Below are 55712 nucleotides of genomic sequence, written 5' to 3'. Positions count from 1 at the left end.
AAGCAGTAGATACCGATAAGTCGACTTGGGAAAAATTTTCATTTTCTGAGTAAAAAGCCCTAAATACGATGAGAGAATGTTAATCGGTCGCCTAATAAAAACATGAAATCGGATAAAATAAAGTTGCGCCGATTCGCTATGCATCTTTATTTTTTCGGTGATGTTAGGCATTGAATTTCGTATGAATGTATTAAGAGCTATTTTCTACGATGTGTCTTGCGCAAAAATGGGAGGGAATTGCCTTTCTATATTGCAAGACATTCAGGGATGAAGCGGTTGTAAACCGCAAAATAAATCGATGTGGCGATAACTAAGCGGGTTTGCCCAGCGGTTTTTACCTGTTGGATATGCAATCCTGAAAAACAAAAAAACAATTCTAGGCTAAATTAAGGAGATTCTCAGATGGAAGTTGATAAAGATAAAATCGATGAGACTATTCTGGCCCTATTGTATTTGACGCTTCACAATGGCTGCCGGTCCTGGAAGTCCTTCGACTGGGATGCCTTGGGCAGGCTTTGCGAAAAAGGATTTATTCTCGACCCCGTCGGCAAGGCCAAGTCCGTAGTCCTTACTGACGAGGGCCTAAGGGAGTCCGAGCGCCTGTTTCATCAGCTCTTTGAAAAGAAACAGTAAGCGCGGCATGCTATCTGGCGCGGTCAGGGAGTTCTGTCTCTTCAGCCTCAAACAGGCCTACGCCTGCCTGTTTGGCGGCTTCCTGCTGGTGGTAATGATTCTGACCAAGTACTGGTATCCGCTGGAATCCCTGCACCGCTACGACTTTATCTTTCTCGCCGCCGTCGGCTTCCAGCTGCTCCTGCTGCTGTGCCGCCTCGAAACCCTGCGCGAGGCCCTGGTGATCGTGGTTTTCCACCTGGTGGCGACGGTGATGGAGTTGTTCAAGACCGCCGATACCATCAGTTCCTGGGTTTACCCGGAGCCCTTTGTATTCGGCATCGGTAACGTGCCGCTGTTTACCGGATTTATGTATAGTGCGGTGGGCAGTTATATCGCGCGGATCTGGCGTATCTTCGAGTTCCGCTACACAGGGTATCCGGCGTATCGCTGGGCGATATTGCTGGTCGCTCTGATCTACATAAACTTCTTTACCCATCACTTTGTCCCGGACCTGCGCTGGCTGTTACTGGGCTGGACCGGGCTGCTGTTCTGGCGCACGCAGATCCATTTCCGGGTGGACCGGGCTTACCGGAGGATGCCGCTGTTGCTGGGATGGCTGCTGGTGGCGGGGTTTATCTGGCTGGCGGAGAACATTGCGACCTTTGTGAATATCTGGATCTACCCGAGCCAGGCCGCTGCCTGGAACATGGTGCCGCTGGCCAAGCTATCCTCCTGGTATCTGCTGATGCTGCTGAGCTTCGTTTTGGTGTCGCTCGTGCACCGGGTTGAGGGATATACTGTGGGCAAACCGAAAGAGACTGGTTCAGGGGATATCCCTTCTGCGGCATGATTCGGGCGAGTTGCCCGTGAGCAGGCCTCTGCACTGGCTCTGTAATTCGACCTTTTGTTGAAATCAGCTGGGATTAATCCATGACTGTCGTAACTATCGGGCTGGTCGGTGATTTCGATCCATCGGTGCCGGCCCATCAGGCTATTCCCCCGTCTATTGAACTGGCCGCGTCCGCACTGGGCACCGGCGTCGAATATGAGTGGGTGCCCACACCGGAAATCCGCTCCGCGGGGCGCCTGGCTGGTTACAGCGGAATCTGGTGTGTCCCGGCCACGCCCTATCAGGATATGGATGGGGCACTGCTGGCGATTCGCTGGGCGCGGGAGAGCCAAGTTGCCTTTCTCGGCACCTGTGGCGGTTTCCAGCATGCGATCCTGGAGTACGCCCGCAATGTGCTGGGCTGGGAGGACGCGGATCACGCGGAGTCCAACCCGGAAGCGAAGAGGGCGGTGGTTTCGCCGCTGGCCTGCGCGCTGGTGGAAACCACCGGGATGGTACGCCTCGACCCGGACACGCTGATTTACCGGGCTTATGGCGTCAGTGAAATTTCAGAGGGCTATCGCTGCCGCTATGGGCTGAACCCCGAATTCAGGCAGGCGCTGCTCGGGGGCCCCATGCGTGGCTGCGCTTTCGATATGACCGATGAGATCCGCGCGGTCGAATTGAACAGGCATCCGTTCTTTGTCGCGACCCTGTTCCAGCCCGAGCGCCGGGCCCTGCAGGGGCAGCTTTCGCCGCTGGTTCGGGCGTTTGTTCATGCCTGTGTGAAATAAAACCCCGCAACGCAGGGGGTCTGGTTTAACACTTTGCAGTTTTTTTACAGAGGTATTCCCATCCATGCAGGGAGCCGACCAGTTTATCGATCTTTTGAAGGAGTTGATCCGAAACCCCAGTGTAGTGGGTGCGGAACATGCGTTTTTCCGGGTGTTGCAGCGCGCGCTGGAGGAGCGCGGGGCGAGGGTGACCTGGTATGAGGGGCTGCTGGTGGCGCAGGGGGACAGGCCGGATGCGGCCATGTTTTCGGCGCATATCGATCGCCACGGGCTGATTTGTACCGGGCCGAACGAGTTCCAGTATGCGGCCTTTGTCACTGGCAACCGCTCGGATCTGCTGGGCAATTCGGTGTCGGAAAAGCTGATGATGAAAATCGTCGATCGCTTCCAGTCGGTGCCGGTGATGGCCTACGAACCCTGGTCGGGTTCCTACCGCGGTACCGGGGTGATCAGGAACGCCTATGTATGCGAGTACCGCAACAACCTGATCTTTGAGGTGGACGGTTTGGAACACCTGGTGGCCGGGACGCCGGTGGCCTTTACCGACCGGTTGACCATGGCCAACGGCATTCTGAGTGCGCAACTGGACAATGTGCTCACCGCGGCGCACCTGGTGCATCTCTACGCCCTGGGTTTCCAGGGCACTGCGTTCTTCACCGCACAGGAGGAGGCGGGCAGCAGCTGGCGGTACCTGTTGGAGTGGTTTCGCCGTTTTAATGACGGCACCGATCGTTTGATCGTGGTGGACACCAGCCCCTATCCGGACCGGGAAACCGCCGATCGCCAGCAGGTGGTGCTGCGCGGGCGCGATGCCAATGCGGAGTTTCATCCGCAGACCACCGCGATGGTGGAGAGCCTGTGCCGCTCAAACGGTATCAGCTACGGATTTAAGGATATCTATATCGACGAGCAGAACCGCGAGGCCGTTGCCTTGGGCAACGAACCCCAGTCCCTGGGCAGTACGGAACTGGGGCGCATCGTTCTGGCATCCAACGGCTTTGTACAGGGCACCACGCTGCAGATCCCGACCACCGGTTATCACACCATGGAGGAGTCCTCCACCATGGCCGCCAACGAGGCTTTCAGCCGGCTGCTGACCCTGATTGCGGGGGAGGCGGGAGCGATCTGAGGTTTTGCCGGGATTGCTGTCAGCAGCAGTCCCAGTTGTACCAGACCCTGCTGAAGTCCCGTTTTGCCAGGGCGTCCGGCTGGATAAAGAAATTGCCCACGCCGCAGTCCCCCCACATGATATCCACGGTGTCCTCGTAAGAGGTGTCCATCTGGAAGAGCAGCAGCCAGGCATCCTGCGGCTGGCCGTAGCGGGGATCGTCCTGGGTGAATGTGGCATAGCCGCCGATGCGGCTGCCGGCGGCGTCGTTGCGCTCCCAGAGAGCGTCCATTACCTGGTCCGGCATGGCTGTGAGATCGATACCTGTCTGTTCAAAGCGGTAATCGGTACTGCTGGGCAAGCCGGATTTCCGTTCCGCCTTGAGGGCGTACTCGGCCGACAACGGAAAATATTCGGCTTCGCCGGTATCCGGAACTTCGGTTTCCAGCGCGCCCGGGTCTTCGAGAATTTCCTCGTGGTAGACGACCCGGAAATTGCCCGGGTTTTTTCTCAGTTCCGCCTGTTTCCCACTGCTGTCCGCAAAGCTCAGGCCCATCAGGTCGTCGTCGGTAATAAAGAACTGCAGCAGACCCCTTTCCGGGTAGCCGGGCAGGGCGGGCAGTTCGGAAAAATTGAGCTGGGCCAACAGGTACAGTTTGTGGCCGTTTTCCGCCTCGGGATAGCGCGCCGTCCTGGGCCAGTAGGCCTTGCCGCCGAATTTGCTGTTCCAGGGGGATGGCGCGAGTGCGGCAACCGGCCGTAGGTTGATATAGTCCAGCCGGTGCGCTTCCAACTGGGCATCAAAGGAGTTCAGAATCTTTTCCACCTCGCTGTCCGCCAGTTCCGGTTCGGTATGGGAAGTTGCCGCTGCCTGCAGGGAGCCGCGGGGCCGGGCTTCCCGCCGATGCTCGCGAACGAGGATAACAGCGACAATAACCAGTACAGCAAAAGTGACGATGGCCGATGCGGACATGGGACCTGCTCCCCGATGAATTGAGCCGCCACTTTAACACGGCCGCAGCATCTGGTTGGCAGGGGGATACAGGAGGAAAGTCGTGCTCCCTCGGGAGAGGGAGCTGGGAGTAGGGTCAATCGCCGTCCGGCTTGTCCGAGAGTATTTTGCCGGAATTGGGGTCCACTTCCAGATCCCGCTTTTCGTCACTCTTGTAGGCTTCCACTTCCCAATGTCCGTTGTCGAGCGAGACATCGACAATGGGGGTATAACCCTGCTGTTCCAGTTTGGTGAGGACCGTCGACAGGGCCATGGCCCCGGGCGGGGGTTTTTCGTCGGCCAGGGCCGGCTGTTGCAAGGCTGCGCCAATAATGAAAGCCAGCAACAGGTTTTTTGCCGGAATCATTGTGTGTTCCTCAGCTGTTTGGGAAACGCGGGCCGGCGGAACCGGCCCGGAGGGTTTGCGAGAATCAGGGAGTCTGGGGAGACTGAGAGGACTGGCTGAGCCGTTGCTGGATCATGGCACACCACTCGGGGGTGCCGCCCTCCGGGCCCTGGCCCTGAGTGCCGGTGCCTCCGGTGAGCCTGTCGACGGCGATAAACCATTCCTCACTACCTATTTCCGGCAAGCCGCTGGGGTAGAGCTGGGTGATGTTGCCATCGGGCATGGTCTGGACCTCCTGGTGGACCCAGGCATACCATTCCGGCGTGCAGATCTGTGTGTCAGTGGTTGTTCCATCGTCCATGGTAGTGCCGTCGTCCATACCGTCCGTGGTGGTGTCCCCATTGGGAGTGACGGGCTCTTCCATCGTTCCCCCCGGTTCCATGGGCTGGGGGGTGTCGTCTCTATCGCGGTCACAGCCGGTTAGGCCGAAGATCAGAATTAATGCCAACAGGGGCAGGTGGCGGTACATACAACCTCCGCAAATTGCCGTTTCGCTCCTAAGCATAGGTTGAATCCTGTGACTTTGCCGGACATTTTGTTTGGACTTCTTAGCGGCCCAGCACTTCGACCATGGCGCCGGCCAGCCGGCCCAGATCCTCCTCGGAGATTACGTAGGGCGGCATGGCGTACACCAGTCGGCCGAAGGGGCGCAGCCACACGCCGCGTTCGATCAGCGCTTCCTGAACCTGCCTCATATCGACCGGCTGGTCCATCTCCACCACGCCGATGGCGCCGAGAGTGCGTACATCGGCCACACCGGGAGCGCCCCGCAACGGCGCCAGCTGCTCGTCCAATTGAGTTTGGATGGCGGCCACCCGCTGCTGCCAGGGACCGCTCAGCAACAACTCGATACTGGCGTTGGCCACTGCGCAGGCGAGCGGGTTGCCCATAAAAGTGGGGCCGTGCATAAATACTCCGGCCTCGCCGCGGCAAATGCCCTCCGCTACCCGATCGGTGCACAGGGTGGCGGCCAGGGTCATGGTGCCGCCGGTGAGGGCCTTGCCGAGAGTGAGAATGTCGGGATTGATATCCGCGTGCTCGCAGGCGAACAGTTTGCCGCTGCGGCCGAAACCGGTGGCGATCTCGTCGGCGATCAACAGCAGGTCGTACTGGTCGCACAGCTGGCGCACCCGCTGCAGATATTCCGGGGAATAGAAACGCATGCCGCCGGCGCCCTGTACCACCGGTTCGAGAATCACCGCGGCCAGTTGGTTGTGATTTTTCTCGATCAGTTGCCGGAGCTCGGCGATATCCTCGTCGCTGCAGGGTTCACTGAATTTCGGCTGCGGCGCCGGGGCGAAGAAATGCGGGGTCAACTGGCTGGCAAACAGGTGGTGCATGCCGGTGACCGGGTCGCAGGTGGCCATGGCGCCGAAGGTGTCGCCGTGGTAACCGTTGCGCAGCGCGAGCAACCGGTTTTTCACGCTGCGGCCCTGGGACTGCCAGTACTGCAGCGCCATCTTGATCGCCACTTCCACCGACACCGAACCGGAGTCGGCGAGGAAAACCCGCGTGAGCAGTGGGGGGGTGATCTCCACCAGTTTTTTGCACAGGGTGATCGCGGGCTCATGGGTGAGGCCGCCGAACATCACGTGCGACATTTTTTCCATCTGCTCGCTCAGGGCGCGGTTCAGTTCCGGCACCTTGTAGCCGTGCAGAGCGGACCACCAGGAAGACATGCCGTCGATCAGGCCGCGGCCGTCCTCCAGGTAAATGCGTACGCCCTCGGCGCGTTCGATCGGGTAGACCGGAGGCGGATCGATCAGGGAGGAATAGGGGTGCCAGATATGGTTGCGGTCGAAATCTAAATCCATAACCCAGATACTTCATTCTGTCGTCATTCCGGCGAATGCCGGAATCCAGAGGCCCGGTGGTTTCTGGATTCCCGCGTGCGCGGGAATGACGATCCCAAAATTTTTAGGCCAACTCGCGCAAAACTTTCAGCGGCGGCTCGCTCACCGAGCTGCGGCAGGCCAGGGTGCCGGCGGTGCCCACCAGCAGTGCGCCTGCCAATGGGCCCAACAGCCACAGCATCGGGTGGACGACAAACGGCAGGTCGAACACTCTTTGTGACAACACCGCGAGGGTCGCTTCCGCGCCGGCGGCGGCGAGCAAACCGGCGGCGATGCCCAGCAGGCCGAATTCCAGCATCAGGCTGTGCAGCAGCAGGCGGCGGCGGCCGCCCAGTGTGCGGATAATTGCCGCCTCCTGCAAACGCTCGGCGATGCTGGCGCGCACACCGGCCACCAGTACCAGTACCCCGGCCACCAGCATCAGCACCATCACCGACTCGATGGCCAGGGAGACCTGGTCGATGGTGTCGCGGATGCGCTGGATGATCTTGTCCAGCTCGATCACGCTGACGCTGGGGAAATTGCGCACCAGGTCGTTGACCAGCAGTTTCCGTTCCGGCGGCAAATAGAAGCTGGTGATATAGGTCGCGGGAAAGTCCTCCAGGGCGCCGGGGGCGAACAGCATATAGAAATTGGGCCGCATGCTGTTCCAGTCCAGGGAGCGGAAGCTGGCCACCGGAGCCTCGATTTCCAGGCCGCCGATGGAAAAACGCAGCCGGTCGCCCAGGGCCAGGCCCAGGCGCGCGGCCAGTTCCACTTCCACGCTGACCCCTTGCTCGCTTCCCTCTTGGGAGACGTCCTCGTCAGCCTCGTCCCACCATTCGCCTTCGAGGATGCGGTTGTCCGGCGCCAGGGTGCCGGTCCAGCTCAGGTTGAGTTCCCGGCGCAGGGCGTTGTCCTGCTCCCTGCGGTCCTTGGTGGGTTCGCCGTTGATGGCGGTGAGGCGCCCGCGCACCATCGGGTAGAACTCGGTGCTGGTGACCTGGTTGTCCGCGAGCATGGCTTGCAGGCCGTCTACCTCTGTGGGGGCGATATTGATCAGGAAGTGGTTGGGCGCCTTCTCGGGCAACTGCATGCGCCACTCGTCGATCAGCGCGGTGCGCGCGAACACCAGGGCGAGCATGGCCAGCAGGCCAGTGCCGAAGGCGGCGATCAGCAGGGTGTTGAAGGCCGCGCGCCTCTGCAGGCTGCCGAGGGCGATGCGCCAGCTGCCGCCGAGGGTCGCCAGCCTGCCGCGTATCAGCAACTGGTTGGCCAGCGCGCTGCCGCCCACCAGCAGTGCCATGCCGGCGAACAGCGCCGCGGTGATCGCCAGGCTGCCGGACAGCCACCAGATCAGCAGCAGCATGCTGGTGGGGCCGAGCACCAGGCCCAGCCATTCGCGCCGATCCGGATTGCTCCAGTCCCGCCGCAGCGTCTGCATGGGGTCGGTGCGCGCGAGGCGGAACAGCGGTGGCAGGGCGAAGCCCAGGGCACAGGCAAAACCGGTGGCCAGGCCGACGATCAGCGGCGACCAGTGGCTGGGGGGCGGCTCCACCGGGAAGAAGTCCGCCATCAGCGACACTGCCTGGGACTGTACCAGGCTGCCGATCAGCAGGCCCAGGAGCGTGGCGATCAGAGTCAGCGCCGCCAACTGCCCCAGGTAGATTCCCAGCACTTTGCCGCGGCCGGCGCCCAGGCTTTTCATCACCGCCACATAGGCGGTGTGGCGCAGGCTGTAGCGGCGCGCCGCGAGGCCCACGGCGACGCTGGCAAGCAGCACCGCGAGGCTGCCGGCCAGGTACAGGAAGCGCTCCGCGCGGTCCAGCGCCGAGGCCACCCGCGGCTGGCCCTCGCGCAGGTCGATCACCCGCTGGTGCTCGGTCAGCAGTGGCTCCAGCCAGGTAAAGTACTGCTCCAGAGCCTGATCGTCGCCGGCAAACAGGTAGCGGTAGCGCACCCGGCTGCCCGGTTGCAGGATATTGGCGGCGGGCAGGTCGTCCAGGTTCATCAGCAGCCGCGCGCCCATGGAGAAGAGGTTGTCGCTGCGGTCCGGCTCGTGGTCCAGCAGGCCGCTGACGGTCAGTTGGGTGTCTCCCAGTTGCAGGCTGTCGCCGATTTCCAGCTTCAGCAGCGGCAGCAGCCGCGGTTCCAGCCAGACTTCTCCGGGGGGCGGCCCGCCCTGTACCACGCGGCTGGGGCCGCTCTCGCGGGCCCGCATTTCCAGGTGGCCCACCAGCGGGTAGCCGTCGCTTACCGCCTTGACCGCGGCGAACTGGAACTCGTCGCCGGCGGCGAGCATGGAGGCGAACTGCACCGTTTCCGCCTGCTGCAATCCGAACTCGCGCGCCTTGTCCAGCCAGGCGCCGTCCACTGGCTGGCTGCTGTTCACCAGTCGCTCGGCGGCGAGGAAGGTCTGGGACTGGATATGCATGGCGCGGGTCAGACGGTCGGTGAAGTGTGCGATGGCGGTCACGCAGCTCACCGCCAGCACCAGGGCGGTGGCGATCAGCGCCAGTTCGCCACCGCGCCAGTCTCTCGCCAGCAGCCGGAGCGCCAACAGGGAGTGCTTGAGCGCGGGCATCAGATGGATACCTCCGACAGGCTGCCACTGTCGGGTTCTCCGGCCGTTATCTCGCCGGCAGCCATGCGCAGGTGCGACCCGCAGCGCTCCGCCAGCCGCTGCTCGTGGGTGACCAATACCAGAGTGGTGTTGGATTCGGCGTTGAGTTTGAACAGCAATTCGATAACCTTCTCGCCATTGCCGGCATCCAGGCTGCCGGTGGGCTCGTCGGCGAAGAGTATGCCGTCGTCGCCGGAGAAGCTGGCGAATGCACGGGCGATGGCCACGCGCTGCTGCTCACCGCCGGAAAGTTGCCGCGGGTAGTGGTGCAGCCGGTGCTCCAGGCCCACGCGGGCGAGGAATTCCCCTGCGCGTTTGGCGGCGCTGCGTTCGCCGCGCAGTTCGCTGGGCAGCATGACGTTTTCCCGCGCGGTGAGTCCCGGCAGCAATTGAAAGGTCTGAAATACGAAGCCCACGCAGCGGGCGCGCAGGGCGGCGCGCTGTTCTTCGTCCATCGCGGTGATTTCCTCGCCGGCGAGCCAGATGCGGCCTTCGCTGGGCCTGTCGAGCCCGGCCAGCAGGCCCAGCAGGGTGGATTTGCCGGAGCCGGAGGCGCCGGTGATCGCCAGGGATTCACCGCGGGCGAGTTGCAGGGAAATATTATTTAATAGGGTCAGCGAACCCTCGCCGGTGGCTACATGATGGTGCAGGCTTTCGGCCCTGAGCATTGCGGATAGAGCCGTGAGCTTGGTGGACGCAGCCGTGAGCTTGGTGGACATAGAGCTTCCTTGGATATACGCGTAAGGCAGTGGAGAGTATGACATGAGGACAGATTTTTTCCGGGGACTGGTAAGGGCTTTTGTCCCGCTATTGTTGCTGTCGGTCCCGTTGGCGCAGGCGCGCGGTGCCGATACGCTGCTGGTGCTGGGGGACAGCATCAGTGCCGCCTACGGCCTCGATGAGGCCCAGGGATGGGTGCAGCTGTTGCGCGATCGGCTGAAGGATGGAGACAGCCCGGTCGAGGTGGTGAACGCGAGTATCAGCGGGGAGACTTCCTCCGGTGGATTGGCGCGGCTGCCGCGGCTGCTGCGGGAACACGAGCCGCGTTGGCTGATAGTGGAGCTGGGCGGCAACGACGGCCTGCGCGGTTATGCGCCCCGCGCGCTGCAGCAGAATCTCCAGAGGATGGTGCGCCTGGCGAGGGAGGCCGACGCCGAGGTATTGATCCTGGGCATGCGCATGCCGCCGAACTACGGCCGGGCCTATACCGAGGCCTTTGCCGCGGTTTATCCCCGAGTAGCCGAAGCGGAATCGGTGCCATTGATACCTTTCTTCCTGGAGCCGGTGGCCCTGCAGGAAGGGGCTATGCAGGCGGACGGCATTCACCCCACTGCGAAGGCCCAGGCGGCCCTGTTGGATCATGTCTGGCCCTGCGTGCAGGCGCTGCTGGGCGAATCGCCGGTGGAGGCGTGCAGCCCCTGATCGAAATGCGTACAATCGCCGACCCAGTGCATGCCTAGTGCGTGCCTAGTGCATGTAAGTAGGCTCAGGGGCGGCCCTGCTGCCGGGGGCTTTTTGCGGGACACGCCGTGAATACATCCCTGTAGGCTTGTCCGCGAGGTCCCTCTCGCAGACAGTCCCGCAAAAAGCCCCCGACATCAGGGGCCTTCGCGTCGGAGTTCGGTATTCTTTCCCGAGTCCCGAACCCAGGATATGAAATCGAAGCCCGGCCTCCCGGCAAACTGTATTAAGAGAATCAAGCACCCATGAGCGACCTGGAAAACCGCCGCGAGCGGCTCGAATTCAACAAGCTGCAAAAGCGCCTGCGCCGCAATGTGGGCCGCGCCATCGCCGACTTCAATATGATCGAGGAGGGCGACAGGATCATGGTGTGCCTTTCCGGCGGAAAGGATTCCTACGCGATGCTGGATATTCTGCTCAACCTGCAGAAGACGGCGCCGGTGCGGTTCGAACTGGTGGCGGTGAATATGGACCAGAAACAGCCGGGTTTTCCCGAGCATGTGCTGCCGGAGTATTTGCAGTCCCTGGGTGTGCCTTATCACATCGTGGAGAAAGACACCTACTCGGTGGTGAAAGAGGTGGTGCCGGAGGGCAAGACCACCTGCGGCCTTTGCTCGCGCCTGCGCCGTGGCACTCTGTACGGTTTTGCCGAGGAGATCGGCGCGACCAAGGTGGCGCTGGGGCACCACAAGGACGATATCGTCGAGACGCTGTTCCTGAATATGTTTTACGGGGGACGACTCAAGGCCATGCCGCCGAAGCTGCGCGCGGACGATGGGCGCAACATTGTGATTCGCCCGCTGGCCTACTGCCGCGAAGAGGATCTGGAGCGCTTCGCCGGGTACAAGGCGTTTCCGATCATTCCCTGCAATCTGTGCGGAAGCCAGGAAAATCTGCAGCGGCAGGCGATCAAGCAGATGCTGAGGGAGTGGGACAGGAAGTCTCCCGGCCGCACTGAAAACATCTTCTCAGCACTCACCCGGGTATCGCCGTCGCAGCTGGCGGATCGGGACCTGTACGATTTCGAGAGCCTGGAGCTGGACCGCTCTATGCCAGCGGCTGGCGGGAAGGGCGATTACCCGCTCGAGCGGCAGATTCACTCCTGGGTGCCGGATGAGGAGGTGGATGAACCGCGCTATATTGATGCGTTGAATCTGTAACCCCCCTCTTCCCCTTTTTTACCAGTTGGGCGTAGCTCTGCCGGAAATCCTGTTCCGTTGCCACGGGGCCGTGGTGGAAGTACTGGTGCCACAGCCGTGCCATGGCGGTCACATCGTTTTCCTCAACGTCGTCGACGCCCGCGGAGTGGTAGATCAGCCAGGCGATGGCGGTGGCGTAGCGCAGGTTGGTGGCCAGTTCGCTGTGGGGGTGGTGCAGGAAGTCCCGCTGACTGGCCAGACCGCGCACCTTGGAGGCCAGGGCCGGATGATCGATCAGGTAGTGGTCCCAGATATGGCGGTGGGTGTGGGGCTGGATCTGGTAGATACCCAGTCCGTGGCGGCGGCCTTGTTTGAGGTGGAAGCCCAGTTGTGACTCGCGGGCCGCGGTGCCCAGCAGCAGGTTTTCCATTCCCGCAGACCAAGCCCTCAGATGCTTCAGGGTGGGACGAATCACCATCAGGCGCAGCTCGTCCAGACAGATACCCATAGTGATGTCAGATTTTCCGAATGTTTCTCCAATATGTAGTTTGCCGATTGAGCTTGTGCCAGCGAATTAGTAGATTTGAGCGCAATAAACACAAAAAACAGCCGCGACGCCTGTTCTTGAAGGGTTTTTCAGCAAGGTGTCGCAATCCACAATAAGTAGGGGTCTCTATGTCCGGACAATGGCTTGTCGCGCTCACCTTTGTAGCTTACCTGGCGCTGATCCTGGTGATTGGTATCTACGCCTACTTGCGCACCAAGAACGCGAGCGACTATTTTCTCGGTGGGCGTTCGCTGCCGCCGGCGGTGGCGGCGCTCAGTGCCGGCGCCTCGGATATGAGCGGCTGGTTGCTGATGGGGCTGCCGGGGGCCGCTTATACCGCCGGTCTGTCCTCGGCGTGGATCGCGATTGGTCTCTTCTCTGGTATTGTCCTGAGCTGGACCATCATGGCCCGGCGTCTGCGAATCTATACCAGCGCCCTCGACGACTCCCTCACCGTCCCCGCCTATCTGCATCGGCGGTTTGATATGGGGCACCCCTATCTGCGCACCCTCTGTGCCTTTTTTATTTTGCTGTTTTTCCTGTTCTATGTGGCCTCCGGGCTGATCGCCGGTGGCAAGCTGTTCGAGACGGTATTCGACTGGGATTATCGGTGGGCGGTGGTGATCGGCGCGGGAGCGGTGATCTCCTACACCCTGTTCGGTGGTTTTCTCGCAGTGTCCTGGACCGATGTGTTCCAGGGGCTGCTGATGAGCCTGGCGCTGGTCATTGTGCCGGTAGTGGTTATCCAGAATGAAGGTGGCTTTGCCGCCGGTTGGGCCAATTTGCACGACAAAGTGCCGGAGTTGATGCACTGGATGCAGGACAATACCGGCCAGACGTTGGGAATTGCGGCGATTTTGAGTTCTTTGGCGTGGGGCCTGGGCTATTTCGGGCAGCCGCATATCGTGGCGCGCTTTATGGCGGTGCGCAGCCCGGACGATGTGCCTGCGGCAGCGACGGTGGCCGCGGTCTGGTCCCTGTTCGGCTTCCTCGGGGCCCTGTCCGTGGGCCTGTTCGGCCACCTGGAACTGCAACAGGCTCTGCCTGACGGCGAACGCATCTTTATGGCGTTGGTGGAGGCGCTGTTCCACCCGCTGGTGGCGGGGATACTGCTGGCGGCGATTCTGTCAGCGATTATGAGTACCGCCGACTCCCAACTGCTGGTGTCCTCGGCGGCGCTTGCGGAGGATATCTACCACGTGTGGTTTGGGCGGGAAACCAGCCCCCAGGCGATGGTGAAAGTGGGCCGCTGGGCGGTAATCGCCCTGTCGTTGATCTCGGTGTGGGTGGCCATGGATCCGGATTCCAAAGTGTTGGACGTAGTGGCCTATGCCTGGGCGGGCCTGGGCGCCGCCTTCGGCCCGGCGACTCTGATCAGCCTCTTCTGGTCGCGAATGACCGGTGCCGGAGCCATTGCCGGTGTGCTGGTGGGCGGCTTGACGGTGGTGGTCTGGAAGCAGCTTTCCGGTGGGATCTTCGATATCTACGAGCTTTTACCCGGCTTCCTTCTCTCTTCAGCTGCTATCGTGATAGTAAGCGCAGTGACAAAATGTCCCGCAGAAGTAGCATCGCGCCACCGTCGAGTGCTGGGGCTGCCCGGTTGAATTTCCGGGCCATCCAACCTCTGCGAGTGTGTGCAGGGGTTGGAGAAACTGAGTGATCGAAGTCCATCTCGGTGATATCACTCGATTACAAGTCGATGTTATCGTCAATGCCGCCAACCAGCGGCTCCTCGGTGGTGGTGGGGTAGACGGAGCTATCCACCGGGCGGCGGGTCCCGAATTGCTGGAGGTCTGCCGCAAACTCGGGGGCTGTCCAGTAGGGGAGGTGCGCGCCACGCCCGCCTTTGCCATTCCTGTCAAACGCATTTATCACACCGTGGGGCCCGTGTGGCGGGGCGGCAGCTTCGGCGAGCCGGAACTGTTGGCCAGTTGCTACCGCCAGTGTCTCGCCATGGCCCGGCGCGAGAATATGCACTCCATCGCTTTTCCCGCGATCAGCTGCGGCGTCTACGACTATCCGCCGGCGCAAGCGGTGGAGGTCGCCGTGGAGCAGGTGCAGCAGCATCTGGAGCGGGATAGCGAGCCGCAGCAAATAATTTTTTGTTGTTTCGACGAGACAATGGCAGATCTGTACCGGCAGCAACTGGAGGCTTACGTGCGAAGGTGAGCCCTGATGGCGCTTTCGGTCATTGATTCTTGAAGATTGGTCACAGATGATCAGCCTGATAATAATAATGGACAGGAGGAGACAATGCGCAGTGCTGAACAGTGGTTCTCCGAATATGGCGAGAGCCACCAGAATCCCACCAACAAAGCTATTCATTGGATTGCCGTGCCGGTGATCTACGCCACTGTGGTCGGGTTGCTGTGGGCGATTCCCCAGCCCGCCTTTATGGCCGCCATTCCCTGGTTGAACTGGGCGGTGGTGGCGCTCATTCCCACTTTACTTTTCTACCTGTTGATGTCCTTCCCGTTGGCACTGGGCATGGCGGCCTTGAGCGTGGTGTGCCTGTGGGGCTGGGCGGTGGCGGACCGGCTGGGGTTTTCGGTGTGGGTCACTGCCCTGGTCCTGTTTGTATTGATGTGGATTCTGCAGTTTGTGGGCCACCATATCGAGGGTAAAAAGCCCTCGTTTTTCAAGGATCTGCAATTTCTGCTGATTGGGCCGGCGTGGGTGATCGCTTTTATCTATCGCAGACTGGGAATTAGATATTAATGCGGAATGCGGAATACGCGAGCCAGCCAAGTGCACGCTTCAAGCCGGCCAGCCGCGTCCATAGACCCTCTTGCCGGCTTGAAGTCAGATCGCGGCCACAGGCCATTCCTACGGCACGGGATCAGATCGCGTATTCCGCATTCCGCATTCATCATTCCGCATTATCTGTTGTAGTGCACCGGCACTTCGAGCGTCTCCTTCACCTGTTCCATCACCACATAGCTGGTGCATTCCAGCACTTCCGGCAGGCTGAGCAGTGTCTCTCCGTAGAATTTGCGATAAGCATTCATATCCGCCACCCGCGCCTTGATCAGGTAGTCGAAGTTGCCTGAAACCAGATAGCACTCCTGTACCTCCGGCAGCGCCGCCACAGCGTTGCGGAACTCCTCGAAGGCGTCCTGGGCCGAGCGGTTCAGGCGTATCTGTACGAAGACCACCAGGGCTGCATCCAGAAACTCCGGGTTGATCAGCGCGGTGTAGCCCTGGATCACACCGTCCGCTTCCAGTCTTTTGACTCTCTCTACGCAAGGGGTCGCGGTCAGGCCCACCTGGCGGGCCAGTTCGGCGTAGCTGGTGCGGCCGTTCTTTTGCAGTACCCGCAGGATATTGCGGTCGATGGTGCTCAGTTCACTGGCGCGCTTGCGCATCAGATGGTTCTCCGGTTGTTCAAGAATCGGTCATTTTCTGGTGGATTCTAGTGGATTCCACTAGCGTCATGCAAAAACTGCCAGAAATACACTTTTATCCTGGGTCTATACTGGGCGAAATCACAGAAGCAGGGTGTGATGTGCCGGTCATCGAAACGGCGCGCCAGCCGGAAAACGAGGAGTCGAAAAAATGTTGATTGGTGTCCCGAAAGAGATCAAGAACCACGAGTACCGCATCGGCCTCACCCCGGCCAGTGTACGGGAGCTGGTCGCCAACGGTCACGAGGTGGTTGTGCAAAAGGACGGCGGCGCTGCCATTGGTTTCTCCGATGAAATGTACGAGCAGGCCGGTGCCCGTATCGTGGATACGCCGGAAGAGATCTTTGCCAGTGCGGACATGATCGTCAAGGTAAAAGAGCCCCAGCCCCACGAGTGCGAAATGCTGCGCCCCGGCCAACTGCTGTACACCTACCTGCACCTGGCTCCGGACCCCAAGCAGACCGAACTGCTGGTGAAATCCGGCGCTACCTGCATCGCCTACGAAACCGTGACCGACAAGCGTGGCGGCCTGCCGCTGCTGGCGCCCATGTCTGAAGTGGCCGGCCGTATGTCCGTGCAGTGCGGCGCCCATCACCTGGAGAAAGCCCAGGGTGGCCTCGGTGTACTGCTGGGCGGTGTGCCGGGCGTGGCCCCGGCCAAGGTACTGATTATCGGTGGCGGCGTGGTCGGCACCAACGCGGCCAAGATGGCCTTGGGGATGGGCGCGGACGTGACCATTCTCGACCGTTCCCTGCCGCGCCTGCGCGAACTGGACGATATCTTCGGCGGCGCGGTGCGCACCGAGTACTCCACCGGCGATGCTATCGAGAAACACGCGCTGGCGGCTGATCTGGTAATCGGCGCGGTGCTGATTCCGGGGGCTGCGGCGCCCAAGCTGCTGACCCGCGACATGATCAGCCGTATGAAGAAAGGCGCGGTGGTTGTAGACGTGGCCATCGACCAGGGCGGCTGCTTCGAGACTTCCAAGCCCACTACCCACACCGAGCCCACCTATGTGGTGGACGGCGTGGTGCACTACTGCGTGGCCAATATGCCCGGCGGTGTCGCGCGCACCTCCACAATGGCCCTGAACAACGCCACCCTGCCGTTCGCGGTGGCGCTGGCCAACAAGGGCGCCAAGCAGGCGCTGTTGGACGACGCCAACCTGCTCGAAGGACTGAACGTCCACGCCGGTATGGTGACCTATCAGGCAGTGGCGGATGTACTGGGTTACGAGTATGTGGACCCGAAGCTGGCGCTGCAGAAATCCGCGATCGCGGAAGGCGCGGCGGCTTAAGGCGACGCGCTTCGATTGTTATCGAGCTGTTTTTCTCCCCATGAGGCGCACTACCCCCCGCGCCTCGCTCTGTGAGGCTTGGTGGCGGGTGCCACCATTTTCCAGCCGCGTTTTTACGCGGCTTTTTTTATTCGTGAGGAGTGCCGGAGTTCTGGTGAGCGCCCCGGCTGCTGATCGTAAGAGCGCTTAACGTCCGGGATACAGCCGGCTGAGCAGCACCGGCAGTGCCGTTTCCACACGCAGAATACGCGGACCCAGATGCACCGCGGCAAAGCCGATCTCCTGCAGCTTCTCCACCTCGTAGGGAATAAAGCCCCCCTCCGGGCCAACTGCCAGGGTGGCGTTCTGTCGGATGTCCACCGGGCAGGGGTTATCCGTGACCGGATGGGCCACCAGCTTTAATGAATTGGCGGCAATTTCCGGCAGCTCATCTTCCACAAAGGGCTTGAAGCGCTTGCGCAATTCGATCTGCGGGAGTCCCGTATCCACAGACTGTTCCAGACCCAGCAGGCACTGCTCGCGCAATTTTCCCTCTGTCAGCCAGGGGCTCTGCCAATAGGATTTTTCCACCCGGTAGGCGTTGATCAGGTAGAGTTTTTTTACCCCCAGCGCAGTGGCGTGCTCTATGGTGCGCTTCAGCATTTTGGGCCGCGGCAGGGCGAGGACCAGGGTGAGGGGCAGGGCGGGGGGGGGAGGGCGATGCAGTTCCACCTGCAGTTCGATAAAGCCCGATTCCCGAACAGTGACCAGGCCGCTGCCGATATCGCCATCCAGAAGCCCCACCCGCAGTGTGTCGCCGGGGTTCGCCCTGTGCACCTCGAGGATATGTTTCTGTCGGCGGCCGCTCAGCCGCGCGTGTTCCGGGCCGACGAAATCGCTTGGTTCCAGGATGATCAGGTTCAACAGCTCACACTCGTTTACGCTTTGGCGGAGGCGATGGCGCCCTTGCCCAGCCCTTCGTAGGCGCGCACCCTGACTTCCTTTCCCGGCTGCTCCGCGGCGATGGTGTCGGCAATATACTGTGCCAGCTGTTCCACCGTGGTGTCGCAATTCACCAGCTCGCAGCGCGCGGCGGGAATGCCCAGGGCAAAATGCCCCTGCCGCGCCCAGTAGGCGAATTGCAGTGTCCGCTCCGTCTGCGCCAGCAGATCCTCGCTGGTACCCAAATAGATATCGCGCCAGCGCTCCGCCCATTTGTGCTCCCACTCACTGCTGCGTTCGCCATCCAGGAAAATCTGGATGCGTGAGCGGTGGCCGTGGGCGATGCGCTGGCAGTTGCCCCCATGTTTCTTCAGGCCGTGGCTGTAGTGGTAGTAGGGATCGGGAATTTCCTCGCAGGTGAACTCCAGGCGCAACCGCTCCACGCTGGTGGGAAAGGCGGAGGCCAGCTGTCGCACGCTCCAGGCGGCGACGCTCTCCGCGTCGATCGACTCGGCCTTTACCAGGGCAAAGGCCTGATCGGGGCCGGAGATGTTGATCTGTTCACCGTCGGCCAAGAGCCAGGCGAGGGCGATCTGTCCGTCTTCCTGTTTCAGCTCGAGATGCGGCGAGCGGGTGGGTACCAGTAGCCGGTGGTCCAGTTGATCGTCCAGCCAGTGGCGCAGGGTCTTCTTCACCACCCCGAAATCGCACACCATGCCCTGGCTGTCCAGGGCGCCGTCCAGCGCCGCATTGGCCAGCCAGGTTTCTCCCACCAGTCCGCGCTGGTGATCCAGGTAGCTGAAATCGATATTGGTGAGATTGTCGACGAACAGATGCATGAATAACTCTTTGCTTGGAAGTGGCCTCTAGAGGGCCATCCCAAAAAACGGCTGCGCGTGCGCCTGGCGACACCGCTGTTTTTTGACATGGCTTCTAGCCGCGCAGAGTATAACCTTTTAGCGGGGCTGGAACTCGCGCCTTCGAGTCTCTATAATCGCGCCCTCTTGCAATGGCGGCCCTTCCGGTCCCCTCGCAATGAACAGCTGTGAACCCCGCCAGGCCCGGAAGGGAGCAACGGTAGCAGTGGTATCATGTGCCGAGGGTGTGCTGGTTGGGCTGCCTCCAGTTTTCCTGCGCGCCGGCCTTTGGCGGGCGCTGCTCCCTTCCCCGCTAGACCCTCGTTACTCGCGAAAATCAGATACCGGAGAACAGCGGCAGGAGTTTGTTGCTCTGTTTTTCCCTCCTTCCGGAACATTTTTGTCTTACTTTTGCCTCTTCCCGGCCTTCCATCCCGCTTTTTCGCCGTCTGTGTTATAAACCACGCTTTCCGGATAACAACGAACGGGGGAAGCATGAAGAATATCGCCCTGGCCGTGGCTGTCGCCGCGGCACTTGCAGCCTGCGACAACGGGCAGGTGGAACAGAAACCCAATGAGACAGCTGCGGTCGCTAGGGAAGTGACCAGTACCGCTGAGTCCGGCAACTTGACTGCTGAGGACGCCAAGGCCTTCCTGGACGATGCCCAGGCGCGTCTGGAGAAGATGGCCGAGGAGTCGAGTCACGCCAGTTGGCTGGCTGCTACCTATATCAATGTGGATTCCCAATATGTGGAATCCCTGGCTAACGAGCGCTACACCGCAATGGCGGTGGAACTGGCCTCCGAAGCGGCCAGGTTCGACGACCTGAATCTGGACCCGGAGACCCGCCGCCAGCTCACCATGCTCAAGCAGGGGCTGGTATTCCCCGCGCCCAGGGACCCGGAACTGACCGCGGAACTGGCGCAGATCGGCTCCAAGCTGCAGGGCATGTACGGCTCTGGCAAATACTGCAAGGAAGAGGGCGGCGAGGAGAAGTGTTACGGTCTCACCGAAATGGGGCGGATCATGGCCGAGAGCCGCGATCCGGAATTGCTGAAAGAGCTGTGGGTGGGTTGGCGCGAGGTCTCGCCGCCCATGAAGCCCCTGTACCAGCGCCAGGTGGAGATCGGTAACGCCGGCGCCGAGGAACTCGGTTACGACAACCTGAGCGTGATGTGGCGCTCCAAGTACGATATGCCCCCGGATGCCTTTGCCGAGGATATGGACGCGCAGTGGAACAAGGTCAAGCCGCTGTACGAGGCGCTGCACTGCCATGTGCGCGCCAAGTTGAATGAGCACTACGGCGACGACGTGGTGCCGCCCCAGGGCAAGATACCTGCACATCTGCTGGGCAACATGTGGGCCCAGGAGTGGGGCAACGTCTACGAACTGGTGAAAGACGAGGACATGCAGGCGCCCTACGACCTGACCCAGTTGGTGGTGGACTCCGGCATGAGTGAAAAGGACATGGTCAAGGTGGGCGAGCAGTTCTTCACCTCGCTCGGCTTCAAGCCGCTGCCGGAGACTTTCTGGGAGCGCTCCCAGTTCACCAAACCCCGGGACCGCGATGTCGTGTGCCACGCCAGCGCGTGGAATATGGACGGCCAGGACGATGTGCGCATCAAGATGTGCATCCAGAAAACCGGTGAGGACCTCGTCACCATTCATCACGAGTTGGGTCACAACTTCTACCAGCGCATCTACAAGGACCAGCCTTTCCTGTACAAGGAGGGGGCCAACGACGGTTTTCACGAAGCGGTAGGGGATACCATTGCGCTGTCCATCACCCCGAAATACCTGAAACAGATCGACCTGATGGAGGAGGTGCCCAGCGAGGACAAGGACCTGGGTTACCTGATGCAGCAGGCTCTGGACAAGATCGCCTTCCTGCCCTTTGGCCTGCTGGTGGACAAGTGGCGCTGGCAGGTGTTCAACGGCGAGGTGCAGCCGGGAGATTACAACAAGGCCTGGTGGGAGCTGCGCGAGGAGTACCAGGGCATCGAGGCGCCGGTGGAGCGCACCGAGGCCAATTTCGACCCGGGCGCCAAGTACCATATCCCCGGCAATACCCCTTACGCGCGGTACTTCCTTGCGCGCATCCAGCAGTTCCAGTTCCACCGCGCGCTCTGCGAAGCGGCCGGGGAGACTGGTCCGCTGCACCGCTGTTCTATCTATGAAAACGATGCGGCCGGTGAAAAGCTGCGCAAAATGCTCGCCATGGGCGCCAGCAAACCCTGGCCCGATGCGATGGAAGCGCTGACCGGCCAGCGGGAACTGGATGCCTCGGCGATTATCGACTATTTCCAGCCGTTGATGGTTTATCTGGAAGAACAGAACAGGGACAGAAACTGCGGCTGGTAGAATTTTTGGAACTCGGGTGGTGCGCTCGGCGCACCCTACGGGAATGGCAGATCCGCCCTACGGTCTACAGAGACCTCCCCCGTAGGAGCGGGCCATGCCTGCGATCGATGATGGAATGACTGGAAAGATCGATCGCGGGCATGGCCCGCTCCTACAATTGCCCCCAACCATTTAGCATTAGCGCGTTGCAAGCTGCGCTGAATTCAGCAGCTCGGCATACTGCCCGGTAATCACATCCATATTGCGCAACAACATATCTGTAGTGCCGGTAATCACATGGATCTGGCGCTCCTCGGACATCTGCATCTCACCCTCGAAACCCCGGCTGGCATAGTTCAGGTATCCCTGGGTCTTGAGCAGGTTGCGGGTGATCTCCGGCGTGTTCAGCGAGCTCTGCAGCAGAAACTCCAGCATATGCTGGAACTCCGCCAGGTCTTCGTTCAGCCACTTTCCTCCCTCTTCGCCGGCCACTTCCCAAAACTGCGCGACATAATTCTTCGCAATGCGCTGGGAGAGCATACGCTGGCGGCCGGAGACATTGACCAGTTCCGCGCTGCTGTGGTCGGCGAGATCCTGCAGGCGCATGACATAGGCGTGGGCGGCAGGCAGCAGGCTATTGCTGCGGCGAAACAGTTCGGCAGCGGTGGATTTGGTGACAGGTTGATGGGCGATCGCTTCGAAAGCCTTCCACTCCAGTTGCACGGTTTGGAGGTCACCCCGTATTGGCGCCGCCCCTTCAAAGTCGGCCAGCTGATCCAGGTTGTTCGCGAACTCCCGCATACATCGCTCGAAAATCTGCTGGTGTCGTTCGGTGTCCGGCTGTATACCGCGGAGAATGTAAGCCTGGGTAATACGCTGGGAGAGCATGCGCTGGCGCCCGGCGATATTGATGGCATCGCCCATACTGAACGCGAGGACGTCCATGCTCAGTAAAAACAGGAAAAGTGCCAGGAAAAATTTCATCACCTCTTTCCTTGAGCATTATTGATTCTGTAGAAGAGTAAGGGGCCCGGCCCATTGAAGGGCCGGGCGCGATCAAGGTTCAGTTCAGAACTGTGCTTGTGCAGTAAGCCAGATCTTATCGGTATCCACACTGAATTCGTCGGCGATATAGCTGCTGTATTTCAGGTTCAGATCAACCGCACTGATTTTCCCACCCACGGAAAAACCGTATTCATTGCCGAGTTTATCCATTCCGGAAACATCTGAATCATCGGAGTTAAGCTGATGATAGTTGAGGGCGAGCTTTACTCCCGCGAGCGATGTGCCGAGGGTCACATAGACATCCTCGATACCACCGGCAATATTGCCGGTACCGCCGCCCAGGAACTTGTCGTTCCAGCCCTGGAACTTGTGCAGGGTTGCCAGCGGAGTGATGAACTGGCCGTCGCTGCCGTCCGCGCCGAGAAGTTCATAGCCCGCTTTCAGCGTCACCGGACCCAGCTTGTAGCCGCCCTCAGCGAGGATGTAGTTGGCATCGTAGCTGGCGGGGTTGTCGGCGGCGGCGGACTGGGTAGCGTATTCCACGGAATAATCCGCCGCGCCGCTCTTGCCGGCAAAGCGCAGGCCGTAGGTGTCGGTGGAGAAAACCGGGGCGTTTTCGTTGTCGATCAGGTAGGCGTAGGCAGAAAGGGTGCCGGCGGCGAGGCCGCTGTACTTCGCGTTGAGCAGATAGGTGTCGTTTTCGTGGTCGCCCAGCGGACTGTCTTCGCCGAAGATGCGGTTGACGTTGTCGATATGGGCGAGGAACAGTGTGGTGTTGGCCAGGCTGTTATTGGTGACGCTGACGCCGTCGTAAGTCTGCTCGTTCTGGCGAAAGCCGACTCCGCCGACGAAGCGCTGGTTGTCGAGCAATATGCGCTGACGGCCGTATTTGATCGCGGTGTTGCCGAACGAGTAGGCCAGGTACACCTGGTTTACCTCGGTTCCTTCCGGGTCCGCCACGCCGCCTTCATTGTCGGTGAGATGAGTTACGTCGTCCATTTCGATAAGGGTGCTGAAGCCCCGATAGGCTGCGGATTGATAGGTGAGGCGGGTCTTCAGGCTGGTCAGGTCCAGCTTGTCTGCGCCGTCGGTATCCACCTGCTCGGTTCGCGCACGGAAGCCAAGAGTGGCCTCTCCCTGTCCCAGCGCTTCGCTGAATGATGCCGCGGAAGGTTCTGCGGCTTCAACGGTATCGTCGGCAAACGCCGGGGCGCCGGCGACAATGGCAATTGCCAGAGCCAATATATGCTGTTGTGATGGAAGGGTCAGTCGTTTCATATTTAGTTCCCAAAAAAGGATGGTTGGTCAATAAGCGTTTTTCAGCGATTTTGTGTATGCCTGTTTTTTGAATATTTTCATTAAATTGTTCAGGCAGCGTGCTCCACAGACTTGGTTTCGAACTTCGTATTTTTATCAGCATCGGTTTTTTTCGATGACGGATCGCGTTTGCTGTGACGCTCGTGCAGGAATTTGAGTACCCTGGCCCGGTATCCGTTGTAGTGTGGATCGTCAGCGAGTTCCAGACGGCTGCGCGGACGCTCCAGTTGAATGTCGAGAATTTCGCCGATGGTTGCTGCGGGGCCATTGGTCATCATCACAATGCGATCGGAAAGCAGAACCGCCTCGTCCACATCGTGGGTGATCATGATTACGGTGTTGTTCAGTTCCGCCTGAATTTCCATCAGCGAGTCCTGCATATGTGCACGGGTGAGCGCATCCAACGCGCCGAAAGGCTCATCCATAAGTAAAACCTTGGGCTGCATCGACAGAGCCCGGGCAATACCCACCCGCTGTTTCATACCGCCGGAAATTTCCGACGGGCGCTTGTGCATGGCGTGTCCCATATGCACCAGCTGCAGGTTGTGCTCGATCCATTCGCGCATTTCCGCTCTGGATTTTGTTTTGCCAAATACCTGCCTTACCGCGAGCTCCACATTTTCATAGGCACTGAGCCAGGGCAGTAGCGAGTGGTTCTGGAATACCACTGCGCGCTCCGGCCCCGGTTCGGTGATCTCCTTGCCATTGAGGATCACGCCGCCGCGGGTGGCGCGATACAGGCCCGCGACCACATTCAGTACGGTGGACTTGCCGCATCCCGAGTGCCCGATCAGAGAGACGAACTCCCCTTTCCTGACCTGCAGATCAATATCGCGCAACGCGGTAAAGGGGCCTTTGGGAGTGGGGAACTCCATATCCACATGGCTGATATCCAGTAATACGCCCATATTCTTCTCCAGAGTTTGATAGGACCGAGTTTGATTGGAGCTAGTGTGTAATGCTGTCCTTGTCCCAGGAAGCCAGTTTCTGCAGCTGCAGCATGGCGCGATCCAAAAGAAAGCCGATCACACCAATGACAATCACCGCGGCCATGATACGGGCCAGGGAGTCGGAGCTGCCGTTCTGGAATTCATCCCACACGAATTTGCCCAGGCCCGGGTTCTGAGCCAGCATTTCCGCGGCAATCAGCACCATCCAGGCCACGCCCAGGGAGAGGCGCATACCGGTAAAAATCATCGGCACTGAGGCGGGCAGTACAATTTTTTGCACATGTTTCAGCGGGGACAGACGCAACACCTTGCTGACGTTCACCAAGTCGCTTTCGATGCCGGCCACCCCGACGGAGGTGTTGATAACCATTGGCCAGAGGCAGCAGAGGGTGACCGTGATCATGGAGTTGAGAAACGACTTGGCCACCAGCGGGTCCGTCGAGGTGTACAGGGCGCTGACCACCATGGTCACCAGCGGCAGCCAGGCCAGCGGTGATACCGGTTTGAATATCTGAATAATCGGGTTTATTGCGCTGCTCAGGGTGCGGCTCAGGCCGGTGGCAATTCCCAGAGGAATGGCAATGGCTACGGCGAGCAGGAACCCGCTCATCACCGTGATCAGGCTGGTAAAAATCTGGTCGATGAAAGTCTCTTTGCCGGTGTAGTCGCGAATCTTCGGCTGATAGCCGGGGTCTTCCGCGAGCCGTTCCGCGTTGCGGATTTCCTGGCGCTCATAAAAGGCGGCTGCCTTTTCCCGCGAGCGTTCATGCTCCTGATAGAGTGCGCCAAACTGTTCCCATACGGCGGCAGGTCCGGGAAATTTCCCCAGGGAGGTATCGATATTCTGCGCGGTTGCGGACCACAACAGCAGAAATACCAGAACACCGGTCAGGGGAACCGCCACGTATCGGATGGCGCTGTTGAACAGGTTGTTGTCTAACAGTGAAAGCTTCCAGCTGGCCGGTTTACTGATGGATAAGCTGCTCGATGTCATGGTCCTCTGCCTTAGGTCGACTTATGGTTGCGCTTGTTGGGTTCACAGGGTGCGCAGTGCGCACCCAGAATTGATTTCTGAACTAGAGTTTTTGTCCGGCTTTGAGGCCGATAGGAAACTTCCCGATATATTCGTTGGGTTTTTGGCCGTTGTAGACGATGCCGTCGATGAAGTGGGTCTGCGGTTCGCGGTAACCGTCTTCGCTGGAGAAGTCTGGAAACTGATCCGCGGAAGCCAGCTTGTCTTTGATCAGGGATTCCGCTGCGGCCCGATAGATATCCGGACGATAGACCTTCGCCGCCATCTCCTTGTACCAGTCGTCACTCTTGTCTTCCGATATCTGACCCCAGCGACGCATCTGGGTCAGGTACCAGATGGCGTCGGAATAGTAAGGGTAGGTGGCGTGGTAGCGGAAGAAAACGTTGAAATCCGGTACTTCGCGCTTGTCGCCCTTCTCGTACTCGAAAGTACCGGTCATGCTGTTGGCGATAACTTCATAGTCGGCGCCGACGTAATTGGATCGGGAGAGAATTTTTACCGCTTCCGGACGATTGGCGTTGTTGTTTTCATCCAGCCACATGGCGGCGCGAATCAGCGCGCGGGTGATGCGGATGGTAGTGTTGGGGTATTTCTCCGCGAAAGCTTTGGTGATGCCGAAGACCTTTTCCGGATTGTCCTTCCAGATTTCGTAGTCGGTTACCACCGGCACGCCGATGCCCTTGAATACCGCCTGCTGATTCCAGGGCTCGCCCACGCAATAGCCGTAGATGGTGCCGGCTTCCAGGGTGGCGGGCATCTGTGGCGGCGGTGTTACCGATAGCAGGGCGTCCGCGTCTATCTGTCCGGAAATATCACCTTTGTGCGGCGCATAGTAGCCCGGGTGGATACCACCTGCGGCCAGCCAGTAGCGCAATTCATAGTTGTGGGTGGATACCGGAAAAACCATGCCCATATTGAACGGCTTGCCCGCCGCCTTGTATTTTTCCACTACCGGTTTCAGCGCATCCGCCTTGATCGGATGGACTGGCAGGCCGTTGTCCATTTTTGGAATGTTCGGCTTCATCTGCTCCCATATCTCATTGGAAACAGTGATACCGTTGCCGTTCAGGTCCATGGAAAAGGGTGTGATGATCTCAGCCTTGGTGCCGAATCCCATGGTGGCGGCGATGGGTTGTCCGGCGAGCATATGGGCGCCGTCCAGGCGGCCGTCGATCACGCCGTCGAGCAGTACCTTCCAGTTGGCCTGTGCTTCGATGGTGACGTAGAGACCCTCGTCTTCAAAGAAGCCTTTCTCATAGGCGATGGCGATGGGCGCCATATCGGTCAGTTTGATAAAACCGAAGGTCAGCTCTTCTTTTTCCGGATAACCGAGTTCCGCGGATGTCGCCGGTGTCGCTAGCCCGAGGGTGCTTGCGAGCCCCACGGTTATCGCGGCGCGCCTGAAAAGTTGTGTCCACTTCATATCAGAGTCCCCCAGTTGATGATCAGTTGAAAATTGCGGGCATAAAAAAAGCGCTCATCGACCGGCTGCCGTCAGGCAGCGAGTCAATGAGCGCCTCTGCTCATGATCAACCGAGCGGGTCGGTTGAGTCTGAATTTTTTCTTCGGTGAGCACCGTTTAAATTCTGCGGCGACCGGCTATCGATTTTCGAGCCGGCCACCGGGTGCGCCTCGCAATAGATGCTCTGCATAGAGTGTGCCAATTTTTCTCAGGTGGCTTGGAGTCGGGGCTTGCCGGAAACTTGCTAATGCCGGGGAGAACTTGGTGAAAGCGCCCGTTTTCATCAGTTAAGTGTCTGTATTTATTAGGTTTTTTTCTTCCCTTCGGACGGCGCCGGAGCGGCCGGGCCAGCGGCAGAAGTCCGCCATTTCAATCGTCTTGAGTCAGTGAGATGCGGAGGCAGGCGAGGGGTTGCACGGGACAAGTGGACCTGTAACCGGTAGCTCTTTTTAGTGCAGGGGTGGGTGAAGGGGGAATTTTTTGGTGCGGGAGCGCAGCTCCATTCCCGGAGCCCGGGCGCTATTGTGGTGCAGTTTCGGCTGTCGGTGCCGGCATTTATGTGCCTGGATATACAGGCTATCGGCGAGAAAAGGGCCGGACTTTGCCGTCCGGCCCTTTGTGCTGACAGGGATTCGACCGGGTGATCAGAAGCGGTAGTTCAGCGAGACACCGGCGAGCCAGGCCCCGATATTAGTGGTCCCGCCATTGTAGTAAGTGGGTACCGGGGCCGCGGTGAATTCCTGGATCCTCTCGTCGTCACCCCACAGGTAGGCGAGGCCGCCGTCGACACTCAGGTGCTGGTCGAACTCGTAGGTACCGCCGAAAGTCACCCAGTGGCGGTCGGTATCCGGAATGGACAGGGTGCGCCAGGTGATCGGCAGTCCGAGCGCGTTGGCGGTCTCCTCTGTCGGGTTGAGGCCGTCGCGCGCAGCGCCCTCGTCGTAGGCGTAGCCGATGCGCCAGGTGACTTCCTCGCAGGGGTAATATTCACCACCGATGCTGAAGCGCCAGCCGCTCTCGAAGTTTTCCTCCTTGAGATGCAGCGGGTTGAATGGCGCTCCCTGACCTGGCAGAAAAGCTTCCAAACGCTGGAAGTCGTCCCAGTCGGTATAGGTGGCGCCCAAGGCAATGCCCCAGTTCTGGTTGAACTTGTGGTAGAGGCCCAGTTCCCAGTAGTCCGGTAGATCCAAGGTCAGGTTGCCGTCGACATCGTCAAACGGCGCCAGCGGGCTTGGAAGAAGATCAGAGCTTACGTCTCCATCCAGCTTGGGATCGAAATCCGCGTGGTAGGACAGCCCCAGCCGGGTACTGGGGGTGATATTCCACAGGGCGCCGATGCTCCAGCTCACATCCCAGTCGTCGCCTTCGAGTTTCAGAATCTGGGCGCCGGAGAGGGGGAAGGGGAGGGCGGCATCCAGCGGGAAGCCGTCGGGCACTCTGGTTTTCAGTTCAGCGTCGGCATAGAGGAAATTGACCGCCAGGCCGATACTGAATATATCCTGATAGTTGTAAGCCACTGAAGGTGCGATATTGACTGTCAGCAGTTCTGTCTTGTCGGCAATATTGAGTACCAGCGAGTCGCTGTCGAAATCGGTTTCCAGGCCGTAATTGGTATACATGGCCAGGCCGAAGGACCAGCAGTCGTCGATAGGCACCGCCAGGTAGGCGTTCGGTACAAAGGCGCTGCTGGCGTAGTCGTTATCCTCCGCGAGGAAGGGGCCGACTTCCGCAACGCCGAATGGTGTGTCGACGAAATAGCTGATCTCTCCCTCGGCGTCGATTTCCGGATTGACGTAGGTCACACCCCCGGAAATGGTGATAGTGTCGAACAGGGCGGAACCGGCAGGATTGCGGGCCAGGATGGCGGCGTTGTCGCCGATGGTGTTCTCTGCGGCAAAGGCGCGGCCGAGGCCGGAGGTGCTGGTCTCGTTCAGAAAGAAGCCGGCGGCCATGGTGCTGCTTGACGCGGTACTGATTGCTGCAGCCAAAATAGCACGACGCAGTATTATCTTGTTCATGAGGTCCCACTCTTTATCGCTGTTAATACGTTGAGAAAAACTTTTTACAAAGTTTTCCCACTTTCGCAAAGTAAAATCCTGGTGCGAAAAGTTTAGCAGTCACGATCTTTCGCGCCAGAAGAAAACGGCGACTTTATATCGGTAAAAAGCCGAAAAATCCATGCGGGAGCACAGTTTTTTTGATTCTTTAGACGGAAGGAAGGATTTTATTGGCCGGCGGAGATGTTTTTTCCGTCTATGGATAATTTGGTCAAGGAGATTTGGTAGCTTTTGCCATCCTCCTCTTGCTGCATTAATTTGACCAGCGCGTAATTCCACTTGGGGGCAAACCAGATACTGGTTTCTCTATCTGAATCTCCGTCGCGCACCCGCTGTACTTTAATGGTCTCTATTTCCCCGAGAGGCGTCTGCAGCAGCTCCTTGCCAACCACGGAGAATTCATATTCACGGATACGTTTGCCATCGGCCACCTTGTAGTTCAGCGTCTTTTTCCCGGTAGCGACATCCAGCGCCAGCTGCAACTGGTAGCTCAGTTTGTCCTGAATGTGATTGGGCACATTCTCCAGGGTGCGGCTTTTGTCGGAAACATTGACCACCCTGCCTTGCTCAAAATTCAGGACTGTGTGGCGGTCTTTGCCCAGGCCGGTTTTATGGTATTCGTAGTGGCGGGGTGACAGTTGGTTCCCCGCGGCGATAAACCGGGAATATTCGCGAATATCGGCGAACAGGGAGTGGGCGTTGAAATCGAGTCGCCAGTTGCCTCCGCTACCGGATAGCTCCCGTGTGGCGGTGACGCCAATACCGCTGTACTTGGCGGCATAGGTGGCGGTAAAAGGTTTCAGTTTGGGTTCCTGCGCCAGCGCGAAACCGGCGAACACGGCAGAGATAAAGAAGGCAATAAGACGTAACGACACGGTGACCTCCGGATGTCCAACCCCCCGCCACGATAAGTCGATCAACCAGTCCGCGGCGGTGTGTTAATAAGCCCCAGTAATTTTCTTGCCAGTGCGCGGTAGCAGTTCGCCGTCCAGTTCCGAGCGGTCCTCCACCATGCGCAGCCGGCCCTGGGCAAACCAGGTTACCGTCAGCGGGTAGATCTTATGCTCCTGTAGCTGCACGCGTTTTGCAAGTAGCTCGGCGCTGTCCCCCGCCTGTACGGGGACCAGGGCCTGCACAATGGCGGGACCGCCGTCCAGCTCCTCGGTTACAAAGTGCACTGTGGCACCGTGGTCGCTGTCGCCGGCCTCCAGCGCCCGCTGGTGGGTATGCAAACCCTGGTATTTGGGCAGCAGGGAGGGGTGAATGTTCAATAGGCGGCCGCTGTAGTGGCGCACGAATTCGGGGGTGAGGATGCGCATAAAGCCCGCGAGTACCACCAGGTCGGGAGTGTGGCGGTCGATCTCGGCCATCAGCGCGCTGTCGAACGACTCCCGGTCGGGGTAGTCCCGGTGGTCCACCACCGACGCGGGAATGCCGGCTTCGGCGGCGCGGACCAGGCCATAGGCCCCGGGCCTGTTGCTGATCACTGCGCAAACGGAGAATCCGGCGCGCTCGCCGGCGGCGTCGATCAGCGCCTGCAGATTGCTGCCGCTGCCGGAAATCAGTACCGCGACTCTACACAGCTTCCGCGACATTAGAGTCCCGCCAGTTCGACAGCTTCACCATCTTTGGCCTCGATGGAACCGATAACGCAGGCTTTTTCACCCAACTGTCTCAGGATTTCCAGAGCCGGGTCGGCGGCGTCCGCGGGCACGCAGATCACCATGCCCACGCCGCAGTTGAAGGTGCGGTACATCTCGCGAAGATCGATATTGCCCGCCTCGCGCAGCCAGCGGAATACCGGGGGCATCTGCCAGTTGCCGGTGTCGATGACGGCCCGGGTGCCCTCGGGCAGGACCCGCGGCAGGTTTTCCAACAGGCCGCCGCCGGTAATATGGCTGAGGGCGTTGACCTGTACGCTCTTCATCAGTTGCAGCAGGTTCTTTACATAGATGCGGGTTGGCGCCATCAGCGCGCGGGCGAGGGTGGTGTCACCCGTCTCCTGCTCCAGGTCGGCGCCGCTGATCTCCAGCACCTTGCGGATCAGGGAGTAGCCGTTGGAATGGGGGCCGCTGGAGGCCAGGCCGATCAGCTTGTCGCCGGCGGCGACTTTGCTGCCGTCGATGATTTCGGATTTCTCCACCACACCCACGCAGAAGCCGGCCAGATCGTAGTCGTCGCCCTCGTACATGCCGGGCATTTCCGCGGTCTCGCCGCCCACCAGGGCACAGCCCGCAAGCTCGCAGCCGCGGCCGATGCCGGTCACCACCTCTGCGGCGATATCAACATTCAGCTTGCCGGTGGCGTAGTAGTCCAGGAAGAACAGCGGCTCCGCACCGGCGACTACCAGGTCGTTGACGCACATGGCCACCAGGTCGATGCCAATACTGTCGTGGATGCCCAGGTCCATTGCCAGGCGCAGCTTGGTGCCCACCCCGTCGGTACCGGAGACCAGAACCGGCTCCTTGTAGCCGCTGGGCAGTTGGCACAGGGCACCGAAGCCGCCCAGTCCGCCCATCACCTCGGGTCGCTGGGTGCGCTTGGCGACGTGCTTGATGCGCTCCACCAGAGCGTTGCCCGCATCGATATCGACACCGGCGTCTTTGTAGCTGAGGGACTGGGGTTTGGAATCGCTCATGGTTCATCCCGCAATGGACTTTCAGAGGGCGCGTATTCTAGTGGAAAACCTGCTGGATATGCGAGCCAGCCGGCATTTCTTAAAAACGTCCGCCGCGGCGGCTCCAGGCCGTTTGTGAGAAATGCGGACTAGAGACTGGGAGAAAAGGCCGACACTGATACAATAGCCGCAAATTGGTTGCTTCCACGGCGGCCGTCCACAGAAGTCTGAAGAGAGAAAACAGATGCGAACACCGCTCCGGCTCTGCTCGCTACCATTGGCATTGCTGCTCTGGGTGCTGGTCCTGCCGGCCCAGGCCCGTGTGGTGCCGGACCTCTATGAAGTGGTGGAGGCTGTGCCCAGCCGCGGCGCCACCGATCGCACTGCGGCCAGCAGCCGCGGGCTGGAGCGGGTGTTCGTTCGGGTTACCGGCGACGCCGCTATCGGCAGCAATCCGAGCCTGCAGCCGGTGCTGCAGCGGGCTCAGCGGTATGTACAGAGCTACCGCTACGAGACCGAGGATAACCAGCTCTACCTGCATCTATCCTTCGAACCCCAGGCCATCTCCGAACAGGTGCACAAGCTGCAGCTGCCCGTGTGGCCCAACAACCGCCCCGGTACCTTGGTTTGGATGGCGGTGGACACCCTGCGCGACGGTCGCAGCGCCCTGCGCCAGGAAGACTACCCGGAACTCTTCGCGGTACTGGACAGTCTCGCCATTGAGCGCGGCCTGCCGGTGGAATTCCCGGTGATGGACCTGAACGACCAGCGCAACATGCCCCTCGGTGAGCTCTGGGCCCAGGACGAACGGGCCGCGGAACGCGCCGGCGTACGCTACGGGCCGGACGCCACCCTGATGGGCCGCCTGTTGCAGGCCTCCGGAGAGCGCTGGCAGGCCAACTGGCTGCTGATCCATGGCGGCCGCAGCTATGCCTTCGACGCCAGCGGCGACTCTATGGAAGAGGTTGCCCTGCGGGGCATCAACGAAGCCGCCAACCTCCTGGCCCAGCGCTACGCCGTGCGTGCCGACAGCACCGGCCAGCAGAGCGCGGTGATCCTGGAACTCTCCGGTATCGACAGCTTCGCCGACTACACCGAAGCCTCCAGCTACCTGCAGCAGCTGGCTGTGGTCAGCAGCGCGGACCTGCTGTCGATCAATGGCGACCGTTTGCGGCTGGCCCTCACCACCTCCTCGCGGCTGCAAAACTTGCAGGACGCCCTGGCCCTGAACCGCAGGTTGCAGGCGCAGGCGGACGAAGGCCCCATCGACCTCAGCGGCTATCGCGCGCCCCTAGGCAGCGCGGAGCACCCGTTGCGCTACCACTGGCGTTGAGATGACCGCGGAAAAAGGCGTGCCGCAGCAGCTTCCGCTGGGAATATCCCTGCGGGACGACGCCACTTTTGCCAACTTCTACCTGGCCCACGCCGATCCCAATCTCCAGGTCGTAGAGGCCTTGCAGCGGTTTGCCGAAGGCGGGGGTGGCGATACGGCGCTCTACCTCTGGGGCGAAGCCGGCAGCGGTGTCAGCCACCTGCTTCAGTCCGCCTGTCTGCACGCCGAGGCCAACCGGCGCAGCTTCCAGTACCTGCCGCTGGCAGAACTCCTGGACATGGACCCCGCCCCCATCCTCGACGGTCTGGAACAACTGGATTTGGTTTGTATCGACGACCTGCACCGGCTCGAACAGCACCCCCAATGGCAGACGGCGCTGTTTCATTTATACAATCGGGTGAGAGACGGCGGCGGCCAACTGCTGCTCGGCGCCCGCCAATCCCCCCGAGGCCTGGACATAGCGCTGGCCGACCTCCGCTCCCGCCTACAGTGGGGGCTCATCTACCAGCTGCAGCCCCTCAACGATCGCGACAAAATTGCCGCCCTGCGCCGGCGCAGCCGACTGCGCGGCTTCGATCTCCCGGAGGACGTGGCGCAATATATCCTCCACCGCGCACCCCGGGGGACCCGGGCCCTGTTCCTCTGCCTGGAACAGCTGGACCGCGCTTCGCTGATGGCCAAGAGAAAGATCACCATCCCTTTCGTCAAGGAAGTGCTGGGGATCTGAGAATGGGGGTTGGGCGTGGCCTTTGTGGATGGGAAGGTGTAGTGCCCATCTGCTGCAACCACTTCATATCCGTCGTTAGCTCAATCGAGGCTTTCGCGAGCACGGCAGCACGCCCCAGGGCGTGCTGCTATCAGGGCGTATCGCCGATGGAGATGTCGTCAACGTAGAGAGTTGTGCCTGTGCTTCCAGGGCCGGTGAGGTAGGCCCAGACGGTGGTGGTGCCAGCGGGAGCTGTGAGGTTTGCGGAGGCCTCTTGCCACGTGGTGGTCAGGGCCGGCAGCTGCACGACGTCGGTCTGGAGGGCCTCCTGGTTCACGTTGAGCCACTTGATGGTTAGCTTCGGTGCGACCGAGGTGCCGGGGCTGCCCTTGGCCCACAGACGAGCGAGTTTGTCGCCCGGGGTGATCTCGAATCCGGGGAAGTCGGAGACCATGACGCCCCAGCCATCGGGCGCTGTGGCTTGGATTTCCAGGCTGTGCGTGCCGCCGCGGGCCTCGTTGATGCTTTGGGCGATGGCGGCCGAGAACCAGGGAGCCCATTGGCCGGTGGAGCCCTCGACAGTGGCGGTGTCGGTGTCGAGGACGTTGGCCACCTTGGGCGGCGGGCCCTGGTCACTGGTGCTTCCCAGGTCCTGGTTGAACGGGGCGGCCTGCCAAGTGTCGTAGCTGATCGTCTCGCCGTACCCCTTGGCGAACCGCCACGGGCCGTAATAGTGGTTGTTCGCGAAAAAGTTGCCGTTGTGGAACATGACAGCCTCCTGGACGGCGGCCACCGTGTACGGCGACCAAGGGATGTTGTTGGCGCCGGAGGCGATTAGCGCGTTGACACCACAATACGTGCCGGTGCACGGGACGGCGTCGGGGTCGAAGCGGAACTCGTTGTTGGTGACCTCCACGTCTTTGGCGTGCCAGCGGCAATCGGTGAAGTAAGGCTCGTTGGCGACGTCGGTGTAACACGGGTGCGTCGCGCTGACGGGGTTGGGATACATACCGTCGTGCGGCTTCGGGATCAACGTGGGCGAGACCAGCGGCGTGCAGTAGCCGGAACTCGTGTTGCCGTTGGAGTTGCAGAAGCGGTTGGCGCTCTCGAAAATTGAGACGCCCGAGAAGTTGTCCTCGAAGACATTGTCGACAACGCGTAGCTTCGTCGAACCGGAGACCGTGCTGGACAGACGTGCCTCGCCGCCGGATTCGGAAAGGTAGATGGCCGGGGCGGGCGAACCGGTGTTGCGTACGCCTTTGACCCAGCCGTTGCGCAACAGCGTGTTGTTGCGGATCGTCGCGTTGTAACTGGTCTCGTAGAAGATGCCTTCGTCGTCGTTGTGGTCGATGTAATTACCTTCGAACAAGAAGTCGATGTTGTTCGTGTCGGCCCACAGGCCCACGCTCTTGTTGTCGTGCACCCAGTTGTTGGTGACCTGCGCGCCTTTGACGTCCCAGAACTTTCCGCCGCCGGTGCATCCGCAGCCGGGGTTGAGCGTCTCCCAGTCGTCAGTGTTGTTTCCGGCGATCTCGTTATGGTCCAGGACGAGGTTCTTGATCGCCGAGTCACCCTCGACCGGCGGTTTGTACATGCTGAAGCCATACTAGCCGTTGTCTTTGAGGCAGTTGTAGCGCACGACATTGTCGGTCCCGAGGAACACGCCGGCGCCGTCATTGCCCTGGATGGTGCTGTACTCGATCACCCAGCCGGTGCCGGCGTCGTGGTTGACGACACCCTCGTTGTTGTTGTCGAGCCCGCGACCGAAGTTGCGGATCGTCAAGTAGCGGATGGTCACGCCCTCCGCCAGGCCGCTGAACGCGTAGAGGTTGGCGTTCTGACCGTCGAGTACGGCCCCGGGGCCGCCGACGAAGATGGCACCTGCGCCGGGCATGATTTGGCTGTACAGCTCGGTGCCGAGGGTATGCACGCCCGGTGCAAACCAGTACGTGACCCCGGGCTGCTTGAAGTCTATGCCGGTGTTGTCTCCCGCGGGGACGATCACCGCGCCTTCCGGAGCGATCGCCGGGCCGGTCAGCAGGTCGGCGTTGCCGCAGATTTGCGCCGGTGGCGAGGTGGGTGCGGCGGTGGCGTACGTTCTCGCCGTGTCGTCGAGGGCCTGCGCGGGCGAAGCGCTATAGACTCCGATTCCAACGACGCCGGCCACGACGAGAGCGATGTTTCGGAGCGCAATCACGAGGAGAGATCCTTTGGCTTGGAAAAAGATGCGAGTGCAACGACAGACGGCCCCAGGCCGATCAGTAATCCACGAAGAGTCCTTTGCAATGCGTTCACCTTCCTTTTGGGATTGAGCGGTGCGGGTCCATGACTGCGACTATGCCGATTTTGCGCGTGCCGATTTGGCGACTGCCGCCACCGACATGGCCGCGATCTTTATAGACCGGGTGGCGTATTTCCGTCAAGGATTGCCGATGTGGGAACGCTCCGTAGATTGGTCGATCGCCATCTCTGCGCAGTGCTTTTGATATGTGATGGCATGTAGTGAAATTCGGCAGATGCACACTGGTCACCAAGTCGAATGCAGGGGTACGGTACCTGACGAGATAAAGATGCATTGAGGCAAGTGCAGGCGATTTTGCGCTGAAGCCTTGTGCACCGGCTTTCCTTCTGGAGGAAATACGCGAGCTGACGGTAACATTTACCTCTGCTTGTATCAGAAATGCCAGACTCTTCCTCAGCCAGGAGAAACCGATGAATGCTGAACAGTGGAAAAAATTGAGAGAGCTTGAAAGGCAGGCCTGGCTTTGCTCATTATCCAGAACGGGCCGCAGCGTTTTGTTGTGCACGAGAATATTCAACAAGATGAGCCACGTCCTGATCGGCGGGGGGAAGGAGCTGTTTGAGTTTCTGGACCGGAGTGAAAATCCGGCAAACTGCCATCTTTACGAGAGCAATATGCAGGCAAACCCATTGCTTTTGACCCCGGAGTAATTCAGGGAAAGATTGGAGCGGGAAGGCCGGGATATCGGCAATTTTACATCGCCTGTGGACCGGGGCTTTGCTCCCGAGGAAGGCCGGTAAATTGATAAGGTAAAGGAAATCAAGGAATTATGACTTCCCCCGCTGATCCGGGTTTCCCCCGGGGCAACGAGGGTGCCGCGCTGCTGGCTGAACTCGAAGGATTGCCCGTGCGCCCGGTATTCATCACCACCTTCCTGTACGACTGTATCGCTAAATCCTTCCCTCTGGCCCAGCTGAGTCTCTACATCTGTTCTATTACGACCGCTTGTTGGTTTCTCACCGCGATGGGATGGAGAGACGGGGTCGGGAGCGGTTGAACGCCTGTTTTCGTGTACAGGGCATCAAGAATCGCAATATAGATCGGGTGCCGGTGAATGCCGACGAGGTTGAGGAGTACGGTTTCCTGTTGCGCCGTCGCAGTGGCACTTTCAAGCTGGGCCCCGGCAACGCGGAACTGTTTGAGCAGATGTGTCGAAAACTACTCGCGGTGCAGCCCGGCAGCCGGGGGTGCTGCTCAAGAATCCCTGGGACACGGGCAACGCCGCGTGGATATTGCAGCTTCCTCGAAGCTGGGCCAAAGCCTGTCTACGTGGGGTTCGGCTGTGCAGCGAGGATGTCGGCTTTTCCGGAAAGAGTGGCCCGGAGCTTCCATAATGATTGGGTGGCGGTCGGGTCTGTGTTTTTGTCGCTATTGAATTCTAGTTGGAATGCATGGGCCGGCTTTTTTATTCCGAGATACCACAGGGGCAAGTACCGGTTATGCAGAATTTTCATAACATCCTGTTTGTCAGCCACGCGATCGGTGACGAGAGCGGCAGCCTGATGCAGGCGCTCAGCGTTGCGCGCAATAACCGCGCACCGGTGAAGGTGGTGGTGGTCTGCCCGGAATTGCCGGAGGAATTCGGGGAATACAAGCGGGTGTATATGGATGCCCTCTCGGGGCGGGTGAGGGAATCTGTGAAAAACGTCCTCGATTCACTGAAGCTGGGTGAGGAGGAGCTGGAGGTGGATATCGAAGTGGACTGCGGCAGCACCCCCGCCGAGCGCGTTATCCACCGGGTGCAGCGCGACGATTACGACCTGGTGGTCAAGAGCGTGGAGGGGAAGGAGCAGCGCGCGGGATTCAAAGCGATGGATATGGAGCTGTTGCGCAAGTGCCCCTGCCCGGTATGGCTGTGCCGCCCCGTCAAGCACTCTCCGGGCGATATCCGCGTAGCCGTGGCCGTGGACCCGGATTGCAGGGAACCCAACAGCTATGACCTGGCGATACGCCTGCTGCGGCTGTCGCACTCGCTGGCCGACAGTTGCAGCGAGAAGCTGCATATTATCTCCTGTTGGGATTACGACGTGGATGCCTACCTGCGCCGCAACTTCCCCATCGATGTCTCCGACGAGGAACTGGACCGCGCGGCCCAGGCGGCGAGATCCAGGCATCGCTCAAAGCTCGATGTACTGACCAATGCGGCGAATATCGGCGATGAGTTGGATATCCACCACGCCATCGCCCGTCCGGACCGTTTTATCCCGCTGGTGATCGAAGAGAAAAAAATCGACCTCCTGGTGATGGGAACGGTGGGGCGCACCGGTATCCCCGGATTTATCATGGGCAATACCGCGGAAAATATCCTGCAGGAAATCAGCTGTTCGCTGTTGGCGTTGAAACCCCGTGGCTATGTGTCGCCGGTGAAGGTCTATTGAAGGGGTTGATGGGATGCGGGCCGCGCGAGGCGGCCCGCGGGTTGGGGATTACTGCTGGGGCTGCCTTGTCTTCACTTCGGCGACCCACTCGTCCACCAGATCCTCCAGCACATCCAGCGGCACGGCGCCGTTGGCCAGGACGGTGTCATGGAAGGCGCGGATGTCGAACTGGTCGCCAAGCTCATTTTTGGCTTTTTCCCGCAGTTCGATGATCTTCAGCATGCCGATTTTGTAGGCGGTGGCCTGGGACGGCATCACGATATAGCGCTCGATCGCCTTGACCACGTCTCCCTGCGGGTTGGGGCTGTTTTCCCCCAACCAGCCGATGGCCTGTTCGCGGCTCCACTTCTTGCTGTGGATACCGGTGTCCACCACCAGCCGGCAGGCGCGCCAGAGTTCCATGGCCAGGCGGCCGAAGTCGGAGTAGGGATCTTTATAGAAACCCATTTCCTTCGGCACCATCTCCGAATAGAGCCCCCAGCCCTCGATATAGGCGGTGTAGCCGCCGAATTTGCGGAACTTGGGAAGCCCCTCCAGTTCCTGGGCGATGGACAGCTGCATATGGTGGCCGGGAATGCCCTCGTGGTAGGCCAGCGCCTCCATCTGGTAAGTGGGCATATCCTTCATATTGTACAGGTTGGCGTAGTAGATACCCGGGCGCGAGCCGTCCGGGGCCGGGCGCTGGTAGAAGGCCTTGCCGGCGGATTGTTCGCGGAAGGGTTCCACCGCCTTGACGACCAGGTCGGCCTTGGGCTTGGTGATAAACAGCTCGTCCAGGCGGCCCTTCATGGTCTCGATGATTTCCGTGGCCTCCTTCAGGTAGCGCTGTTTGCCCTCCTCGGTGTTCGGGTAATAGAACTGTTCGTCGGTGCGCATGAATTCAAAGAAGTCCTGCAGGCTTCCCTCGAATCCCACCTTTTTCATGATCCCGCGCATTTCGTCGTGGATGCGCTCCACTTCCTTCAGGCCGATTTCGTGGATCTCGTCGGCGCTGAGATCGGTGGTGGTGGTGCGCTTCAGGGCGAAGGTGTAGAAGTCGTCGCCGTTGGGGAATTTCCAGGCGCCGTCGTCGGTTGTGGCCTGTTGTTGCAGTTCGCCCATGTAGTCGATCAGGTTTTCGTAGGCGGGCTTGGCACTGCCCAGCAGCGCTTTGCGGGCCTGTTCGATCAGTTCGGTTTTCTGCTCGTCGGGGATATCCAGCGCATCGATCTTGCCCTTGAAGTCGGCGAACAGGGTGCTGTCTTCGCCCTCCTCAAAGGGGGCGCCGGTGATCAGGTTGCGGCTGTCGCTGATCACGTAGGGGAAGACGAATTTGGGGGCGATGATACCGGCCTTGGCGCGCTCCTTGAGGTTCGCGATCAGCTGCTCGAAGTGCTTGGGCAGATTGTTGAGGCGCGCGATATAGGCGTTGGCGTCGTTGGCGTTGTCAATGCGGTGCTGGTTGATCAGCAGCGAGGGCACTTCCGAGTGTGTGCCGAACATCTGGTTGACCGGGTAGTTGTACAGGCGCCACTTGTAACCCTCGATATCCATCTCCAGATTGCGCTTGAGCAGGGCGAGGCTGAGGCGGGTGGCGTCGTCCAGCCCGGCGGGATCGAGCTTGTTCAGCTCGGCCAACTGGCGTTTGTTGATATCGTTGGTTTCGGCCTCGAATTTCGGCGACAGGTCGTCCCATTTGCCGTAGTCCTCCTTGATGCCCAGAAAAGTCTTGAATTCCGGGCTGCGGTCGAGGTGCTCCTGGAAAAAGTCCTCGAACATCTGGTTGGCCCGGGCGATGGCCTCGGCGTTCGGTTGGGCGGTTTCGCCCGCCGCTGTGTTCTGTGTGTGCTCGACGGTGGTGGTGTCGATAGCCTCGGTGGCGCTGGATTCCCGCCCCCGATCACAGCCTGTCATCACCAGCGCGCTTATGGCGGCGGCGATCAGAGTCATGTTCAACTTCATGGTGGTGTTCCGGTCAAAGTCAAAAGCGTTGTTTTGTTTTGGGGTTCCGCATGAAAAAAGCGGGCACAGGGCCCGCTTGATCCGACTGCCGTTATCAGGCGAAGTTCTGGTTGACGAAGTCCCAGTTCACCAGGCTCCAGAAGGCCTCGAGGTACTTGGGGCGCAGGTTGCGGTAGTCAATGTAGTAGGCGTGCTCCCAGACATCGCAGGTCAGCAGGGCCTTTTGGTCCGATTCGGTCAGCGGGGTGCCGGCGTTGGAGGTGTTGACAATGGCCACAGAGCCGTCGCTCTTCTTCACCAGCCAGGTCCAGCCGGAGCCGAAGTTGTTCACTGCGCTGGTGGAGAACTCTTCTTTGAACTTGTCGAAGGAGCCGAAAGCGGCGTTGATGGCCTCGGCCACGGCACCGGTGGGCTCGCCGCCGCCGTTGGGGCTCAGGCAGTTCCAGTAGAAGGTGTGGTTCCAGACTTGCGCGGCGTTGTTGAACACGCCGCCGGAGGAGGATTTGATCACCTCTTCCAGGGACTTGTCGGCCTCTGCGGTGCCTTCCAGCAGGCCGTTCAATTTGTCTACATAGGTCTTGTGGTGTTTGCCGTAGTGATACTCCAGAGTTTCCTCGGAGATGTGTGGTTCCAGGGCATTCTTCGCATAGGGGAGTTCGGGCAATTCGAAAGCCATGGTGTCTTCCTTCCTTTGTCTTAGGTTGTTGGTGGGGGCATTCTACACGCGTGGAGAGGCATTATTAACCCGGCGCGTGATCGATAAGAGTAGTGGGGGCTGGTTCCGCAAAGACAAGCGTGTGGGCTAGGCTTTAGCTAAACCGATTACTTTTTCGTCAATTTTTTGGTATAACTGCCGCTGAATTCGACTAATCACAGAGTTTGCGTCCCGGCGATCCCGCCGCGCGCCTGTCAACACCGGATATGTCAACCATGCAACGCAGAGAGCCTACACTGGACGGCACCAGCGCAGCCGTAGACCCCCAACTGGAGCGCCCCATCGGCCGCTCCTTCCGTGAGCCGGCCGCCGAGCCGGAAGAGCGCAGCGGCGGCGGTGGTGTGTCCATGCTCGCAGTAGTGGCCCTGATCCTGGCGCTTGCCGGCCTGGGGGCCGCCGCTTTCCTTTACAACCAGTGGCAGCTCAGCCGCGTGGCACTGGTGGATGCGGAGAGCCGTATCGTCGAACTGGAGAAGCGCTTCGAAATGTCCGACGAGGAGTCCTCGGCCTCGGTGGAGGTGCTGAACGCCAAGGCGAAGGAGAATTCCTCGGAGATCCGCAAGCTGTGGGGTGTGGCCTATGACACCAACCGCAAGAACATCGCCGCCAACACGGGCGCCGCAGCCGCCAACAAGAAGCAGCTGGCCAGCCTGGCCTCCCAGGTCAAGGGCATGGAGTCCAGCGTGAAGAAGATCGCCGCGGTGGAGTCCTCGCTGACGGAACTGCGCAAGTCCAATACCGAAAGCCAGCGTGAACTCAAGGACTCCCTCGCCCGCCTGGAGCGCCAGCTGGCCTCGGTGCGCAGCGATCTGACTGCGCGGGTGGGGGCCAACGAGGAGGCTGTGGAGTCCATCGACGCCTACCGCCGGTCGGTGAACCGGGACCTGGTGCAACTGCGCGATGCTATTCGCAGCCTGCAGTCCGGCTCCGCTACTGCCTCCACTCCCTGACCGCTCTCCCGAGCCATATCATAGATAGGGCGAACCTTGGTTCGCCCTTTTTCGTGGAACCACTCGGGCGAACACAGGCTTCGCCCTAGAGATCCAATCTCCGCCAAAGTCTCCCGATTCGTGTAAAATCGCCGCCTTCGAGACGTTACACCGGAGCCGGCTCATGACCACTATCCGCCAGGATGACCTTATCGACAGCGTCGCCGATGCGCTGCAGTTTATCTCCTATTACCACCCGCAGGATTTCATTCAGGCCCTGCACAAGGCCTACGAGAAGGAGGCCAACCCGGCGGCCAGGGACGCCATGGCACAGATTCTGATCAATTCCCGTATGTGTGCCGAGGGCCACCGCCCCATCTGCCAGGATACCGGCATTGTGACCGTCAAGCTGAAAGTGGGCATGAACGTGCGCTGGGATGCAGAGATGAGCGTGACCGATATGGTCAACGAGGGCGTGCGCCGCGCCTACCAGTTCTCCGACAATGTACTGCGCGCCTCGATCCTCGAGGACCCGGACGGCGCGCGCAGGAACACCGGCGACAACACCCCGGCGGTGATTCACTACGAGATAGTTCCCGGCGACACCGTCGAGGTCTATGTCGCCGCCAAGGGCGGCGGCAGCGAGGCCAAGAGCAAGTTCGCGATGCTGAACCCCTCCGACTCGGTAGTCGAGTGGGTGCTGGAGATGGTGCCGAAGATGGGGGCCGGCTGGTGCCCGCCGGGTATGCTTGGTATCGGCGTCGGCGGTACCGCGGAGAAAGCCATGCTGCTGGCCAAGGAGTCACTGCTGGATCCCATCGATATTCAGGAACTGCAGGAACGCGGAGCCTCCAATCGGGCGGAAGAGCTGCGCCTGGAACTGTACGACAAGGTCAACAGGCTCGGCATCGGGGCCCAGGGCCTCGGCGGCCTCACCACGGTGCTGGACGTCAAAGTGAGGGATTACCCGACCCACGCCGCCAACAAGGCGGTGGCGATCATCCCCAACTGCGCGGCCACCCGCCACACCCACTTCACCCTCGATGGCTCGGGCCCGGCGCGCCAGGTCCCGCCGAAGCTTGAAGACTGGCCGCAGGTGGCGCGGGAGAGCGGTGGCAACACCCGCCGCGTAAATCTGGATACGGTGACCCGCGAGGATGTGCTCAGCTGGCAGCCGGGCGAGACCCTGCTGCTGAACGGAAAAATGCTTACCGGACGCGATGCCGCCCACAAGAAAATGGTGGATATTCTCGCCGCGGGCAAATCCCTGCCGGTGGATCTGGCGGGCCGCTTTATCTACTACGTGGGCCCCGTGGACCCGGTGCGCGAGGAAGTGGTCGGCCCTGCCGGCCCCACCACTGCCACGCGCATGGACAAGTTCACCCGCACCATGCTGGAGGAGACTGGTCTGTTGGGAATGATCGGCAAGGCCGAGCGCGGCCCCACGGCGATTGAGGCGATCCGCGACAATCGGGCCGTCTACCTGATGGCCGTGGGGGGCGCAGCTTACCTGGTGGCCCAGGCGATCAAGGACGCCAAAGTCGTCGCCTTCCCGGAATTGGGAATGGAGGCCATCTACGAGTTCCAGGTGGAGGATATGCCGGTAACCGTGGCGGTGGACAGCCAGGGCGAATCGGTACACAACACCGGACCGCTGATCTGGAAGGAAAAAATTGCCTCCGGCGAGGTGGCGGTAAAATAATTTTCCGGAAGTGCGGAACTTCAGATCCGCTTGCGCGGTCGAGTCCGTCTCAACAGATGCCAAATTAAAAGTTCCGGTGGCCTTGCCACCGGTGACTGCCAGTAAAAATATTTCTTCGCTTTTTTTTAGCACTCCGTCCCATTTACTCGCGAGAAAACCAAATAAAATTGGTTTTCCGTCGGTTCGCTTGTTTCCACACAAAGCGGCGGGTAGAGTGGGGCGTAACGCAATAAATAATAATTGACAGGAGCTGCCCCATGACCGATCTCGCCCAGCAAAAATGTGAAGCCTGCCGCGCCGATGCGCCGCTGGTCAGCGACGAAGAGCTGGCGGAATTGTTGCGGGAAATCCCCGACTGGACCCCGGTCTCCCGCGGCGGAATTATGCAATTGGAGCGGGTGTTCAAATTCCGCAATTTCAAGCAGGCGCTGGCGTTTACCAACCGCGTGGGCGAGATTGCGGAAGAGGCCGGTCACCATCCGGCACTGTTGACTGAGTGGGGCAAGGTCACTGTGACCTGGTGGAGCCACGAGGCCAAAGGGTTGCACAAGAACGACTTTATTATGGCCGCGCGCACCGACCGACAACTGGAAGCGGAGTAGCAACGAGCCTCCCGGCTGGCGCTCCGTTTTTTGTTTAATGTACCAAACGGGGCTGCCATGTTGAGAATGAAATCGAGCTGTGAGCGCTGCGGCGTTCGACTGGGACTGGCTGATCGGGCCTATATCTGCTCCTACGAGTGTACTTTCTGCCCGCAGTGCAGCGAGGCGCTGAAACACAGCTGTCCAAACTGCCAGGGCCAGTTGGCGTTGCGCCCTACCCGCACCAGTTCACCGACGGAAGTACCGGACCACGGCTTCAAAGCCAAACTGCAGAGACTCTTACCCTGATGTCCGAATATTCATCCACGATTCTCTGGTGGAGGAATGGCCAGGACTTTACCGACAACCGGTACAGCCGCGGCCACGTCTGGCAGTTTGACGGCGGTCTGGAAGTGCCCGCTTCTTCTTCACCCCACGTGGTGCCACTGCCCCTTTCGGTAGCGGAGAATGTGGACCCGGAAGAGGCGTTCGTGGCCGCACTCTCCAGCTGCCATATGCTGTTCTTTCTCGCCATTGCCGCCAAGCGGGGATTTGTCGTGGACCAATACCGCGATGAGGCGGTGGGGGTGATGGAAAAGGATGCCGACGGCAGGATGGCGATGACCCGCGTGACCCTGCGCCCGCAGATCGAGTTTTCCGGGGATAGGCAGCCCTCCCGCGAGCAGTTGGAAAAGATCCATCACCAGTCTCACGAGCAGTGCTTTATCGCCAATTCGGTGAAGACCGAGGTGGTGACGGAAATCCTGTAACCGCGGTTGGAAGCTCTTCTTGTTGTAGGAGCGGCCGTTGGCCGCGAGCGGCATTGTCGTTGGCGAAGCAGATCGCGGCCAACGGCGGATGGCCGCCCCGCCGCTCCTACAGAAGGTTTTCCCTGGCCTTCTGTGCCCAGAGCAGAAATTCCCGGTTGCCGTCCCCGCCCTTGATCGGGCTGTCGATATAGGCCTCCACTTCCAGTCCCAGCGATTCGCACAGAGCGGTGATTTTTTCCCGCACCTGGGGATAGAGCTTTTCGTCCCGCACCAGCCCGCCCTTGCCGATATGTTCCGGCCCCACCTCGAACTGGGGTTTTACCAGACTGAGCAGGTGACCGCCGGGCTTCAACAGTGCCGGCAGACGGGGCAGTATCAGGGTTTGGGAGATAAACGACACGTCCATCACAATGGCGTCGAAACCACCGTTGCCATAGGGCGCCAGTTGTGCGGCCTCCAGATTGCGGGCATTCACGCCCTCGAACAGCCGCATGCGGGGCTCGTCGCGCAGTTTCTGCGCCAGTTGGCCGCGCCCCACGTCCACCCCCACTACCAGCTCCGCGCCGCGCTGTAGCAGGCAGTCGCTGAAACCGCCGGTGGAGCAGCCCACATCCAGGGCGCGCCAGCCGCGCGGGTCCAGACCTGTGTAGTCCAGGATTGCCGCCAGCTTGAGCCCGGCGCGGGAGACATAGCGGTCTTCCGGCAACGGCTCCACCCGCAGCTCCCAGTCCTCGCCCACCGGCTGCCCGGCTTTCTGCGCCGGTTGCCAGCCGGCGCCACTGGCGAGCCATACCCGGCCGGCATCCACCAGCTTCTTGGCGTGGGTGCGGGAACTGGCCAGGTGGCGCTGTACCAGTAGCAGATCCAGTCGAGTCATAAATGGTGATGAAGTTCTGTCGGCAATGGATGAAGTGGATGCCATGCTAACCTCCGCCCCCACCGTTGAGAAGCTCTATGCTTAGTGGATACGGGAGGGGCGGTAGATGGCGAAAGGCGTTCTGGGCAAATTCAGGGTTCGCAAGGGGAGAGTTTTCCAGGCACCTCTGGAGGGGGCCTTTGGGCGCCTGGTAACGCCCTTCGAGGAGTTTATTCACCGCCAGAGCAGCAGCGGCCTGCTGTTGATAACCTGCGCGGTGATTGCCCTGATCATAGCCAATTCCCCGTTGCAGGAAGGCTATGAACACCTGCTGGAACTGCCCGTTAGCCTGAATGCCGGTGGCTGGGACTTCTCCCTCAGCCTGCACCATTGGATCAACGACGGCCTGATGGCCATCTTCTTCTTTCTCGTAGGCCTGGAACTCAAGCGAGAGTTTCTGGTGGGCGAGCTGTCGGACCTGAAACATGCGGTGCTGCCGGTGATGGCGGCCGTCGGCGGCATGCTGGTGCCGGCGCTGATCTACGCAGCTTTCAACAGCGGTACCGAGGGCGAGCGGGGCTGGGGGGTCCCCATGGCCACGGATATCGCCTTCGCGGTGGGCTGTATCGCCCTGCTGGGCAACCGGGTGCCGCGGGCGGTGGTGACCTTCCTGGTGGCGTTGGCCATCGTCGATGACTTGGGCGCGATACTGGTGATCGCCATCTGGTACACCGACAGCGTCAATATGGTGGCGCTGGGGGTGGCGGGTATATTGGTGGTAATCCTCTGGTTGCTGAAATTCGCCGGCGTACGTCGCTCTCCCGCGTATATCTTTGTGGGTGTTTTACTCTGGTACGAGCTGCATCTCACCGGTGTGCACGCCACCCTGGCGGGGGTGGTCACCGCTATGGCCATCCCGGCCCGGCCGAAGTACGATCCAGTGGCATTCAGCACTTTCGTCAAGGATATTATCCGCAGCTTTGACCGCTGCTTTCGCCCCGGCGACAGGATCATCGCCAACGACGCCCTGCGCGCGCGGGTGAACGCGCTGGGCAATGGAGTCACTATGGCGCAGTCGCCATTGCAGCGCATGGAGACACGCCTGCATATACCGGTGGCTTTTCTGGTGATCCCTATTTTTGCCCTGGCCAATGCCGGCATTCCCGTGGACAGCTTTACCAGTACCGCCGCGGTATTCAATCCGGTGACCCTGGGGGTGATCTGCGGCCTGGTGCTGGGCAAGCTGGTGGGGATCGTCGGCGCCACCTGGCTGGGTTGGAAGCTGGGGTTTGGCACGCTGCCCACCGCCGCCAGCTTTCACCATATTGTCGGCGTGGCGCTGTTGGGAGGGATCGGCTTTACCATGTCGATCTTTATTTCCGAACTGGCTTTTCCCGGCAATCCCGAACTGCTGGTGCAGGCCAAGGCCGGTGTATTGCTGGCGTCGGTGATCGCCGGCATTGCGGGTTTCGTGGTATTGCGCAGGGCGCCGGTGTCGGAGGAATTCGAACCGGAAGAAGAGGAGATCGAGCAACGGAGGGAAGGGGGCTAGGCCAGTATAGCGGGGTTGATTAAGAGGGCGGCATCGGCAACCGGCCGTCCACTTCGAACTGGCTGCGGGCAAATTGGTACAGGCGGCTGCCCACCTTGAATTCGACGCGATCGATAGTGGCCTGGGAATAGATACCCGTCTCCCGCGCCGGGCGCCTGCTCACCAGTGCTGTGGGATCGAAAATAGCCACGTTGATGCCGCCGCACCGGTCCCGTGCGGAGACATACTGCGCCAGCTGCACCCCGAGCTCGCGCATTTCGCTGCCCAGAGCCTGGCTGTCGCGGTAGCTCGAGGGGGAACTGAGGGACGGATAGCGGTTGAACGGCGGCTGCTGCAGCAGTACGGCCCGCTCGCAGCTGTAGCGCAGGGTGAAGGCGGTGTGCTGGGTGTCGATGCGGTTGGGGGGCGGGGTATCCATGCCGGACAGGTATACAAAACGATAGAAGGCGCACTCCGCGAGGGCGGTATCTATCTGCACTGCGCCGTAGAATATTCCCGGCTCGAAGTGCCGGCCGAAACGGGAGCCCCAGAGCAATGGCGGATAACGGAAGGGTGAGCCGAGCAGGTAGTGCAGGTCGGCGGCTGCCGGTGGCAGGGGCGGCTTGCTGTGGGTTTCCAGCAGTTCCTCCAGTACTGCCTGGCTCTCCAGGCTGCTGGTGATCGACACCGTGGCCACTTGGCGCTGGCTTTCCACGATGCGCCAGCACTGGCCGTCCAGCGGACGGATGTAGCGCTCTCCCTGCGCCTCGGCCCAGATATTCGAGCCGTGTCCCGAGGTGCTCAAGCTGCGCCCCGAATGGCGTCCAGGTAGTTACAGGTTCGCGCGAGGCCGTCGATGCGTTGGATAAGTTCCACCGGGCGGCCGCCCAGATGGTGGTTGTAGGTTTGCATGAAGTGGCGGATGTTGGCGGTATCGCCGCCGTTCAGCGGCACCAGGGAGCGGTAGATGCGGATCACCAGCATGGCGATCTCGCCGGTCTTGGAGCAGGGATCTATGGTGCCCCCCTGCTTGAGGCGGCCCAGGGAGGAGCGGCTAAGTCCCAGCACCGCCATCAGTTCGGTATTGCCGAGCCCGAGGGCCGCGGCGGCGCCGAAAAAGCCCTCTGCCAGGGCGTGTTCCGGATCAACCTGGATCTTGTGCATAGACCGTCTCCACCTCCACTCTGGGATAAATAGCCGCTCGTTATGGGAAAAATAACCAAATAAGTCCCAAAATGCAATGGAAACTTTACCATTGCCCGTGAAGTACTCCTGGGAAAATGTCATGCTGGCGGTTCGCTGCTATCGCCGGTGTGTTGCAGCACTTCCTGTACCAGCAACTGCATGCGTTCGAAATGGCTGCCTTTCCAGTAGACGCGCCGGCAGTCCCTGCACTGGAAGAATTCGTGAAAATAGTGCCGGGTATTCTCCGGCAGCAGCGGTTCCACCGCTCTTTTCGTCACCGCAGCCAGGGTGCCGTTGCAGGCGATACAGCGGGAAAAGGGAAGAGCCCTGCGCTCCAGTTGCAGCCGCTGCACCACTTCGGCCAGCTGTTGGCGGGGCTTGGTGGCGCGGACGTAATAGCCGTGCTCCAGCTCGCTCCGCTTGAGCAGGCCGCGGTCGCGGGTGAGCAGGATGCGCTTTTGTTTCAGGGATATCTGCAGCAACGTATCGTCGTGGTAATCGGGCCGGTACAGGGTGTCGAACCCCAGCATACGCAGGTAGCGCGCCAGGCGTCCCAGGTGGCAGTCGAGTACGAAGCGCGGTTCGCGCAACGGTTGGGAGCGCAGACGGGTGAGTGGCGTTATATCCAGGCGTTCGAACTGGGGGTAGACGCTGATGCGGTCGCCGTCCTGTACCCGATAATTGAAATCCACCGATTCGCCATTGGCCAGTATCAGGTCAACCTCTGTGTGGGGCACGCCGAGGCTTTCGATGGCGTCCTTGACTGAGCCGGGCACTCCAAAGGTGAGGGTGAGCGTGCATTGCCGCTGCGCCCGCGGAAGGAAGTCGTTCAGTTCCCGGTAAAAGCGAAAGCTGGCCTGGGGCATCTGGAGATATAAAAAGGCGCCGGAATCCAGCGCCATTGACTGAAAGTTTGTCGTTTAAGCATAGTGCCATTGGGGCAGACTGCGGTTGCTTCCGTTTCGGGTTCCACGCTTAGCCGTACGGTGCGGGAGGTGGGCTCCACCGGATCGCGCAGCCCGCTTGGGGCTGTGTTCGTCCCCGACTGTGACCCACCGCGATATGCGCCGCAAGCGCAAGGTGCAGGCATTCCTGGGCTGTTTCAAGAAACCCGGAGAGGTTGGTGTTTGTCCGTGAGAGGGCTATAGTTGGCTCGTCGAAGTGCCGTAAAAATAACTACGCAGTTGGCCACCGCTTGTCCTTCCGCCAAGGGTGAAGTAAGAAAGGAGATATCACGTGTATCGCCATTGCCGCCGCCGGCACAAACTTTGTCTTCCGCCCCGGCGTAACGGCTGAGCCGAACCGATGGTGCGAACGGTCTTCTATTATCTTGCCGTGCTCACCCCTCTGTTGGTGGCAGCCGGGGGATGGTTCTGGCCGCCGGCGTGGTGGTTGCTGGGCGTGGTCCTCCCTCTTATAGCCATAGGTATCTACGACGTTTTTTCCCGCCACAATGTCTTGAACAATTATCCGGTGATCGGACACCTGCGCTATCTGCTCGAGTTTCTCCGACCCGAATTGCGTCAGTATTTCTTTGAATCGGAAACCAGCGGCCGGCCCTTTAACCGGGAACAACGCAACACCGTCAACGCCCGTGCCGACGGAAAGCCGGACATCTCGGCTTTCGGAACCATACAGGATGTTGAAAACGCCGGTTTCGATTTTGCCCGGCATTCGCTGGTGGTAAGAGAACTCGATGAATCCGCCGGTCGAATCGTCTTTGGCGGCCCCCAGTGCGACAGACCCTACCACGGTTCGCGCCTGAATATTTCGGCGATGAGTTTCGGGTCCCTGTCCGCCAACGCCATTCGAGCCATGAACCGCGGCGCTGCTCTCGGTGGTTTCGCCCACAACACGGGTGAAGGCGGGTTGAGCCCCTACCACCTGGAATACGGGGCGGACGTCATCTGGGAACTGGGTTCGGCGTATTTTGGCTGCCGAACAAAGACAGGGCGCTTCGATGCACAAGAGTTTGCGGAGAAGGCGGCGAACGAACATGTAAAGATGATCGAGATCAAGCTCTCGCAGGGCGCCAAGCCTTCCTACGGCGGTTTGCTGCCCGCGGTCAAAATCACCGAGGAGATTGCCCGCACACGCGGCATCGAGATGGGAAGGGATTGCCTTTCTCCGCCCAGCCATCCGGAATTCGATACCCCCACCGGCCTGCTGGAATTTATCGCCGGGGTACGTGAGCTGGCCGGCGGCAAGCCTGTCGGATTCAAGCTGTGCCTGGGCTGGCGTTCCGAGTTTATGGGAATCTGCAAAGCCATGCGTGAAACCGGCATATTGCCGGACTTTATCACCGTGGATGGCGCGGAGGGTGGCACTGGCGCGGCTCCCACGGAGTTCACCGACCGTCTCGGCTCTTATATCAATGACGCTCTGCCGTTTGTCCACAACGCCCTGGTGGGCACTGGCCTGCGCGACGATATCCGCATTATCGCCAGCGGCAAGGTGGCCATGGGCTTCGATATGGTGGTCAAGCACGCGCTGGGAGCCAACGCCTGCAACGCCGCGCGGCCGTTCATGTTTGCCGTCGGTTGCATTCAGGCACGGCGTTGCCACACCAACAAGTGCCCCACCGGCGTCACCACTCAGGACCCGCGGCGAGTGCGCGCAGTTGATGTCCATTCCAAGGGCGTACGGGTACGAAATTTTCACCGCGGCACCATCGACGCCTTTCTTAAATTGACCGCGGCGCTGGGCTGTGCGCACCCGGATGAACTTTCCCCGGACTTGATTTTTCACCGCCCCGAATACGGGCCCGCCCAACCCTACGCAGACCTGTATCCACAGCTCCGGCCCGGCCAGCTGCTGGAGAACGACCTGCCTCCGGAATATGCCCGGGACTGGCGGGCGGCGTCCGCCGATCGCTTTTGACAGTCGCTGATGGGCTCCTGGAGGACGATGTGGTGCCGCGGTTGGGTAATCCGCCGGTTACACCTGGAGGGAATTTCGCTAGGATAATAACTTTCCAACAATAAGGGCATCGGTATGAATTTTTTTTGTGCACTGCACAAACTGTTACCTCTGATGGCAGTATTGCTGGCCATGAGCGCCTGCGGTGGCAAGAAAGAGGAAATGGCCGGCGAGGCGGTGGTCGATGACGGGGTAGCGGAGCAGGCGGAAACCGCAGAGACAGGGGAGGCGGGTATGGATCGGATGGCCCGGGAATATGTGCAACTGGTACTGGAACTGGGTAATCACGACAAGAGTTATGTGGACGCCTATTACGGCCCGGAAGAGTGGAAGAACAAGGCGGCGCAAAGCAAAGCCTCGCCTGCGAATATCGCCCAACGCGCGAAAGAACTGATGCAACAGTTGCCCAGGGCAATCCCCGCGGACGGTTCCCTGGAAAGCCTCCGCGCGCACTACCTGAAGACCCAACTGCGCGCGGTTATTGCCCACGCGGAGAGGCTGGCCGGTGCCGGCCAGCGCAATTTCGACCGCGAGGCAAAGTTGCTCTACGACACCCGGCCGCCGAAACAGAATTTTACCGAGTTTGAGCCGGTTCTCGCAGAGCTGGATGAGCTGCTGCCCGGCGACCAGCCGCTGCACTTGCGGGTGCAGGAATTCAGGATGCAGTTTGAAATTCCCACAGACAAATTGGAAGCCGTATTCGGCGCGGCCATCGACGCCTGCCGCGAGCGCACGAAAAAACATATCCAGCTGCCAGCCAACGAGAATTTCGTGCTGGAATATGTCACCGACAAACCCTGGAGCGGCTACAACTGGTACCAGGGCAATGCGCAGAGCCTGATCCAGGTGAACACCGAATTGCCGATCATGATCGACCGCGCCATAGACCTCGGTTGCCACGAAGGTTACCCCGGTCACCACACCTACAATGCACTGCTGGAAGACGAGCTGGTGAATAGACGCGGTTGGGTGGAGTACAGCGTCTACCCGCTATTCAGCCCGCAATCCCTGATCGCCGAAGGCAGCGCAAACTACGGTATCGAGCTGGCATTTCCCGGCGGGGAAAAGATTGAGTTTGAAAAGGCAGTGCTGTACCCGCTCGCGGGACTGAATCCGGCCGATGCAGAGAAATACGATCGTGTATTGGAGCTGATCGAAAAACTCAGCTTCGCCGGCAACGAGATCGCTCGCCAATATATCAACGGTGAAATCGACGGCGACAAGGTGGTGGAATTATTCCAGCAATACAGCCTGATGAGCCCGGAAAAGGCCAGGCAGCGCCTGCGTTTCGTGGATGCCTACGGCGCCTATGTGATCAACTACAACTGGGGAAAGCAACTGGTGGCGGACTATGTGGAGCAGGGCTCGGATTCTGCCGATGAACGCTGGCAGCGCTTTGGCAAACTGCTATCGTCGCCGCGGCTGCCCTCTTCCCTTAACTGGTAGGAGAGGGCGATGGACTACGACGCCGCGCGTGATTACCTTCTCTCCCGGCCCGAGGCTGTCGAGGACTTCCCGTTCGGCCCGAATGCAGCGGTTTTCAAGATAAAGGACAAGATGTTTGCCCTGCTGAGCGCCCGCAAGGGCGTGTCCAGCATCAACCTCAAATGCGATCCTGAAGAGGCCCAGGCACTGCGGGATATTTTCCCGGGCGTGCTGCCCGGTTACCATATGAACAAGAAGCACTGGAACACGGTGTTGCTGGACGGCAGTGTGCCGAACTATGAAATAGAGAGGATGATAGACAGGTCCTACGGGCTGGTGGTCAAAGGGCTGCGGAAGGTCGAACGCGAAGCCCTGGAACTGGCTTACGGACCGGATGAGGTCTACCGATAAATGAATCAGGAGTAGTTGTGAACGAATTTATAGTCGACGTAACGGCGCAGAACGCCCAGCAGGTACTGATCGAGGAATCCATGCAACGCCCGGTGGTGGTGGATTTCTGGGCCGATTGGTGCGAACCCTGCAAGCAGCTGATGCCGGTGCTGGAGAAGCTGGCCAGGGAATATGACGGCCAGTTCCTGCTCGCCAAGGTCAATGCGGACACCGAGCAGATGCTGGCGGGCCAGTTGGGCGTGCGCAGCCTGCCCACGGTGATGGTGCTGAAGGACGGCCAGCCGGTGGACGGTTTCGCCGGCGCTCAGCCGGAGAAACAGATCCGCGAAATGCTGGACAGGTACCTGCCCAAACCCTGGGACCTGAAACTGCAGCAGGCCCAGGCGCTGGTGGGGGAGAACAGGCTGGACGAGGCACTGCCGGTCCTGCGCCAGGCTTACAGCGAGTCCGATGAGCGCGCGGATATTGCCAAGCAATTGGCGGCGGTGCTGCTGGAGCAGAATCGTACCCAGGAGGCGGAGACGGTGCTGGGCAAGATCATGCTGGCGGACCAGGACAGCGACTACCAGCAGCTGATGTCGCAGCTGGAACTCAAGCAGCAGGCGGCAGACTCCCCGGAGATCAAAGCTTTGCAGCAGGCGCTGGAAAAAAATCCGCAGGATTTCGATTCCGCCTACCAGCTGGCGATACAGTACAGCCAGAACCAGCGCCACCAGGAGGCGCTGGACCTGCTGTTGGATATCCTGCGCCGCGATATGAATTTTGCCGACGGCGCCGCCAGGCAGGCCTATCTGGATATGGTGAAGAGCCTGGGGGCTGGTGATCCGCTGGCGACACAGTACCAGCGCAAGCTGATGACCCTGCTTTATTAAGTCGAACCAAGTCGACCTTGTAGGAGCGGCCGCTGGCCGCGATCGATGGTGGGCTTGTTCCAAATCCGGTCGCGGCCAGCGGCCGCTCCTACAGCGCACAGGAAGGCTATGTATAAACTCTGCATCTATATTCCCGAAACCCACCTGGAGAAGGTGAAAACCGCACTGTTCGCCGCCGGCGCGGGGCGGATCGGCGACTACGACTGCTGTTGCTGGCAGGTGCCGGGCACCGGCCAGTTCCGTCCGCAGGCCGGCAGCCAGCCTTTTATCGGCGAGATCGGTGTAGTGGAGCAGGTATCGGAGTACCGGGTGGAGATGGTGTGCGCCGACGAGTTGGTGGACGCAGCGCTGGCCGCGCTGCGCGAGGCACATCCCTATGAGGAGCCGGCGTTCGATCTGTGGAAATTGGATGAGCGCTGTGGTTGATCCGTATTAGCCTCCGGGGGCGAACAAAGGTTCGTCCCTGCTTTTCTGCATTCGTTTATAGTTTGCGGTGGATAACGCCGCGATGCAGGGGATAGCCGCTCCCCTTGCGGTCCTCGAAATAGTGCTCAAGGGCCCGCTGCATAATCGGAAAGGCAATTTCTTCCCAGGGAATTTCATTCTCCTGGAACAGCGCAACCTCCAGTGACTCGGGCCCGGGGCCGAAATCCGTGTCGGTGAGTTCGCCGCGGTAGATCAGGTACAGCTGGTTGATATGCGGAATGTCGTAGACGGTATAGAGACCATCCACGCGAATGTTCGCCCGCGCCTCCTCCCAGGACTCCCGCAGTGCCCCCTCCTCACTGGTCTCGCCGTTTTCCATAAAACCCGCCGGCAGGGTCCAGAGCCCCAGGCGCGGCTCTATGGCGCGCTTGCACAACAGCACCCGGTCACCGAGGTAGGGAAGCACGCCGACGATGACGCGGGGGTTGATATAGTGGATCGCGCCGCAATTCCCGCACAGGTGGCGGGGGCGGTCATCGCCCTGGGGAATGGAGAACGTGACGACATCGCTGCCGCAGTGACTGCAGAATTTCATGGCGCCAGTATAACCGCGTCCGCGCCGGCCGTCAGTCTGTGGGAGCCTTGATCCAGGGCGGGCCGGGGATCAGCAATCGAGCCGGGGCGCGAACAATCGGGAAGGCCATGTATGTCCGCTGCCGCGGCGGCTGGTGAAGGCCACGCCAGACCCCCACCAGGCACCCGTCCACTAGGTTTTCCTGAGGTCTGTCAGCTAAAGGGTCATTACGATCCGGCCTTCGATTTTTCCTTCCCTCATGCGTTCAAAAATACTGTTGATGTTGTCGATAGGCTCAGTGGTGAAGTGGGATTCCACTTTGCCGTCCCCGGCAAACTCCAGCGCCTCTTCGAGGTCCGCACGGGTACCGACAATTGAGCCGCGGATGGTTTTGCGCGATAGCACTGTGTCAAAGATATCGAGGTCGAAAGTGCCCGGAGGCAGGCCATTGAGCACCATGGTGCCGTGACGTCCCAGCATTCCCACCCCCTGTGTAAATGCACTGCCGGAAACAGCAGTAACCAACACGCCGTTGGCGCCGCCCACTTGCT

General features: G+C 60.3%; 57 protein-coding genes and 1 other RNA gene (2 of these 58 cut by a window edge). 29 read left to right on the top strand and 29 right to left on the bottom strand.

Going from position 1 to position 55712, the window contains the following annotated elements; all coding sequences use genetic code 11:
• From PP263_RS09620 to PP263_RS09600, 5 genes are all read left to right on the top strand, one after another.
• Positions 1-53 carry the end of a hypothetical protein gene (locus tag PP263_RS09620; RefSeq protein WP_308368210.1) on the top strand. Its footprint begins 571 nt before the window's first position, so only the last 53 of its 624 coding nucleotides appear in the window; the start codon falls outside the window, past its left edge; the stop codon is at positions 51-53.
• Positions 54-402: 349 nt separating this feature from the next.
• On the top strand, positions 403-633 hold the full coding sequence (locus tag PP263_RS09615) for a DUF6429 family protein (RefSeq protein ID WP_308368209.1): 231 nt from the start codon (positions 403-405) through the stop codon (positions 631-633).
• 7 nt (positions 634-640) lie between these two features.
• Complete coding sequence (locus tag PP263_RS09610; protein WP_308368207.1) at positions 641-1465, top strand: DUF817 domain-containing protein; 825 nt, start codon at positions 641-643, stop codon at positions 1463-1465.
• A gap of 80 nt (positions 1466-1545) precedes the next feature.
• Entirely contained in the window at positions 1546-2238 is a 693-nt protein-coding gene (locus PP263_RS09605; RefSeq protein ID WP_308368206.1) for a CTP synthase, read from the top strand.
• 64 nt (positions 2239-2302) lie between these two features.
• Positions 2303-3367 carry a peptidase M42 gene (locus PP263_RS09600; protein WP_308368205.1) on the top strand — a complete coding sequence of 355 codons (1065 nt, stop codon included), beginning with the start codon at positions 2303-2305 and terminating at the stop codon, positions 3365-3367.
• Positions 3368-3386: 19 nt separating this feature from the next.
• Here the strand turns inward: PP263_RS09600 and PP263_RS09595 are convergent, their stop codons facing one another.
• From PP263_RS09595 to PP263_RS09570, 6 genes are all read right to left on the bottom strand, one after another.
• Entirely contained in the window at positions 3387-4319 is a 933-nt protein-coding gene (locus tag PP263_RS09595) for a YwqG family protein (RefSeq protein WP_308368204.1), read from the bottom strand.
• A 115-nt stretch (positions 4320-4434) separates the two neighbouring features.
• The gene (locus tag PP263_RS09590) at positions 4435-4704 is read right to left on the bottom strand and encodes a PepSY domain-containing protein (RefSeq protein WP_308368203.1); all 270 of its coding nucleotides are present in this window, start codon (positions 4702-4704) and stop codon (positions 4435-4437) included.
• Between the two features lie 64 nt (positions 4705-4768).
• Positions 4769-5212 carry a hypothetical protein gene (locus tag PP263_RS09585; RefSeq protein WP_308368202.1) on the bottom strand — a complete coding sequence of 148 codons (444 nt, stop codon included), beginning with the start codon at positions 5210-5212 and terminating at the stop codon, positions 4769-4771.
• A gap of 79 nt (positions 5213-5291) precedes the next feature.
• Positions 5292-6557, bottom strand: a complete 1266-nt coding sequence (gene bioA / locus PP263_RS09580) for an adenosylmethionine--8-amino-7-oxononanoate transaminase (RefSeq protein WP_308368201.1) — start codon at positions 6555-6557, stop codon at positions 5292-5294.
• 103 nt (positions 6558-6660) lie between these two features.
• Positions 6661-9159 carry an FtsX-like permease family protein gene (locus PP263_RS09575; RefSeq protein ID WP_308368200.1) on the bottom strand — a complete coding sequence of 833 codons (2499 nt, stop codon included), beginning with the start codon at positions 9157-9159 and terminating at the stop codon, positions 6661-6663.
• Positions 9159-9917, bottom strand: a complete 759-nt coding sequence (locus PP263_RS09570; protein ID WP_308368199.1) for an ABC transporter ATP-binding protein — start codon at positions 9915-9917, stop codon at positions 9159-9161. Before PP263_RS09570 ends, PP263_RS09575 begins: the two co-directional genes overlap by 1 nt.
• 43 nt (positions 9918-9960) lie before the next feature.
• Between PP263_RS09570 and PP263_RS09565 the strand changes: the two genes are divergently transcribed.
• Both PP263_RS09565 and ttcA read left to right on the top strand, forming a co-directional pair.
• The gene (locus PP263_RS09565; RefSeq protein WP_308368198.1) at positions 9961-10620 is read left to right on the top strand and encodes an arylesterase; all 660 of its coding nucleotides are present in this window, start codon (positions 9961-9963) and stop codon (positions 10618-10620) included.
• A gap of 284 nt (positions 10621-10904) precedes the next feature.
• Positions 10905-11819, top strand: coding sequence for a tRNA 2-thiocytidine(32) synthetase TtcA (ttcA, locus tag PP263_RS09560; protein ID WP_308368197.1), 915 nt, complete (start codon positions 10905-10907; stop codon positions 11817-11819).
• Here the strand turns inward: ttcA and PP263_RS09555 are convergent.
• Positions 11707-12306, bottom strand: a complete 600-nt coding sequence (locus PP263_RS09555; protein WP_308368196.1) for a hypothetical protein — start codon at positions 12304-12306, stop codon at positions 11707-11709. The genes ttcA and PP263_RS09555 overlap by 113 nt on opposite strands.
• A gap of 167 nt (positions 12307-12473) precedes the next feature.
• Here PP263_RS09555 and putP point away from each other — a divergent pair, with 167 nt between their 5' ends.
• The 3 genes from putP to PP263_RS09540 all read left to right on the top strand — a co-directional run bounded on the left by putP (position 12474) and on the right by PP263_RS09540 (position 15063).
• Positions 12474-13949, top strand: coding sequence for a sodium/proline symporter PutP (gene putP, locus PP263_RS09550; protein WP_308368195.1), 1476 nt, complete (start codon positions 12474-12476; stop codon positions 13947-13949).
• Positions 13950-14001: 52 nt separating this feature from the next.
• Entirely contained in the window at positions 14002-14514 is a 513-nt protein-coding gene (locus tag PP263_RS09545) for an O-acetyl-ADP-ribose deacetylase (protein ID WP_308368194.1), read from the top strand.
• A gap of 84 nt (positions 14515-14598) precedes the next feature.
• Entirely contained in the window at positions 14599-15063 is a 465-nt protein-coding gene (locus tag PP263_RS09540) for an Mpo1-like protein (protein ID WP_308368193.1), read from the top strand.
• A 161-nt stretch (positions 15064-15224) separates the two neighbouring features.
• Here the strand turns inward: PP263_RS09540 and PP263_RS09535 are convergent, their stop codons facing one another.
• A complete protein-coding gene (locus PP263_RS09535) occupies positions 15225-15710 on the bottom strand; it encodes an Lrp/AsnC ligand binding domain-containing protein (protein WP_308368192.1) in 486 nt (161 codons plus the stop codon).
• A gap of 190 nt (positions 15711-15900) precedes the next feature.
• Between PP263_RS09535 and ald the strand changes: the two genes are divergently transcribed.
• A complete protein-coding gene (gene ald, locus PP263_RS09530) occupies positions 15901-17046 on the top strand; it encodes an alanine dehydrogenase (RefSeq protein ID WP_308368191.1) in 1146 nt (381 codons plus the stop codon).
• A 186-nt stretch (positions 17047-17232) separates the two neighbouring features.
• Here ald and PP263_RS09525 read toward each other — a convergent pair whose 3' ends face one another.
• The gene (locus tag PP263_RS09525) at positions 17233-17949 is read right to left on the bottom strand and encodes a 16S rRNA (uracil(1498)-N(3))-methyltransferase (RefSeq protein ID WP_308368190.1); all 717 of its coding nucleotides are present in this window, start codon (positions 17947-17949) and stop codon (positions 17233-17235) included.
• Positions 17950-17963: 14 nt separating this feature from the next.
• Positions 17964-18806 carry a 6-carboxytetrahydropterin synthase gene (locus PP263_RS09520; RefSeq protein WP_308368188.1) on the bottom strand — a complete coding sequence of 281 codons (843 nt, stop codon included), beginning with the start codon at positions 18804-18806 and terminating at the stop codon, positions 17964-17966.
• Positions 18807-18986: 180 nt separating this feature from the next.
• On the opposite strand from PP263_RS09520, the gene ffs reads away from it, so the two are divergent.
• Together ffs and PP263_RS09510 are read left to right on the top strand one after the other, a co-directional pair.
• Positions 18987-19083: signal recognition particle sRNA small type (gene ffs / locus PP263_RS09515), an RNA gene on the top strand.
• Between the two features lie 236 nt (positions 19084-19319).
• Positions 19320-21185: a M2 family metallopeptidase gene (locus tag PP263_RS09510; protein ID WP_308368187.1), complete on the top strand. Its 1866-nt coding sequence runs from the start codon at positions 19320-19322 to the stop codon at positions 21183-21185.
• A gap of 177 nt (positions 21186-21362) precedes the next feature.
• Here PP263_RS09510 and PP263_RS09505 read toward each other — a convergent pair whose 3' ends face one another.
• The 9 genes from PP263_RS09505 to purM all read right to left on the bottom strand — a co-directional run bounded on the left by PP263_RS09505 (position 21363) and on the right by purM (position 31626).
• The gene (locus PP263_RS09505) at positions 21363-22148 is read right to left on the bottom strand and encodes a type IV pili methyl-accepting chemotaxis transducer N-terminal domain-containing protein (protein WP_308368186.1); all 786 of its coding nucleotides are present in this window, start codon (positions 22146-22148) and stop codon (positions 21363-21365) included.
• A gap of 84 nt (positions 22149-22232) precedes the next feature.
• Entirely contained in the window at positions 22233-23447 is a 1215-nt protein-coding gene (locus PP263_RS09500; RefSeq protein WP_308368185.1) for an alginate export family protein, read from the bottom strand.
• An 89-nt stretch (positions 23448-23536) separates the two neighbouring features.
• The gene (locus PP263_RS09495) at positions 23537-24394 is read right to left on the bottom strand and encodes an ABC transporter ATP-binding protein (RefSeq protein WP_308368184.1); all 858 of its coding nucleotides are present in this window, start codon (positions 24392-24394) and stop codon (positions 23537-23539) included.
• 40 nt (positions 24395-24434) lie between these two features.
• The gene (locus PP263_RS09490; RefSeq protein ID WP_183460568.1) at positions 24435-25430 is read right to left on the bottom strand and encodes an ABC transporter permease; all 996 of its coding nucleotides are present in this window, start codon (positions 25428-25430) and stop codon (positions 24435-24437) included.
• Between the two features lie 82 nt (positions 25431-25512).
• The gene (locus PP263_RS09485; protein WP_308368183.1) at positions 25513-26892 is read right to left on the bottom strand and encodes a CmpA/NrtA family ABC transporter substrate-binding protein; all 1380 of its coding nucleotides are present in this window, start codon (positions 26890-26892) and stop codon (positions 25513-25515) included.
• A gap of 683 nt (positions 26893-27575) precedes the next feature.
• Positions 27576-28949: an outer membrane protein transport protein gene (locus PP263_RS09480; protein WP_308368182.1), complete on the bottom strand. Its 1374-nt coding sequence runs from the start codon at positions 28947-28949 to the stop codon at positions 27576-27578.
• A 206-nt stretch (positions 28950-29155) separates the two neighbouring features.
• Positions 29156-29863, bottom strand: a complete 708-nt coding sequence (locus PP263_RS09475) for a DUF3108 domain-containing protein (protein WP_308368181.1) — start codon at positions 29861-29863, stop codon at positions 29156-29158.
• Positions 29864-29926: 63 nt separating this feature from the next.
• Positions 29927-30583 carry a phosphoribosylglycinamide formyltransferase gene (gene purN / locus PP263_RS09470; protein WP_308368180.1) on the bottom strand — a complete coding sequence of 219 codons (657 nt, stop codon included), beginning with the start codon at positions 30581-30583 and terminating at the stop codon, positions 29927-29929.
• Positions 30583-31626, bottom strand: a complete 1044-nt coding sequence (gene purM / locus PP263_RS09465) for a phosphoribosylformylglycinamidine cyclo-ligase (protein WP_308368179.1) — start codon at positions 31624-31626, stop codon at positions 30583-30585. The genes purN and purM overlap by 1 nt, the downstream gene beginning before the upstream one ends.
• A gap of 223 nt (positions 31627-31849) precedes the next feature.
• Here purM and PP263_RS09460 point away from each other — a divergent pair, with 223 nt between their 5' ends.
• Positions 31850-32938 carry a DUF2066 domain-containing protein gene (locus PP263_RS09460; protein ID WP_308368177.1) on the top strand — a complete coding sequence of 363 codons (1089 nt, stop codon included), beginning with the start codon at positions 31850-31852 and terminating at the stop codon, positions 32936-32938.
• 1 nt (position 32939) lies between these two features.
• Positions 32940-33665 carry a DnaA regulatory inactivator Hda gene (gene hda, locus PP263_RS09455; RefSeq protein WP_308368176.1) on the top strand — a complete coding sequence of 242 codons (726 nt, stop codon included), beginning with the start codon at positions 32940-32942 and terminating at the stop codon, positions 33663-33665.
• A gap of 130 nt (positions 33666-33795) precedes the next feature.
• On the opposite strand, the gene PP263_RS09450 is transcribed toward hda, so the two are convergent.
• Together PP263_RS09450 and PP263_RS09445 are read right to left on the bottom strand one after the other, a co-directional pair.
• Entirely contained in the window at positions 33796-35238 is a 1443-nt protein-coding gene (locus PP263_RS09450; protein ID WP_308368175.1) for a right-handed parallel beta-helix repeat-containing protein, read from the bottom strand.
• A gap of 12 nt (positions 35239-35250) precedes the next feature.
• Positions 35251-35841 carry a hypothetical protein gene (locus PP263_RS09445; RefSeq protein ID WP_308368173.1) on the bottom strand — a complete coding sequence of 197 codons (591 nt, stop codon included), beginning with the start codon at positions 35839-35841 and terminating at the stop codon, positions 35251-35253.
• Positions 35842-36356: 515 nt separating this feature from the next.
• On the opposite strand from PP263_RS09445, the gene PP263_RS09440 reads away from it, so the two are divergent.
• The 3 genes from PP263_RS09440 (at position 36357) to PP263_RS09430 (ending at position 38324) form a co-directional block, all read left to right on the top strand.
• Positions 36357-36596, top strand: coding sequence for a hypothetical protein (locus PP263_RS09440; RefSeq protein ID WP_308368172.1), 240 nt, complete (start codon positions 36357-36359; stop codon positions 36594-36596).
• A 119-nt stretch (positions 36597-36715) separates the two neighbouring features.
• Entirely contained in the window at positions 36716-36943 is a 228-nt protein-coding gene (locus PP263_RS09435; protein WP_308368171.1) for a hypothetical protein, read from the top strand.
• Positions 36944-37385: 442 nt separating this feature from the next.
• Positions 37386-38324, top strand: coding sequence for a universal stress protein (locus PP263_RS09430; protein WP_308368169.1), 939 nt, complete (start codon positions 37386-37388; stop codon positions 38322-38324).
• Between the two features lie 48 nt (positions 38325-38372).
• On the opposite strand, the gene PP263_RS09425 is transcribed toward PP263_RS09430, so the two are convergent.
• Together PP263_RS09425 and sodB are read right to left on the bottom strand one after the other, a co-directional pair.
• Entirely contained in the window at positions 38373-40265 is a 1893-nt protein-coding gene (locus PP263_RS09425) for a DUF885 domain-containing protein (protein WP_308368168.1), read from the bottom strand.
• A 94-nt stretch (positions 40266-40359) separates the two neighbouring features.
• Complete coding sequence (sodB, locus tag PP263_RS09420) at positions 40360-40941, bottom strand: superoxide dismutase [Fe] (RefSeq protein ID WP_308368167.1); 582 nt, start codon at positions 40939-40941, stop codon at positions 40360-40362.
• Positions 40942-41195: 254 nt separating this feature from the next.
• Here sodB and PP263_RS09415 point away from each other — a divergent pair, with 254 nt between their 5' ends.
• From PP263_RS09415 to PP263_RS09395, 5 genes are all read left to right on the top strand, one after another.
• Positions 41196-41930, top strand: a complete 735-nt coding sequence (locus PP263_RS09415) for a hypothetical protein (RefSeq protein WP_308368166.1) — start codon at positions 41196-41198, stop codon at positions 41928-41930.
• 163 nt (positions 41931-42093) lie between these two features.
• Positions 42094-43611, top strand: coding sequence for a fumarate hydratase (locus tag PP263_RS09410; protein WP_308368164.1), 1518 nt, complete (start codon positions 42094-42096; stop codon positions 43609-43611).
• 257 nt (positions 43612-43868) lie between these two features.
• Positions 43869-44213 (top strand): 4a-hydroxytetrahydrobiopterin dehydratase, encoded by a 345-nt coding sequence (locus tag PP263_RS09405; RefSeq protein ID WP_308368163.1) that lies wholly within the window; start codon positions 43869-43871, stop codon positions 44211-44213.
• A gap of 57 nt (positions 44214-44270) precedes the next feature.
• On the top strand, positions 44271-44501 hold the full coding sequence (locus tag PP263_RS09400; protein ID WP_308368161.1) for a DUF1272 domain-containing protein: 231 nt from the start codon (positions 44271-44273) through the stop codon (positions 44499-44501).
• The gene (locus PP263_RS09395) at positions 44501-44962 is read left to right on the top strand and encodes an OsmC family protein (RefSeq protein WP_308368160.1); all 462 of its coding nucleotides are present in this window, start codon (positions 44501-44503) and stop codon (positions 44960-44962) included. Before PP263_RS09400 ends, PP263_RS09395 begins: the two co-directional genes overlap by 1 nt.
• A 106-nt stretch (positions 44963-45068) precedes the next feature.
• Here PP263_RS09395 and PP263_RS09390 read toward each other — a convergent pair whose 3' ends face one another.
• Positions 45069-45884: a TlyA family RNA methyltransferase gene (locus PP263_RS09390; protein ID WP_374693708.1), complete on the bottom strand. Its 816-nt coding sequence runs from the start codon at positions 45882-45884 to the stop codon at positions 45069-45071.
• Between the two features lie 61 nt (positions 45885-45945).
• Between PP263_RS09390 and nhaA the strand changes: the two genes are divergently transcribed.
• Entirely contained in the window at positions 45946-47370 is a 1425-nt protein-coding gene (nhaA, locus tag PP263_RS09385) for a Na+/H+ antiporter NhaA (RefSeq protein ID WP_308368158.1), read from the top strand.
• Between the two features lie 19 nt (positions 47371-47389).
• Here the strand turns inward: nhaA and PP263_RS09380 are convergent, their stop codons facing one another.
• The 3 genes from PP263_RS09380 to PP263_RS09370 all read right to left on the bottom strand — a co-directional run bounded on the left by PP263_RS09380 (position 47390) and on the right by PP263_RS09370 (position 49436).
• Entirely contained in the window at positions 47390-48154 is a 765-nt protein-coding gene (locus PP263_RS09380) for an RES family NAD+ phosphorylase (protein ID WP_308368157.1), read from the bottom strand.
• Positions 48151-48513 carry an MbcA/ParS/Xre antitoxin family protein gene (locus PP263_RS09375; protein ID WP_308368156.1) on the bottom strand — a complete coding sequence of 121 codons (363 nt, stop codon included), beginning with the start codon at positions 48511-48513 and terminating at the stop codon, positions 48151-48153. The genes PP263_RS09380 and PP263_RS09375 overlap by 4 nt, the downstream gene beginning before the upstream one ends.
• Before the next feature lie 119 nt (positions 48514-48632).
• Positions 48633-49436, bottom strand: coding sequence for a Mut7-C RNAse domain-containing protein (locus tag PP263_RS09370; RefSeq protein WP_308368154.1), 804 nt, complete (start codon positions 49434-49436; stop codon positions 48633-48635).
• Between the two features lie 403 nt (positions 49437-49839).
• Here PP263_RS09370 and PP263_RS09365 point away from each other — a divergent pair, with 403 nt between their 5' ends.
• The 5 genes from PP263_RS09365 (at position 49840) to PP263_RS09345 (ending at position 54587) form a co-directional block, all read left to right on the top strand.
• The gene (locus PP263_RS09365; RefSeq protein ID WP_308368153.1) at positions 49840-51414 is read left to right on the top strand and encodes an FMN-binding glutamate synthase family protein; all 1575 of its coding nucleotides are present in this window, start codon (positions 49840-49842) and stop codon (positions 51412-51414) included.
• 114 nt (positions 51415-51528) lie between these two features.
• The gene (locus PP263_RS09360; RefSeq protein WP_308368151.1) at positions 51529-52899 is read left to right on the top strand and encodes a hypothetical protein; all 1371 of its coding nucleotides are present in this window, start codon (positions 51529-51531) and stop codon (positions 52897-52899) included.
• 9 nt (positions 52900-52908) lie between these two features.
• Complete coding sequence (locus tag PP263_RS09355; protein WP_308368150.1) at positions 52909-53289, top strand: MmcQ/YjbR family DNA-binding protein; 381 nt, start codon at positions 52909-52911, stop codon at positions 53287-53289.
• Between the two features lie 17 nt (positions 53290-53306).
• Positions 53307-54161 carry a thioredoxin gene (gene trxA, locus PP263_RS09350; protein WP_308368149.1) on the top strand — a complete coding sequence of 285 codons (855 nt, stop codon included), beginning with the start codon at positions 53307-53309 and terminating at the stop codon, positions 54159-54161.
• A 108-nt stretch (positions 54162-54269) separates the two neighbouring features.
• Positions 54270-54587 carry a YqfO family protein gene (locus PP263_RS09345; protein WP_308368148.1) on the top strand — a complete coding sequence of 106 codons (318 nt, stop codon included), beginning with the start codon at positions 54270-54272 and terminating at the stop codon, positions 54585-54587.
• A 55-nt stretch (positions 54588-54642) separates the two neighbouring features.
• On the opposite strand, the gene PP263_RS09340 is transcribed toward PP263_RS09345, so the two are convergent.
• Together PP263_RS09340 and adhP are read right to left on the bottom strand one after the other, a co-directional pair.
• Entirely contained in the window at positions 54643-55182 is a 540-nt protein-coding gene (locus PP263_RS09340) for an NUDIX hydrolase (protein ID WP_308368147.1), read from the bottom strand.
• A 195-nt stretch (positions 55183-55377) separates the two neighbouring features.
• A protein-coding gene (gene adhP / locus PP263_RS09335) for an alcohol dehydrogenase AdhP (protein WP_308368146.1) crosses the window boundary here: on the bottom strand, positions 55378-55712 show its end. Its footprint extends 676 nt past the window's final position; only the last 335 of its 1011 coding nucleotides appear in the window; its start codon lies off the right edge, out of view; the stop codon is at positions 55378-55380.

The organism is Microbulbifer sp. TB1203, from assembly GCF_030997045.1.
Lineage (GTDB): Bacteria > Pseudomonadota > Gammaproteobacteria > Pseudomonadales > Cellvibrionaceae > Microbulbifer.
Note: the sequence above shows the minus strand (reverse complement) of the source record. Positions and strands in the feature narration are given on the sequence as shown.

Coding starts and splice junctions, on each gene's coding strand:
- PP263_RS09615 (WP_308368209.1), top strand. CDS start 403: ATGGAAGTTGATAAAGATAAAATCGATGAGACTATTCTGGCCCTATTG.
- PP263_RS09610 (WP_308368207.1), top strand. CDS start 641: ATGCTATCTGGCGCGGTCAGGGAGTTCTGTCTCTTCAGCCTCAAACAG.
- PP263_RS09605 (WP_308368206.1), top strand. CDS start 1,546: ATGACTGTCGTAACTATCGGGCTGGTCGGTGATTTCGATCCATCGGTG.
- PP263_RS09600 (WP_308368205.1), top strand. CDS start 2,303: ATGCAGGGAGCCGACCAGTTTATCGATCTTTTGAAGGAGTTGATCCGA.
- PP263_RS09595 (WP_308368204.1), bottom strand. CDS start 4,319: ATGTCCGCATCGGCCATCGTCACTTTTGCTGTACTGGTTATTGTCGCT.
- PP263_RS09590 (WP_308368203.1), bottom strand. CDS start 4,704: ATGATTCCGGCAAAAAACCTGTTGCTGGCTTTCATTATTGGCGCAGCC.
- PP263_RS09585 (WP_308368202.1), bottom strand. CDS start 5,212: ATGTACCGCCACCTGCCCCTGTTGGCATTAATTCTGATCTTCGGCCTA.
- bioA (WP_308368201.1), bottom strand. CDS start 6,557: ATGGATTTAGATTTCGACCGCAACCATATCTGGCACCCCTATTCCTCC.
- PP263_RS09575 (WP_308368200.1), bottom strand. CDS start 9,159: ATGCCCGCGCTCAAGCACTCCCTGTTGGCGCTCCGGCTGCTGGCGAGA.
- PP263_RS09570 (WP_308368199.1), bottom strand. CDS start 9,917: ATGTCCACCAAGCTCACGGCTGCGTCCACCAAGCTCACGGCTCTATCC.
- PP263_RS09565 (WP_308368198.1), top strand. CDS start 9,961: ATGAGGACAGATTTTTTCCGGGGACTGGTAAGGGCTTTTGTCCCGCTA.
- ttcA (WP_308368197.1), top strand. CDS start 10,905: ATGAGCGACCTGGAAAACCGCCGCGAGCGGCTCGAATTCAACAAGCTG.
- PP263_RS09555 (WP_308368196.1), bottom strand. CDS start 12,306: ATGGGTATCTGTCTGGACGAGCTGCGCCTGATGGTGATTCGTCCCACC.
- putP (WP_308368195.1), top strand. CDS start 12,474: ATGTCCGGACAATGGCTTGTCGCGCTCACCTTTGTAGCTTACCTGGCG.
- PP263_RS09540 (WP_308368193.1), top strand. CDS start 14,599: ATGCGCAGTGCTGAACAGTGGTTCTCCGAATATGGCGAGAGCCACCAG.
- PP263_RS09535 (WP_308368192.1), bottom strand. CDS start 15,710: ATGCGCAAGCGCGCCAGTGAACTGAGCACCATCGACCGCAATATCCTG.
- ald (WP_308368191.1), top strand. CDS start 15,901: ATGTTGATTGGTGTCCCGAAAGAGATCAAGAACCACGAGTACCGCATC.
- PP263_RS09520 (WP_308368188.1), bottom strand. CDS start 18,806: ATGCATCTGTTCGTCGACAATCTCACCAATATCGATTTCAGCTACCTG.
- PP263_RS09510 (WP_308368187.1), top strand. CDS start 19,320: ATGAAGAATATCGCCCTGGCCGTGGCTGTCGCCGCGGCACTTGCAGCC.
- PP263_RS09505 (WP_308368186.1), bottom strand. CDS start 22,148: ATGAAATTTTTCCTGGCACTTTTCCTGTTTTTACTGAGCATGGACGTC.
- PP263_RS09500 (WP_308368185.1), bottom strand. CDS start 23,447: ATGAAACGACTGACCCTTCCATCACAACAGCATATATTGGCTCTGGCA.
- PP263_RS09495 (WP_308368184.1), bottom strand. CDS start 24,394: ATGGGCGTATTACTGGATATCAGCCATGTGGATATGGAGTTCCCCACT.
- PP263_RS09490 (WP_183460568.1), bottom strand. CDS start 25,430: ATGACATCGAGCAGCTTATCCATCAGTAAACCGGCCAGCTGGAAGCTT.
- PP263_RS09485 (WP_308368183.1), bottom strand. CDS start 26,892: ATGAAGTGGACACAACTTTTCAGGCGCGCCGCGATAACCGTGGGGCTC.
- PP263_RS09480 (WP_308368182.1), bottom strand. CDS start 28,949: ATGAACAAGATAATACTGCGTCGTGCTATTTTGGCTGCAGCAATCAGT.
- purN (WP_308368180.1), bottom strand. CDS start 30,583: ATGTCGCGGAAGCTGTGTAGAGTCGCGGTACTGATTTCCGGCAGCGGC.
- purM (WP_308368179.1), bottom strand. CDS start 31,626: ATGAGCGATTCCAAACCCCAGTCCCTCAGCTACAAAGACGCCGGTGTC.
- PP263_RS09460 (WP_308368177.1), top strand. CDS start 31,850: ATGCGAACACCGCTCCGGCTCTGCTCGCTACCATTGGCATTGCTGCTC.
- hda (WP_308368176.1), top strand. CDS start 32,940: ATGACCGCGGAAAAAGGCGTGCCGCAGCAGCTTCCGCTGGGAATATCC.
- PP263_RS09450 (WP_308368175.1), bottom strand. CDS start 35,238: ATGTACAAACCGCCGGTCGAGGGTGACTCGGCGATCAAGAACCTCGTC.
- PP263_RS09440 (WP_308368172.1), top strand. CDS start 36,357: ATGAATGCTGAACAGTGGAAAAAATTGAGAGAGCTTGAAAGGCAGGCC.
- PP263_RS09435 (WP_308368171.1), top strand. CDS start 36,716: ATGACTTCCCCCGCTGATCCGGGTTTCCCCCGGGGCAACGAGGGTGCC.
- PP263_RS09430 (WP_308368169.1), top strand. CDS start 37,386: ATGCAGAATTTTCATAACATCCTGTTTGTCAGCCACGCGATCGGTGAC.
- PP263_RS09425 (WP_308368168.1), bottom strand. CDS start 40,265: ATGAAGTTGAACATGACTCTGATCGCCGCCGCCATAAGCGCGCTGGTG.
- sodB (WP_308368167.1), bottom strand. CDS start 40,941: ATGGCTTTCGAATTGCCCGAACTCCCCTATGCGAAGAATGCCCTGGAA.
- PP263_RS09415 (WP_308368166.1), top strand. CDS start 41,196: ATGCAACGCAGAGAGCCTACACTGGACGGCACCAGCGCAGCCGTAGAC.
- PP263_RS09410 (WP_308368164.1), top strand. CDS start 42,094: ATGACCACTATCCGCCAGGATGACCTTATCGACAGCGTCGCCGATGCG.
- PP263_RS09405 (WP_308368163.1), top strand. CDS start 43,869: ATGACCGATCTCGCCCAGCAAAAATGTGAAGCCTGCCGCGCCGATGCG.
- PP263_RS09400 (WP_308368161.1), top strand. CDS start 44,271: ATGTTGAGAATGAAATCGAGCTGTGAGCGCTGCGGCGTTCGACTGGGA.
- PP263_RS09395 (WP_308368160.1), top strand. CDS start 44,501: ATGTCCGAATATTCATCCACGATTCTCTGGTGGAGGAATGGCCAGGAC.
- PP263_RS09390 (WP_374693708.1), bottom strand. CDS start 45,884: ATGGCATCCACTTCATCCATTGCCGACAGAACTTCATCACCATTTATG.
- nhaA (WP_308368158.1), top strand. CDS start 45,946: ATGGCGAAAGGCGTTCTGGGCAAATTCAGGGTTCGCAAGGGGAGAGTT.
- PP263_RS09375 (WP_308368156.1), bottom strand. CDS start 48,513: ATGCACAAGATCCAGGTTGATCCGGAACACGCCCTGGCAGAGGGCTTT.
- PP263_RS09370 (WP_308368154.1), bottom strand. CDS start 49,436: ATGGCGCTGGATTCCGGCGCCTTTTTATATCTCCAGATGCCCCAGGCC.
- PP263_RS09365 (WP_308368153.1), top strand. CDS start 49,840: ATGGTGCGAACGGTCTTCTATTATCTTGCCGTGCTCACCCCTCTGTTG.
- PP263_RS09360 (WP_308368151.1), top strand. CDS start 51,529: ATGAATTTTTTTTGTGCACTGCACAAACTGTTACCTCTGATGGCAGTA.
- PP263_RS09355 (WP_308368150.1), top strand. CDS start 52,909: ATGGACTACGACGCCGCGCGTGATTACCTTCTCTCCCGGCCCGAGGCT.
- PP263_RS09345 (WP_308368148.1), top strand. CDS start 54,270: ATGTATAAACTCTGCATCTATATTCCCGAAACCCACCTGGAGAAGGTG.
- PP263_RS09340 (WP_308368147.1), bottom strand. CDS start 55,182: ATGAAATTCTGCAGTCACTGCGGCAGCGATGTCGTCACGTTCTCCATT.